Raw genomic sequence first — 57,671 nt, forward strand, 5'->3', positions numbered from 1 at the left:
TGACACCGAAATAGAGGCTTCAAATAAAATAGGAATTAGATTCCATGCCACTCGAGGTTCCATGTCTTTAGGCAGGGATGAAGGGGGACTACCACCCATGTCTGTTATTCAAAAAGAAGATAAAATACTGGAGGACTGTGATAGGCTAGTTAACAAATATAATGATCCCAGTGACTTTTCTATGATCAGAATTGCATTTGCACCATGTTCTCCTTTTTCTGTAACCAGGGATTTAATGGTTGAGACAAGAAAATTGGCCAGAAAACTGGGAGTTATGATGCATACTCATTTAGCTGAAACCTTGGATGAAGAAAAATTCTGCATTGAGAAATATGGAAGAAGGCCTTTTGAACTCATGGAGGATCTGGGATGGATTGGATCAGATGTATGGTATGCTCATGGAATATATTTAAATGATAGAGAAATTAATAATCTTAATGGTACAGGTATAGCTCATTGCCCTTCATCAAATATGAAATTGGGCAGTGGAATTTGTAGAACTAGTGATATTGTAAAGGTCTCAGGTAAGTTGAGTATTGGTGTAGATGGAAGCGCAAGCAATGATGGATCCAATATGTGGGAGGAAGTTAAAAGAGCTTATCTATTAAATCATTTAAAATATGGAAGCAATGGGCTAAGTGCTTATGAGATACTAAAAATTGCTACCAGAGGTGGCGCAGATGTTTTAGGACGATCAGATACAGGTAGATTGGATGTAGGCAAGGCAGCTGATATTATATTGTTTGATTTGAATAAAATTGAATATGCTGGTTGTCATGATCCATTGGTATCTCTGGTGTGTCTGGGTAACAGCTGTTTTACTAAAATGACTATGGTTAATGGTAATATTATTTCAATGGATGGTAAAATTTTGACAATAGATTGTGATAAAATTTTTCAAAGAGCTCGTAGAGTTGCCATTGATATGGTAAAAAAACATAATTAAATTATTGACAAAGATCAACTATTATTATAAAATTTAATTAACTAGTTAATCTAATATCAATTGACGTTTAAAAAATTTATTCGGGATATATTTTTAATAAATCTATAAATGAATTTAAAATTGGGAGGGTAATTATGTCTGAAATTAAAAATTTAATTCAAAAACTGGGAAGTTTAAACTATGGAAAGATGTACAATAATGATTTTTTCTTAACTTGGGAAAAAACGGATGAAGAACTTCAAGCTGTGTTTACAGTTGCCGATATCCTTCGTGAAATGAGAAAAGATAATATTTCCACTAAAATTTTTGATAGTGGATTAGGTATTTCAGTATTCAGGGATAATTCTACAAGGACAAGATTTAGTTTTGCAAGTGCATGTAATTTACTTGGACTTGAAGTGCAGGATTTGGATGAGTCTAAGTCTCAAATTGCACATGGTGAAACTGTACGTGAGACAGCAAATATGATTTCTTTTATGGCTGAAGTTATAGGTATAAGAGATGACATGTTTATTGGTAAAGGTAATAAATATATGCATGATGTATCTGATGCAGTTAAGCAGGGATATGAAGATGGTGTTCTTCAACAACGCCCTTCTCTTGTAAACCTTCAATGTGATATAGATCATCCAACCCAATGTATGGCGGATTTGTTACATATAATCCATCATTTTGGAGGAGTAGAAAATCTTAAAGGTAAAAAAATGGCTATGACATGGGCGTATTCACCTTCTTATGGTAAACCACTGTCAGTTCCTCAAGGTATTGTAGGGTTAATGACAAGAATGGGAATGGAAGTTTCACTTGCCCACCCGGAAGGATATGATTTAATGCCTCAGGTAGAAAGTGTTGCTAGAAAAAATGCGGAATTGAGCGGCGGCAAATTTGTTAAGACCAGTTCAATGAAAGAAGCATTTGAAAATGCTGATATCGTTTATCCTAAGAGCTGGGCATCATTTACTGCCATGGAAAAGAGAACAAATTTGTATGGTGAAGGTAAATTTGATGAAATAAAAATACTTGAGAAGGAACTTTTAGCACAAAATGCAAAACATAAAGATTGGGAATGTACTGAAGATATGATGAAGCTTACTAAGAATGGAAAAGCACTTTATATGCACTGTCTTCCAGCTGATATAAGTGGTGTAAGTTGTAAAGAAGGAGAAGTAGAAGCTTCAGTATTTGATCGCTATCGTGATCCACTGTATAAACAGGCAGGGTATAAACCTTATATTATTGCGGCAATGATATTATTGAGTAAGGTAAAAAGTCCAGTTAATATATTTGATAAACTTTTAAAAGAAAAGACACCTAGATTTTTAGGAAAATAGAAAATGGATATTTTTTTATAGAGTGACTCAAATTTATTTTGAGACACTCCATATTATATCAAAATTAATGAATGAGATAGTATTGGTGATTTATTTTATTGAAGGGAGAATGAAAAATGAGCGATAAAATGCGCCCGATTTCTTTTGAAAAAATGGTTAATTGGACCATTAAAGAGTTAAACACAAATGGAACTATATTTGGGATTCACAAGAATAAGTTTTATAAAAATAAGGGACAAAAATCTACTATAATATTTAATGAAAGATTATCTTCACCACTGGGACCAGCAGCAGGTCCTAATTCGCAACTTACTCAAAATATTGTGGCATCCTATTTGGCAGGAAGCCGTTTCATTGAATTGAAAACAGTACAAACTATAGATGGAGAGGACTTACCGGTGGCTAAGCCATGTATTTATGCCCAGGATGAATGTTATAACGTGGAATGGTCCACTGAGTTAAGGGTACAAGAAGCATTTGATGAATATATAAAGGCCTGGTTTCTGCTTCATGTTTTGATGAAAGAACTTAATTTAAGCGAGAAACGGGATTTTATATTCAACATGAGTGTAGGCTATGATTTGAAAGGTATACAATCTCCTAAAATAGATGCTTATATTGAAGGAATGAAAAATGCATCTGGTACAAAGATATGGAAAGAGTGCAAAGAAGTGCTTTCTTCACACATGAACTTATTTAATAAATTCAATGAGAAGGATTTAAATGAAATAGCAACAGGCGTGTGCTCATCCATTACATTGTCCACGTTGCATGGATGTCCTCCGGAAGAAATTGAAAAGATCTCAAATTATTTGCTGAAGGAAAAACATTTAAATACATTTATAAAGATGAATCCTACTCTCCTAGGGGAGAAGTTTGCCAGAGATACCTTTAATAGTATGGGTTATGATTATGTAAGTTTAAATGCGAATCATTTTACAAAGGATTTACAATATGCGGATGGAGTGGCTATGCTAAAACGTTTAAAACATACTGCTGCACAATCGAATTTGGAGATAGGAGTAAAATTGACCAATACTTTACCAGTTAAAATAGTAAATGACGAATTGCCGGGTGAGGAGATGTATATGTCAGGGAGATCCCTTTTCCCACTTACAATAACTTTAGCAAGTAAATTGTCCAAGGAATTTGATGGAAACTTGCAGATATCCTATTCAGGTGGTGCTGATTTCTTTAATGTGGATAAAATTTTAGCTACAGGTATACAACCGATTACATTTGCAACCACTATTTTAAAACCAGGAGGATATGAGAGGGTAACTCAGATGGCGGAAAAAGTGGAAGAACAACTTAAAGGTGCTTTTTCAGGTATTGATACAACTAAATTAGAAGAACTTGCAAGGGAATCCTTTACGGATAAACATCATCTTAAAGAATTGAGAACTGTAGATTGCAGAAAGATTTCTATGGAGCTTCCTATTTATGATTGTTCAATAGCACCTTGTACTATAGGATGTCCTATAAATCAGCAAGTTCCTGAATATATAGCTTTAGTAGGTGATAAAAGATATGATGAAGCATTTTCTGTAATTGTAAAGGATAATGCATCACCGGCGATTACAGGAACTATCTGTAATCATAATTGCCAGTATAAATGTACAAGATTAGATTATGATGAATCGGTTTTAATTAGAAATATGAAGAAGATAGCTGTTTTAAATTCTCAGGATAAATATATTGAAGGTATCAAACCGGTAGATTTAAAGAGCAGCAAGAAGGTGGCAGTTATAGGTGCAGGACCGGCTGGGTTGGCATCCGCCATGTTTCTAAGAAGAAATGGCATGGATGTAACAGTAATGGACAAGAGAGAAAAACCTTATGGTATAGTAGAATATGTAATACCAGAGTTTAGGATCTCTTCAGATATGATTAAAAAGGATTTTGAACTTGTTAAAAAGCAGGGGGTAAAATTTAAGTTTGGTATAAATGGGGATTCTAATATAGATGAATTGAAGAAGAAATATGACTATATAGTATTGGCAACAGGTGCGTGGAAACCTGGAAAGGTATCATTAAAAGAAGGAAAAGAAAAGGTTGTCGATGCCATATCTTTCCTGGAAAGATACAAGTCAGAAAAGAAAAATGTTAAATTAGGCAGGCATGTTTGTATTATTGGCGGCGGTGATGTGGCAATGGATTCAGCACGTGCTGCGAAGAGAGTAACAGGGGTAGAGAATGTTTCTATAGTTTATAGGCGAACTAAGAAATATATGCCTGCCAGTAGAGAAGAATTGGATTTAGCTGATTCTGAAGGTATCTTATTTGAAGAACTTCTTTCACCTACAGCTATAAAAGATGGTAAGCTTATCTGCGATGAGATGAAATTGGGAGAAAGAGATGCTTCAGGCAGAAGGAGACCTGTAAAAACTGGCAGCATGAAAACTCTAGATGCTGATACGGTTATTTTTGCCGTTGGAGAACAGATAGATAGCGAGTTATTAACTAATAATGGGATTAAGTTGGATGAGAAAGGTTTACCTCAGATAAGCAACTCATGTGAGACTAATATTTCAAATGTATATGTTGCAGGAGATGCAAAAAAAGGACCATCTACTATTGTGAGCGCTATAGCAGATGGAAAAGCAATAGCTAAGGATATATTGACAAAGGAAAATTTAAGTAGTGATTTTGTACAGAAAGACATTTCTTTTGATACAAAAGAATTATATAGCAAGAAGGGTATATTAAAAAACCCTGCTTATAACGAATGTGAATCCAAGAGATGCCTTGCCTGCAATCATATTTGTGAATTATGCGTTGATGTATGCCCTAATAGAGCCAATGTATTAGTTAAAGTAGAACAAAATTCTGCATCTTCGCATCAGATTGTACATGTAGATGGAATGTGCAATGAGTGTGGGAACTGTGGGATATTCTGCCCTTATAAAGGCAATCCTTATAAAGATAAGGTGACTCTTTTCTGGTCCAAGGAAGACTTTGAAGACAGTACAAATAAAGGATTCTTGATTTTAGACAAGGAAAAATGTATTTGCAAGGTTAGGGAAGAGGATGGTCAGATTACTGATTATACCCTTGGTGACAAAGATATGATTTCAGAAGAGATGGAGAATATTATTAAGGCTTGTATAGAAAAATACAGCTATATGATAAAATAAATATTAGAAGTTTGGGGGGAAAATAAATGCTGCTTGTTGGAAATGGTAAGGTAATTACTAGAGATGATACAAGACCCATTATAAATGGCGGATGTGTTGTGGTTGACGAAAATAAAATCGTTGAGATTGGTACTACTAAAGAATTAAAGGAAAAATATACAGATGCCAGATTTATAGATGCAAAAAACAGGCTTATTATGCCGGGATTTATAAATACCCATATGCATTATTATAGTACTTTTGCCAGAGGTATGGCCAATGATAGTCCGCCTGCTAAAAACCTGGTGGATATACTTACAGGATTGTGGTGGAGACTGGATAGGGCATTGACGTTAGAAGATGTTTATTATAGTGCAATTGTACCAATGGTAGATGAAATAAAAAATGGTGTGACTACGGTTTTTGATCATCATGCCAGTGCGCATGCAGTTAGAGGCAGTTTGTTTAAAATTGCAGAAGCAGCAGAGAAGATAGGAATTCGAAGCAACTTGTGTTATGAAACATCTGATAGAGATGGAGAAAAAATAGCAGATGAAGGTATCGCTGAAAATGCAGAGTTTATTAAATACTGTAATACTAAAAATGATGATATGTTAAGAGCTATGTTTGGACTTCATGCTTCTATGACTATTTCAGAAAAAACTCTGGAAAAGTGTCTAAAATCTATTGCAGGATTAAATACTGGATTCCATGTTCATACTGGGGAGGGTGTTGAAGACGAACTAGATTCAAGAGCCAAGTATGGTAAGGGAATTGTAGAGAGATGGTATGATGCAGGAGTACTTTGCGATAAAACCATTTTGGTACATTGTATTCATGTTGCAGAAAATGAATTGGATTTAATTAAAGAAAAGGATGTTATGGTAGTTCATAATCCGGAATCCAATATGGGCAATGCTGTAGGAGCTTCCCCAGTACTTGAAATGTATAAGAAAGGTATATTGCTTGGACTTGGAACAGATGGATATACTAATGACATGATGGAATCCTATAAAGTGGGAAATATTATTCATAAGCATGTTAAAAAGGATTCAACTGTGGCATATACTGAAATACCAAAGATGCTATTTGAAAATAACAGGAAGATAACTGAGAGATTTATTAATGGACAGGTAGGAATATTAAAGGAGGGTGCATTGGCAGACATAATCATAGTAGATTACAATCCACCAACACCTATTAATGAAAACAATATTAACAGCCATTTATTATTTGGTATTAATGGACGATGTGTAGATACAACAATTATAAATGGAAAGGTCATTATGGAAGACAGGGAACTTATGGGTATTGATGAAGAAAAGATTATGGCAAAGAGCCGTGAGCTTGCAAGTGATCTTTGGAAGCGCTTTTAAAAATCCATATTACTAAGATGAATTCCGGTGAAAATTTTATTTTTGCCGGAATTCATCTTTATGTTGAAATTAAGTCCATTTTAATTTAAAATTTGGGGTAAAGAGTATAATATTATGAGGTCGTTATTCAAAATTAAATATATAGCTGCTGGGAAAAGAGAGGTTATGATGATATGACAAAGGATATAAAAAAAAAGATATTGAATGCTGCAATGAAGGTGGTATCCAGAGAAAAAATAAGTGGAACCCGCATGTATATGATTGCAGAAGAAGCTAAAATGAGCCAGGGCAATTTACATTATCATTTTGCTACTAAAAACGATATAATGATATCACTTTTAGACGAGGTTCAAGAGAAATTTTCCACTTTACGTAAAAATTATATTGATTTAAAAAATAAAGACTCCAAAGAAAACATTAAGGGTCTTTTTGAACAGAAAAAAGATGAAATTATGAACAGAAAAGAATTGGAGTATATTCAATTTGACTATTGGGTTCAAGGCACGGTAAATGAGGAAATAAGAAAAAAGTTTCAAGATACTTTTAATATATGGCGTACTAATGTGGATGAAATATTAGATAAAAGTGAATCTATAGAAAAGGTTGATAACAAACTTAAAGACATGTTACCTTTTATAATGGTATCTTTAATGTTAGGAGGATCACTGCAGTATCTCATAGATGAAGGTAAGTTTGATTTAGAGGAATATTTTGATGCAGCAGAAGAACTGATATTTGATGAAATCTTTCAAAAATAGAATAGGACATTTTTAATAATATAAAAAACTAGGGAAAATAAACTCATATGGATTTATTTTCCCTAGTGAAACAAGTATATTATTTGTATTTCAATTGTTTAATTTTCAGTATTCTTTAAGACCTCTGTACTATTACTGCTTTTGATGGCACTTTCATGTTGTCCGTGATTTAAAAAGGCATTGAGAATTACAGCTGTTACTGATGCTGTAACAATTCCACTACTGAATATGGAATTGAATATTTGTGGAGTGTGTTTTAATAAATCAGGCATCATAGTTACTCCAAGACCTAATCCTATAGAACAGGCCACAACTAGCATATTTGAATTTTTGTTAAAATCTACGGAGGAAAGCATTTGAATACCTGCAACGGCAACCATAGCAAACATTATAATCGTAGCTCCTCCTATAACAGGTTGAGGAATAATAGTAGCTAAGGCAGCAAACTTTGGAATTAATCCAAGGGCAACAAGAATAATACCAGAAACCACTACAACAAAACGACTTGTTACTTTACTCAAGGCCAAAAGACCTAGATTTTGATTAAAGGTAGTATAGGGAAAAGAATTGAATATCCCTCCTAAAAGTGAGGAAATGCCTTCTGCCCTGATTCCACGTACTATATCCTTTTCAGTTATATTCTTATCACAGACTTTACCGATTCCAAGATAAGTACCTGTTGATTCAATCATTACCGTCAACATTACAAAACACATCATAATTATTGTACCAATATTAAATTTTGGTATACCGAAACTAAAAGGATATACAAAACTTATCCATTTGGCATTTCTAACTACAGAAAAATCAACCATTCCCATAAATGAAGCAACTATAGTACCTAAAATAATACCATTTAAAATAGAAATTGATTGAAAGAAACCTTTTAAGTACTTATTGGACAGCAATACTACAATAATTACAAAACCAGCCAGCAAAAGATTATGTATACTTCCGAAATCCTTTGCACCACTGCCGCCACCAATACTGGTAGCACCTACATTAATTAGTGAAAGTCCAATCATTGTGACAACGGTTCCTATTACTACATTGGGAAAAAGTTTTAATATTTTTCCATATAGTGGTGCAACCAGTAACACAAATATGGCAGAGGCTATTATTGCCCCATAAACCGTTTGCATTCCAAAGTTTTTACCAATAATAATTATTGGGCCCACAGCTGCAAAAGTACAACCCAGGATTGCCGGAAGTCTTATTCCTATAACGTTTCCAATACCAATAGCTTGTATTAAGGTTGCAATACCACAGGTGAATAAATCCGCAGCTACTAAAAGTGACAGATGTGTTGGGGTTAAGCCTACGGAACTACCAATTACTAAAGGCACAGCTACAGCTCCAGCGTACATGGCAAGTACATGTTGAAGCCCTAAAGTAGTGAGTTGAGGAATTGGCAGCATTTCATTTACTTTGTCCACTTTTTTTACATTTTTTTCTGACATGTATAATCCTCCTTTATAAAATAGCTTTTATATTTAATGTTAAAAATTATAATTTTAACATTAGATAGTATAAGAAAATGTTTTCATTAAAGGCAAATAAATTTCAATACAAAACTAATTAACTAGTTAGTCAAATAAATATTACTTTTTGATCATACAATATTAAAAAAATATTGTCAATATTTTAGCAATGAAATTATGTCTTTTTTAAAACTATTTTTTAAACAACATATTTTAATTGGATTTTTATAAGAGCATATGGATATAATAGGAAATAATATTAACTTTATTCTTAAAAACTATAGACAGTTTAAAGTTTTTAATATATACTTTGATTGTCAAAATATTTGATAATCAAAAATTTAAAAGGGGAGAATTGTAATGAAATTACCTCCATTGATCATAGGAAATTTAAAAGCCACTATACCCATTATTCAAGGTGGTATGGGTGTAGGAATTTCTGGGCACAGACTGACACAAGCGGTGGCAAACGAAGGTGGCATTGGTGTGATTTCTACAGTCCAAATAGGATATAGGGAGCCAGATTTTAAAATAAATACTAAGGAAGCAAATATTAGGGCGTTGCGAAGGGAAATAAGAAAAGCCAGAAAATTAAGTCCTAAGGGTATAATCGGAGTAAATATCATGGTAGCTATAAATGATTATGATGATATGGTGAAAACTTCTGTAGAGGAAAAGGCTGACATAATAATATCAGGTGCTGGTCTTCCACTTAACCTGCCTAAACTTGTTTCAGGCAGCGATATAAAATTAGCACCTATAGTTTCTTCTGGGAAAGCAGCTTCTATTATAATTAGAAACTGGATTAAAAAATATGCTAAAATGCCGGATGCAATTGTAGTAGAAGGACCGGAAGCAGGAGGACATCTTGGATTTCATCTGGAACAGCTTCAAGAGGGAAAGGAGTGCCTAGATAATATAGTGCGTGATGTTATTAAAGTTGCAAGTTCCTTTGAAGGTGGGGCAAATATTCCGATAATAGCTGCAGGAGGCATATATACAGGACAGGATATTGTGAAATTTTTAAAATTAGGAGCAGATGGAGTACAGATGGGAACCCGTTTTGTGGCTACTGAAGAATGTGATGCCCAAATGAGTTTTAAAAGAGCATATATAAATTCAAAAAAAGAGGATATAAAAATAATAAAGAGTCCAGTAGGACTTCCTGGAAGAGCTATAAGAAATGAGTTTATAAAAAAAGCTGAGAAGAATAGGATTATACCTTACAAATGTTATAATTGCTTAAAAAAATGTGATCCCAGTAAAACTCCCTATTGTATATCTGAGGCCTTAATTAATTCTGTTAGTGGAAATATAGATGAGGGACTGATTTTTGTTGGAAGCAATGCTTATAGGATAGATAAAATAGTTAAAGTTAAAGAACTTATAAAAGAACTTGTTATGGAAGCAGAAAATTTGTAACATAAAAGATAAAATAATAAATTTATTAAAGTGGTGATCTAGTGAACAAGGGTATAAATATTGTAAATGAATTATTAGTAGATCTTTTTAATGATATTTTAGTAATAGAACAAAAGTCTCTTCAATATTCCATATTTAAAGATTTATCTATTACAGAAATACATACTATAGAAGCTATAGGTATGTATAAACCTAGAACCATGACAGAAGTGGCTTGCCAATTAGATATAACACTTAGTACTTTAACTACAGCTATAAATCATTTGGTAAAAAAAGAATATGTCCTAAGGGAACGCAGTGAACAGGACAGGAGAATTGTATATATAAAATTATCAAAAAAAGGAAAGCTGGCTTTTAGAGTTCACCAAAAGTTTCACTCCGATATGGTTAGGGAGACTATAAGTGGATTGACGGAACAAGAAGAGACAATTTTAGTTGAATCACTGGAAAAACTAAATAGTTTCTTTAAATCAAAATATAATCTTAAGGCTGGATTGAAGGAGAAAAATGATGAATAAAGTTAAAATTATAGGTACAGGAAGTTATGTACCCTCTAAAATCGTGAATAATAATGAACTAAGCCATATGGTAAATACCAGTGATGAGTGGATAACAAGCAGAACGGGAATAAAACAGAGGAGAATATCTGAGGGAGAAGATACTTCAGATATGGCTACAAAGGCTGCAATAGATGTCATAAAGAGTGCAAAAATAGAAGCAAATGACATTGATCTTATAATACTGGCAACAGCTACTCCCGATAGTTTTATACCATCAACATCCTGTATAGTGCAAAAAAATATAAAGGCTGTTAATGCAACTTGTTTTGATATATCGGCGGCCTGCTCAGGTTTTATATATGGTATGGATATTGCCGCACAATTTATAAGAACAGGAAGGTTTAATACAGTGCTTGTTATAGGAGCTGAAACTCTTTCCAAGATAATTGACTGGCAGGATAGGAATACCTGTATTTTATTTGGAGATGGTGCTTCAGCTGCCATTTTGCAAAGTGGAAATGAGGAGGAAATACTGTCCATATATACGGGTTCGGATGGCAGTAAAGGAAAGGCATTAATTTGCCCAGCAATACCAGTAAATAACTTTTGTGCGAATCCAGGAATATCTCTAAATAAAAGCACAGTGAGTATGGATGGAAAGGAGATATTTAAATTTGCAGTAAAAGTTTTAGTTAAATTAGTGAATGTGCTGCTTACTGAATCACATTGTGATTTAAAAGAAATTAAGTATATAATTCCTCATCAAGCCAACTCCAGGATAATAGAATGTGCTGCTAAAAAGTTAGGAATAGATTCAAATAAATTTTACACTAACCTAGATCTCTATGGAAATACTTCAGCCGCCAGTGTTGGAATAGCTTTAGATGAAGTATATAAAAAAAATCTAGTGAAAAGTGGAGATAAGATTCTTGTTGTAGGTTTTGGAGGAGGATTGACCTATGGCGGACTTATAATTAAGGTAATATAAATTCATATAGGATTTTGGAGGATGACAATGATAGTTGAAAGAATAGAAAAAATAATAATAGATCAACTGGAATTAAAGGAAAAAGATATAGATATAAGAACTTCTTTTGAAGATTTAGGTATAGATTCACTGGAATTATTTCAAATAATAATTGAGGTAGAGGAGGATTTCCAGATAGAAATAGAAGATGTAGAAAATATAAAGACCATAAATGATTTGATACAGGTTGTAAATGACAAAATTAAAGACAGGAGGGCTGACTTATGATTAATTCTGTATTCCTTGACATGATTGGAATAAAGTATCCAATTATTCAAGGGGGTATGGCCTGGATTGCAGATAGTTCTCTGGCAGCAGCAGTTTCTAACGCAGGTGGACTTGGAACAATTACGGGAAATGCACCTCTCCATTGGGTGAGAAGTGAAATTAGAAAGGCAAAGCAGCTTACAGATAAGCCATTTGGTGTAAATATAATGCTTTTATCGGAATCAGCAGAGGAAGTGGCTAAAATGGTGTGTGAAGAGAATGTTAGAGTTGTAACTACAGGTGCGGGAAATCCGGGAAAGTACATAGATATGTGGAAGGAACATAATATAAAAGTCATGCCGGTGGTAGCATCTGTAGCACTGGCTAAAAGGATGGAAAGGGCAGGAGTGGATGCGGTTATTGCAGAAGGTTATGAATCAGGAGGACATGTGGGGGAACTGACTACAATGTCACTGATCCCTCAAGTAGTTGATGCTGTGAACATTCCTGTAATTGCAGCAGGCGGCATCGGAGATGGAAGGGGAATGGCAGCAGCTTTTATGTTAGGTGCTCAGGGAGTTCAGCTTGGAACTAGATTTTTGGTGGCTAAAGAATGTACGGTTCATCAAAATTATAAAAACAAGATATTGAAGGCAAGGGATATAGATACTCAAGTTACAGCTAGGGTTACAGGGCATCCAGTACGGGTTATCAGGAATAAATTGGTAAGAAAATTTCAGCTGTTGGAAAAAAACAGGGCCGATTTAGAGGAGTATGATAGGCTTGGAAAAGGAGCTCTTTCCAAGGCAGCTCGTGAAGGTGATATAGACAATGGATCCGTTATGGCAGGACAAATAGCTGGACTTGTATGTAAGGAACAAAGTTGTAGCGAAATAATAGAAGAGATACTTAAACAAGCGGATTGTGATATTAAAAATGTAAAAGGTATATTTGGAGGTAAATTATGGGAAAAATAGGTTTTTTGTTTTCAGGTCAGGGAGCTCAGTATGCGGGCATGGGAAAAGATCTTTTTGAGAATATAGATGTTTGCAAAAAGGTATTTGAAGATGCAGATAATGTATTGGGTTTTCCTATAAGTGAAATGTGTTTTAAAGGTCCAGAGGAGGATTTGAACAAGACTGAGAATACTCAACCGGCAATTTTAACTACCAGCATAGCTGCCTTAAAAGCTTTAGAGAGTTTTCACATTGAAGCTGATATTACGGCAGGATTAAGTTTGGGGGAATATTCAGCACTTGTCTGCAGTGGTTCTATTGAGTTTAAAGCAGCTGTCGATTTAGTGAGAAAGAGGGGAAAATACATGCAGGAGGCAGTACCTGAAGGTGTGGGAACTATGGCTGCTGTTATGGGATTGGATTATTTAGAAGTGAAAGATGCCTGTAAACATTGTGAAACTTTAGGCATAGTTGAGCCATCAAATGTAAACTGTCCAGGTCAGGTGGTAATTGCAGGAGAGATAAAAGCGGTAAAAGCTGCCTGCCAGCTTTTAAAAGAAAGGGGGGCACGTAGGATAGTGGAACTTTCAGTCAGTGCACCTTTTCACACATCTATGTTAAAACCAGCAGCAGAGAAGCTGGAGTTGGAATTAAATAAGGTTACTATGGGAGATTTTTCAATTCCAGTAGTGACAAATGTTACAGGAGAAATAATTAAAGAAGTCAAGTATATAAAATCTTATCTAAAAACACAGGTTATGAGTACAGTTCTTTTTGAAAAATGCGTAAATACCATGCTTGAAGCAGGAGTTGATACTTTTGTGGAAATAGGGCCTGGAAGGGTATTAAGTGGATTTGTAAAAAAGATAAATAGAAAGGTTACTGTATTAAATGTTCAGGATATTGACTCTTTAAATAATGCAGTACAAATATTAAAAAATAGATAGGAGAAATACAATGGATATTGCCAGTAAGAATGTAGCTGTAATTACAGGGGCGGCTAAAGGGATTGGAAGAGCTATTGCACTTAAATTGGCAGATGACGGGTTTGATATAGTAATTAATTATAGGAATAGCTCAGGTAGTGTAGAAGAATTAGTAGGTGAAATTGAGAGTAAAGGAAGGAAGTCTATTGCCGTACAGGGAGATGTAAGTGTATTTGAAGAGGCAAAAAATATTATAAAGCAGGCTGTAGATTTTTTCGGAAGAATAGATGTACTTGTAAATAACGCAGGAATAACTCGAGATGGTTTGCTGCTCAGAATGAAAGAAGATGATTTTGATAAGGTAATAGAAGTAAATTTAAAGGGAACTTTTAATTGCATAAGGCATGTAAGCCCTATAATGCTGAAACAAAGGAAAGGAAAGATAATAAATATATCTTCGGTGGTAGGTGTAACTGGCAATGCAGGCCAGGTAAATTATTCAGCAGCAAAAGCTGGAATAATAGGAATTACCAAATCCACAGCCAGGGAATTGGCATCAAGAGGAATAAATGCAAATGCTGTGGCACCAGGTTTTATAAAAACAGATATGACAAAAACTTTATCAGAAAAAATAAGGGAAAATGCATTACATAGTATACCGTTGAGAAGGTTTGGAACTGTTTATGATGTGGCAAATGCAGTATCTTTTTTAGCATCATCTAATGCAGATTATATAACCGGTCAAGTAATAAATATAGATGGTGGAATGGTAATGTAAATTTTTAAAGGTCAGGTGAAATTTATGAAAAGAAAAGTTGTAATTACAGGGCTGGGAGCAGTTACACCAGTTGGAAACGATGTTGATACTTTTTGGAATAATATAAAAAGGGGAGTTTGTGGAATAGATTTTATTAAAGCATTTGATACAGAAAATTTTAAATCAAAGTTGGCAGCTGAAGTAAAAGACTTTGATGCTGATAAAATTTTAGGTAGAAGAGAAGCTAGGAGACTTGACAGGTTTTCACAATTTGCCATGGCTTCTGCAGAGGAGGCAGTTAAGGATTCAGGGATTGATTTGGATACCATGGATAAATATAAATTTGGGGTTTTAGTAGGATCCGGTATTGGTGGAATAGGTACCATAGAAAAAGAGCACAGTACTCTTATAGAAAAAGGTCCTAATAAAATCAGGCCGCTATTTATTCCAATGATTATAGGAAATATGGCAGCAGGAAATATAGCCATAAAATTTGGAGCTAAAGGTATATGCACTACAGTGGTATCAGCTTGTGCTACAGGTACTAACGCTATTGGAGAAGCCTATAAAATTATTGAAGATGGAAGAGCTGATGTGATGATTGCAGGAGGAGCGGAAGCTTCTATAACACCTCTTTCTATATCTGGATTTATATCATTAACTGCCCTTAGCAGGAGCAGTGATCCTAAGAGAGCCTCCATTCCGTTTGACAGGGAAAGAGGAGGATTCGTCATGGGAGAAGGTTCAGGTATTGTTATAATGGAATCTTTAGAACATGCCCAAAATAGGAAGGCACATATATACTCCCAAATAGTTGGATACGGTTCTACATGTGATGCCTATCATATAACATCTGTAGCTCCGGATGGAGAAGGACCGGCAAGAGCTATGGAAATGGCAATAGAGGAAGCAGGAATAGATAAAAAGGAAGTTTCTTATATAAATGCTCATGGAACAGGTACTATAAGTAATGATAAATCTGAAACTAAAGCTATAAAAAAAGTATTTGGAGATCTTGCAAAAGATATACCAGTGAGTTCTACAAAATCCATGACGGGACATCTCTTGGGCGCAGCAGGAGCAATAGAGGCTATAATATGTGTTAAATCCATGGAGGATAATTATCTCCCACCTACAATAGGTTATAGTGAAAAGGATGAGGAATGTGATCTTGACTACATACCTAATAAAGGCAGAGATGTAGAAGTTAAATATACTATGTCTAATTCCTTGGGATTTGGGGGGCATAATGCGGTTATTCTATTAAAAAAATGGAGTGAGTAATATGGATTTTAAAGCAATTGAAAATATTATAAAAACTATGGATGATTCAAAACTTGGGTACTTAGAAGTTAATTGGCAGGACATATCTATAATAATGAAGAAAGAAGGAGAGAGAGGAAATATAAAGCAGATAAATTTTGTAAAAGAAGATGAACCTAAAGAAAATGATATGTTAAAGAAATATGTCAGTAAAAAGAAGGATAAAGAGAATGGCACATTAGGTGAATTGAGCTCGGATAAAAAAGAAAAAAATGTTGTAGGAGAAGATAATAATATAAAGAACGTTATATCACCTATTGTAGGCACCTTTTACAGTTCGCCTAACCCGGGGAAACCTGCTTTTGTAAGCATAGGATCTAAAGTAAAAAAGGGAGATACTCTTTGTGTAATAGAGGCCATGAAGCTTATGAATGAAATTCAAACTGAAGCAGATGGTGAGGTAGTGGAAATTTTGGCTAAAGATAAACAGATGGTGGAGTATGGAGAAACACTATTTAAAATAAGGACCAATATCTAAAATTAATGATATTTTTCAACTGATTGCATGAATATAGAGAGTTATGGGAGGAAAAGATGCATATGGATGAAGATAAATTTAATGTGAATTTTGGATTAAAAGAGATAAAAGCAATTATCCCACATAGATATCCATTTTTACTGATAGATAAAGTTACGTATATGGAACCAGGAAAAAGAGTTACAGCTTATAAAAATGTTACTGGGAATGAGTATTTTTTTTCAGGACATTTCCCAGAGGAACCTGTGATGCCAGGAGTACTTATAATAGAAGCTCTGGCTCAAGCTGGAGCTGTAGCTATATTGAGTAAAGAAGAATTTAAAAATAAGATAGCCTTTTTTGGGGGAATAAATAGAGCAAAGTTCAGAAAAAAAGTAGTACCTGGAGATACACTGAAATTGGAGGTTGAGATTATAAAAGTTAAAGGCCCTGCAGGAATAGGAAAGGCAGCAGCATATGTTGAAGATAAAAAAGCTGCAGAAGCGGAATTGATGTTTATGATAGGGGACAAAGACTAAATTGTCAGGAGTTGAGTTTTAAAAAATGTTTAGTAAAATTTTGATTGCAAACAGGGGAGAAATAGCAGTTAGAATAATTAGGGCATGCAGGGAAATGGGCATAGAAACTGTGGCCGTATATTCTGAGGCTGATAGGGAAGCCCTTCATACACAATTAGCAGATGAAGCCATTTGTATAGGGCCTGCTTCTCCTGGAGAAAGCTATTTAAATATGCAGAACATAATAAGTGCTACAGTTTTATCTGGCGCTCAGGCTATTCATCCTGGATTTGGATTCCTATCTGAAAATAGCAAGTTCGCCAGTATATGTAAGGAATGTAATATTGATTTTATAGGGCCTGCTCCAGAGTGTATTGAAGGAATGGGTAATAAGTCCAATGCCAGAGATATAATGAGTAAGCATGACATTCCAATTGTACCGGGTTCAAATGGAGCTGTGACTTCAGAGGAAGAGCTTTTGCAAGTTGCCGAGAGTATAAAGTATCCTGTTATGATAAAAGCTTCAGCAGGTGGCGGAGGAAGAGGCATAAGAGTTGTATACACAGAAGATGAGCTTATAAAAAATTATGAAAATGCTAAGGCAGAGGCTAAAGTTGCCTTTGGTGATGACACCATATATTTGGAGAAATTTATAGAAAGACCAAAGCATATAGAAATTCAGATACTGGCAGATAATTTTGGGAATACAGTTTACCTGGGGGAAAGAGACTGTTCCATGCAAAGAAGAAATCAAAAGGTTCTGGAGGAAGCACCGAGTAAAGTTGTTACAGAAGAACTTAGAAGATCTATGGGAGAAACAGCAGTAAAGGCCGCTAAAGCAGTACATTATAATAATGCAGGAACTGTGGAGTTCCTTTTGGATAAAAGCAATAATTATTATTTTATGGAAATGAATACACGTATTCAGGTGGAACATGGTATAACTGAGATGGTAACCGGAATAGATCTTATAAAGGAACAAATAAAAATTGCAGCTGGAGAGAAACTTGGATTTTCTCAGGAAGATATAAAAATCCAGGGCCATTCTATAGAATGCAGAATAAATGCAGAGAATGTACAAAAAGGATTTATACCTTCGCCAGGGAAAATAAAAGATTTATATGTACCAGGTGGTTTTAATGTAAGGATAGACAGTGCAGTTTATTCAGGATATAATATTTCTCCATATTATGATTCTATGATAGCAAAGCTTATTGTATATGGTAAAAATAGAGAAGAAGCTATATGCAGGATGAAAAGAGCTTTAGGAGAATTTATTATAGAAGGTGTTGATACCAATATAGATTTTCAATTTGAAATCATAAATAGTGATGAATTTATAAATGGAACTTATGATACAAAATTTATAGAAAATAATTTAAAGTGTTAGAATGATGTTTTTCTCCCATGGCTCAGCTAACGCCCTCAGCTTTGTAAAGTGGGGGATAAGCAACCTGAATAAGTTTTTCTAAGGTTCAGGTGGAGAAAAGCATTCTTTAAAAGAGGTGATAAATCTTGTTGAATAAATTGTTTAAAAAGACAAAGTATATTACAGTAAGTCAACAGGCTTTAAGTGACATTCATGATAATTTAAATAAAAAGCCCAGCATACCAAACGGCATGTGGGTAAAATGTGACGGCTGTGGTAGGATATTGTACAAGAATGATCTGAAAAATAATTATAACGTATGTCAGTACTGTAACCATCATTTTAGAATAAATGCAAAAAAAAGAATAGATCTTATAATTGATAGAGAAAGTTTTTGCGAATTTGATGAGAATATGACTTCAGTAAATCCCATAGAATTCAAAGGATATGAAAATAAGATTAAAGATATGCAGAAAAAAACAAATATGACAGAGGCAGTAATAACAGGGCGAGGTACTATATTGAAAGAAGATGCAGTAATATGCGTTATGGATAGTAATTTTATGATGGGAAGCATGGGTTCTGTAGTAGGAGAAAAGATAACTAGAGCAGTAGAAAAGGCTATAGAGTTAAAACTTCCACTGATTATTTTTACAGCTTCTGGAGGAGCAAGAATGCAGGAAGGGATCTTTTCACTTATGCAAATGGCTAAAATAAGCGGAGCCATTTCCAGGTTAAATGAGGAAGGACTTCTTTATATATCTGTACTTACAGATCCTACTACAGGAGGAGTCACAGCTAGTTTTGCCATGCTTGGAGATATAATATTGGCGGAGCCGGGTGCACTTGTGGGATTTGCAGGGAAAAGAGTAATAGAACAAACTATAAGACAAAAACTTCCCTCTGGATTTCAAAGTTCGGAATTTCTATTGCAGCATGGATTTGTAGATAGTATAGTCTCAAGAGAAAATTTAAAAAATACTTTAGGAAAAATATTATCAATTCACAGTAAAAATAGATAATATTTCAAAAATTTTATATAAATTTTCTAGAGGAAAGGAAGCTCTTATATGGAAAAATTAGAAAGAGTTCAGAAAATCTTAAATAAAAGACTTGATAGCAAAGATGTGTGGAAAAAGGTGATTTTGGCAAGGATGATAGAAAGGCCAACTTCCTTAGATTATATAGAAAATATATTTGATTCTTTTATAGAACTCCACGGAGACAGGTATTTCGGAGATGATCCATCTGTAGTATGCGGTATCGGATTGTTAGATGGGGAACCTGTGACAATAGTAGCCCAGCAAAAGGGGAGAAATACTGAAGAAAATATTAAAAGAAATTTTGGCATGCCGGAACCTGATGGATATAGGAAAAGTATAAGGATTATGAAACAGGCTCATAAATTTGATAGACCTATTATATGTTTTGTGGATACTCCTGGGGCTTTTTGTGGCATGGAGGCAGAAGAAAGAGGACAGGGAGAGGCTATAGCCAGAAATTTAATGGAGATATTTAAATTAGAGGTGCCTATAATATCTTTGATAATAGGAGAAGGCGGAAGTGGAGGTGCTCTGGCTTTTGCTGTGGCAGATTCAGTATGGATGCTGGAAAATTCCATATATTCTATTTTATCTCCGGAAGGATTTGCGGGTATACTTTGGAAGGATGCCTCTAAAGCCAGGGAAGCAGCTGCAGTTATGAAGATTACAGCTGAAGATTTAAAAAAGTATGGTATAATAGATAAAGTATTAAAAGAACCTGCAGGCGGAGCACAAAAAGATGTGGGAAAGATGTCCCGGGTTATAAAGGAGCAGCTTATAGAAAAAATAGGCATACTTAGGAAAAGATCTAAAAAGGAATTACTGGAAAACAGGTATAATAAATTTAGGCATATTGGAAAATTTTTAGACTAGATAATTAAATTATCATATTTTAATAGGGGTGAATTTCATGAAGATTAAGGTGCTGTGTACTCGTAATTTTGGTGATGAGAATATGGATAATATAAAAAAACTGGGATATGATATAAAGGTTGTAAGAGAAAGAGAAGCATGTTATACAGAGGAAATGAAGGATACAGAGGTGCTGCTTTGTTATGATCCATTTAAAACTTTAGATATAAGTAATATGAAAAAGTTAAAGTGGATACAATTATTTAGTATAGGCATAGATCAGCTGCCTATAGATGTAGTTAAGAAAAATCACATATCGATTACTAATAATAGGGGTGGATATAGTATACCTATGGGTGAGTGGATAGTATTAAAAATACTGGAAATGTTAAGGCACAGTAGAGGATTTTATGAAAAGCAACAAAATAAATTATGGAAAATGGATACTAATATACTGGAATTATGGGGTAAAACTGTAGGATTTATTGGAACGGGCAGCATAGCTAAGGAAGCTGCAAAAAGGTTGGCAGGATTTGATGTGGAAATTGTAGGATTGAATACAAAGGGTAGAGAAGTACCTTATTTTAATAGATGTTTTTCATCAGCAGATATGAAAGATATGCTGAAACTATGTGATATAGTTGTAATAACTATTCCTTATACTGAAAAAACGCGACACTTGATTGATGAAGCTGCATTTAGGTCTATGAAAAATGGAGTTTATATAATAAATACAGCAAGAGGAGCAATAATGGACGAAAAGGCTTTTATAGAAAATGTAAGAAATAAAAAGATAGCTGCAGCTGCACTGGATGTAGTGGAAGAGGAGCCCTTAGATGAGAATAGCCCTTTGTGGGAGTTTAAAAATGTAATAATAACACCACATAATTCATGGATATCAGAAAGAGCAGATATCAGAAGATTTAATATGATATATGATAATTTAAAAAGATATGCATCAGGCGATAAATTAAATAATTTGGTGGATGTATATAGAGGTTATTAAAATTATATCAAGTGATTCTTAGGTTTGACAAAGTCTTTCTACAAAGAATGCTTCCTATGTGAAACCTTAGAAGAATCAATTCAGGGGCGGAGCAGTGCCTATCGTACCTGAGGGATGTTAAATAATTCAAATTAAAATAAACTGCAGGGAATAGCCTGGTATATTCCTTGCAGTTTATTTTTGTTAACTAAAAAATACTATTGATTTTGATTTGATGTTGAAGGTGTAGGTGGTATAAAAGTTCTTGCTGCAAGTTCTTGATCGTATAGATAAAGTGCAGCTGGATTATCACCTATTCTTTTCAGTGCTTGAATGCCATTGTTAAATGTATTCTCTTCTTCAACCTGTTCATTGACAAACCATTGAATCAGGGCTATGGATGCATAGTCTTTATCTTCATTGGCTGTAGCCATTAAATCGTTAATTCTTGAAGTAACGATTTGTTCATGTTTTAAAGCAGCTTCAAAAACAGCAAGTGGTGATTCGTAATCATTTTTAGGATCAGGGAATCCTTTTATAGTGATATCAGCACCTACTTGATTTAAATAGTCAAAAAATTTTGATGCATGAAAATTTTCTTCCTGTATTTGAACCTTGAAAAAGTTGACAAAACCATTCAAGTTTTCTCTTGCAAAATATGCCTCCATGGCTAAATAAATATTAGCAGAATAATATTCGAAATTTATCTGATCGTTTATAGCTTTTTTTAATCTTTTGCTTAACATTATAAGACCTCCTAAATAAAATATTATTATATAATAGTATATATTACATAATAACACACAATAATGAAATGTCAAATATTTAGAGCGGCTCAAAGATCTTCAATATTATTTAAGGAAGCAACCTATCTATATTAAGCATACCAGCGCCTTGATACCATTTAGGAATATTTAAAAGATCACATGATATTTTGAGAAGTGATGTTAGATCATTAAAAGTGAGCGCAGGATTATTTTCATATATAAGAGCACATATCCCGCTTATATAAGCTGCTGCACAGGAAGTACCGGTATAACAGATATATGGATCTTCCAGAGATTTTGGATATATTTTAACTCCATTTCTTTCAGATATATATTCTGTATTAGAATTTGTAGAGCATATATTTACACAACCAGCGGTTAAATTAGGTTTTTCAATTTTGCCTACAGGTCCACAGGAAGAATAGATATATGGCTTAATAATTTTAGAGCTCGTGTCTATTCCAGCTACGGTTAAACAATTGTTAAGAATGGCTATACCTCTTATACTGCCTTGAACATTGCCACAATGTCCTGAAGGTACTACAACAGTTATATTCATCTCTACTGCCTTTTGGAAGGCCTTTTCGAATAGAGATAATATAAAATAATTGTTTACACATAATTCGAAAGGAAGACAAATTACCTTTATGTTCTCATTTTCACTTTCATTTAGGAGAAGTTGAATTGAAAATAAAATATCTGATACGAATCCTTTTCCGAGGGAATTGAAAGCCTTTATAGAGTAAATATTACTGTTTTCTGCGATACCCTTGTACACTCCACCGGATTCATTCCCATTTCCACATATAATTCCACTTATAAAAGTACCATGTCCATTATCATCGTAAGGATATTTGTATTCTCTTATTAAGTCTATAAATTTCTTGATCTTATTTTTGGGGTTTAGAAGATCAGGATGAGGATAAACACCTGAATCTACTACACCTATGCATATACCCTTTCCAGTAAGCTTATATTTCTCCTGAGAGACTATACCGTTTGAAGTAAGTATACTTTTCCCAGCACATAACAGGGCAAAACAATCATTTGAAATATGACTTACTTGGGGTAATTCTATTATCCTACTTATAGCATTAGGTGTTAAAAGAGCACCTATACAATTTATAATGGGGATAGAACGCAATACCTTTCCTTTATATGATCTTATTTTTTTTTCTATAGTTTCGGGCAGAGAATTATATTGTATTATTATTCTATAACTTTTGTATAAGTTTTTATCCATTGATGATCTTAAATTAGGTTCTAGTTTATTTTTAATGGAAAACATATCATTCCCCTTAAGATTATTTATAATATATTATAATAGTTATTATAATATATGTGCCATGGTTGAAAATAATTAAAGACGAAAGTAGTTATCTGATAATAAAATCAATCTTCCTTGATGTTAAAGGTCTTTTTGCACAAATTGAAAAATGCTTTTGCTGTTGGAGTAAGAGTCCTCTTGGAACTTAAAATTAAATATATTGATCTGTTTAGAGATATATTGTTCAATTTGCTTTCTCTTATGAGTCCCAAAGATATATAATCTCTGAATACTTGGTTTGAAACTACAGATATACCCAATCCTTTTTTTACAAATTGAACAAGTGTATCTAAATTATTTACCTCAAAATATGAATTTATATTGGAAATATTGTATCCATTTTGTTGAAGAATATCCTCAAAAGTTTTTCTAGTGGCAGAACCTTTTTCACGTAATACAAAATTATATTTAAAAAGCGAAGCTATGTCTATAATATCTGGAATATTAAGTGAAGGATGAGATATGATAACTAATTCATCCTTAGCTAATTTATAACTTTTAATTTTTTCATCATTTACTTGTTCTCCCACTAGACCAATTTCATAGTCAAATCTTATTATATTTTTAATTATCTGGGCAGAGTTTAATTCTACAACGTCAAAAGTTACATCAGGATATATGTCATGAAATTTTTTTATTAAAGAAGGAACTATAGCGTTGCAGGGTGTTGTACTGGCAGCTAATTTAAGCTTGCCGCTTATAGTTTCATTAAAGTTTACTAAGGTATGTATGGCTTTATCACGGGTGTTTAAGATTTCTATGGCAAATTTTAAAAAAGATTCACCGGCAGGAGTTAATACTACCTCCTTTGAAGTTCTGTCAAAAAGTTGTACTTTTAGTTCTTTTTCAAGAGTAGCAATATGAGAGCTGATAGCAGGTTGTGATAAAAATATGGAGTTCGCAGCCTTTGAAAAACTTTTAAACTTAGCTACATTTATAAAAGCATCTATTTGTTTAAAATCCATTTTTAAGTATCCCCCCAAAATAAGCTGTTTTATTTAATCATTTAAAGTTCCTGTATTAATTATATAGTTACCTTTAAGATTAGTCTAATATATTTATCAACCTTTCCATTTTAACACTAATATACCTATAATCATAATTATTACTCCTGCTATTTTATTTAGAGTAAAATTGATTTTGGGGGAATCAAACAGACCAAAAAAATCAATTAAAGCTGCTGCTAGCAGCTGAGATACAAGTATTATTGCAATAGAATGGGTTGTGCCCAGAGATTTAATCCCCTGCATTACAGTAAAAGTTATAATTACTCCCAGGACGCCACCAAAGAGATATAATTTTCTGCAGTGGTTTATGTTTTGAAAACTTCCTTTTCCAACTAATAAAACTATTATGAGTGTTATTATAAAACCAATACCTTGAACTATTGCATTGGTAGCCCATAGACCTATTTTTTCGCTAAGTCTGGTATTAAAGACTCCTTGAATACTCATACTTATTCCAGCTATTATTGAATATAATATGCCAAACATAAATTATCACCTTCCAAAGGTTAGTTTAACCATAACAAATTTATATTATTTAAATTTATATATCTAATAAATTCATTTATGAAACATGAAAGTATTAAAAGAAAATATTGTATAATCAACTGATTCTTAGGTTCAGGTGGGGGTTACTCATAAGCAATGGTATCCATCGAATAAAAAAATATTCTCAAGATATAAAATCTTGAGAATATTTGAGGTTAATAACATCCAGATTTTTTTATTAAAAAAGAATTATTATAATAATAAGCATTTTCTATTTCTTTTAAGGAGAAACCCAGCTTGTTTCCTAAACTTATAAAATCTTCAAATAAAGTTATGTAATGATCTTTAGAAGAAGATATTACAAAATCATTTATATCAATGTATAAGTTTAGAAATTGAGATGTTATATCATATTCATTGGGTTTTATTTTTATTGAAATATCGGTAAATCCTTTCTCAATACCTAAAGTTAACATAAAACATAGAGAATTTACATAGCTTTTTAAAATTAAGTCCTTATTTATAGTTTTATTATTACTCCAAAAATTAAAACATCGGGTTTCATTAGCCAGTTGAGCCATTTTTACTTGAAGAGCAAGGGTTTTTTTTGAAATTAAAGAGGTTTTATCAATAGAAATGCCTTTTCCAATTCTCTGATCCAAATTTTCTTGTAATTCAAATAATTTCATAAGATTCATAAATAGGCTTCCTTTCCTTTCTATATTCATGTGATTATTGAAAAAAAATTTTTATAATTACTTTTCCTATATATTATATTTTAACGAAATTTAATAAATATTGAAACAATGTGCAACCGGTTACAGTAAAAATTTTAAATATTTTTTTCAAAAATTTAATACATAAATACACAACTAATAAAACTTCTACAATTTTATGAAAAATTATAGAAGTTTTATTAGTTTAAAGGTGTCAATTTGTAAATTACATTTACTTCTTAGTTATAGCAGTCTTTACTGTTATCCCATTTATTTTCCCCAACTTCCCGGTCATGGCACTTATTTCATCCGAGCTGCCATCCACTATTGTTGATATAATGGAAACATTTCTTTCTCTATAGGGAATACCCAATCTTCCAACTATGATACTTGCAAAAGAATGAAGTATATCATTCACTATTGAGGCATTTTCAAGATCTTCTACCACTATAGCAACCACGCCAATTCTTTTATCCACAGGAGTTCCTCCTTAAATTAAATATTTATCTTCATATTAAAATTCAGCAGAACCAGTTGTCCTAGGGAATGGAATTACGTCTCTTATGTTAGACATTCCAGTCATATACATGAGTATCCTTTCAAATCCTAGGCCAAAACCTGAATGTTTTGTTTCGCCATACTTTCTAAGTTCTAAATACCACCAGTAATCTTTTTTATTAAGACCAAGCTCCTCTATTCTTCTTTCAAGTACATCATATCTTTCTTCTCTCTGACTTCCTCCAACTATTTCACCTACCCCTGGCACTAATAAATCGGCTGCAGCCACTGTCTTGCCATCCTCATTCTCTCTCATGTAGAAAGCTTTTATCTTCTTTGGATAATCAGTGACAAATATAGGTTTATTAAATACTTTCTCAGTTAAGTATCTTTCATGTTCTGTTTGAAGATCAATTCCCCATTCCACGGGATATTGAAATTTCTGCCCGCTTTTTTTGAGAATATCCACAGCTTCAGTATAGGTTATTCTTCCAAAGCTTGAGTTAGCTACGTTATCTAGTCTATCAAATAGGGTTTTGTCTATGAAGGAATTAAAGAATGACATCTCCTCAGGAGCATTTTCCAGTACATAATGTATTATATACTTTACCAAATCTTCGGCTACATCCATATAATCCTTTAGTTCGGCGAAGGCCATTTCGGGTTCTATCATCCAGAATTCAGCGGCATGCCTTGCTGTATTTGAGTCCTCAGCTCTAAATGTAGGACCAAAGGTATATACATTTCTAAAGGCTAGAGCCATGGTCTCAGCAGACAGCTGGCCGCTTACAGTTAAATTTGTTTCTTTACCAAAGAAATCCTTGGAGAAATCTACAGTTCCATCATCTTTCTTTGGTATGTTATTTAAATCCATGGCAGTTACTTTAAACATTTCACCAGCACCTTCACAGTCACTGCCTGTTATTATGGGAGTATTGGCATATACAAAATTTCTTTCCTGAAAAAATTTATGAACTGCATAAGCCGCAACAGAACGGACTCTAAATACTGCAGAGAAAGTATTGCTTCTAGGCCTTAAATGAGCTATAGTTCTTAAATATTCAAGAGTATGTCTTTTCTTTTGCAGCGGATAATCTGAGGCCGAATTACCTTCTAATACTATTTTATTAGCTCTAAGTTCAAAAGGTTGTTTTGCATCTGGAGTAAGAACCAATACACCTTCTACGGAAAGTGATGAGCTAATGGCCAATTTTGATATTTGTTTAAAGTTTTCAAGCGTATCGTCAAAGACTATTTGAATATTTTTAAAAAATGATCCATCATTTAATTCTATAAAACCAAATGATTTAGAATCTCGTATAGTCCTAATCCAACCTGAAATTTGAATATTTTTATCTGTAAATTTTTTAGTTTCTCTATACAGAGATTTTATTAATGTTGTTTCCATAATTTCCTCCTCCGTAAATATGTTATATTTTTAAATTGTTAATAAAAAAGTCTTTCATCCTCAAAGGGACGAAAGACTTTATATTCGCGGTACCACCCAATTTGTCATGAAACATGACCAACCTCAAGATAAAAAAGTGTATTTTATTATCTTTCACATTAAGGTGTTGAATACCTCTAAGCCTACTTTCCCAAAGAATTTCGGTTAGAAACTCCGAGATGTTCTTCAATATAGACTTATATTGGACTTTCACCATGACCAATTCGCTTTGAATAGTTTCTATATTTACTCTTCTCTTCATAGTTTTATAAATTTAAATGATTTTATCTATGCAAAATTATGAATCTTCATTTTAAAATTATAATGTTTATAAGATCTATTGTCAATAATTATAAAATATAAAATTTTAAATGATTCAAAAACATTTGCATTTGGATCAATTCCTTATTTCAAATTCATCTATAAAGGTATAATAATTTGGTTTAGTAACGGAAGTAAGCTTTACATATCGGGCATTTACAGGTTTATCTAAAGTGAGGTATATTGGATACTTTGAACCATGTCTGTCCGAAAAAGGTACGGAAGGTATTCTTAAAAGTCCTACTGGAGTGAAATTTATTCCATCTTTAGATACGGCAATGGAAGCTCTTTCAGGAAGTTCAGCCCAAGGTATAGGGTCTCTAAGGTAGCTTACCATAAATTGCTGTACTGATTCTATTTTGCCTAAATCTATATCTATATCTATAGGATCATTATACCATCCTACAAAAGCCTTGTCTTTTACTGAATTAACAGAGGAGTATTTACCATCCGTAAGTTTGGTAAAGCTTATGTCATTATACTTTTCATCAGGCAAAGGTATAATAGAGTAGCTGCAATTTTTAGAAACCAAATGTGGCAATTTATTGATGGCATCTACTTTAACTGCTGCTGAATTTGATGGCTTTGAAACATTACCGGAAAATCCCAGGGACTTTACTGTGTAAGTATGGAATTTTATATTTTGTTTTAATAGAGGTGTGTCTATAATAGTTTTGGAAAAATCTTTAGGGTTACCACCGTATTTTCTCTGAACCATAATTCTTGAAATCAAAATATTATCTCTATATATTTCATAACCACATATGTTATCCGTATGCTTAGGGGATGACCAGGTTATCTTAAATTTATTTTTTTCTATAATTGCCACAGCTAGGTCTTGAGGATTGTCTAATTTTTTATCAGGCAGCTTTCCTTTTTTTACATAATATGAGTATGCCTCATTAAATCCGCCGTCTATATTATCAGGACTGTAATAATGACTATAGGAAAAGCATATTATATTGTCTACACAAGGACTTTCTAATGTGAGCTGTTTTAAAAACCTATTTAGAAGTGCACTGGAGTTATTTACATAGTCAAAACTTTCGGCATTTGCCCAAAATAACATTCCCGGTTTTTTATCTACGGCTTTTCTCAGGGAAGTATACCAGGAATTAACCTCATCCAGGTTCAATCTTCCGCTGCCTACACAGTCCTGCGGACAAAATATGTCTCCACTTTTAAAATTGGTTTTTGAAAATAGATACTGCCAGTTAGCAGAATACTCTTTTGAAGTACCAGCAGATGAATTCATAAATGGAGATAATAGAACTGGTAGATGTTCCCCCTTTGAATCAAGATAATTTAAGTGAATGTTAATGGCATTGGCAAGATTACCGAATTCACTGGTTTTATTAAATCTGGCGTTGTCAATTTCATAGGGGAAGTACCACCCATAAAAAGCATCTGGATATTTAGAATGATACTTTTTATATAGATCATCAGCTATAATATTAGACCGCTCCATCTGAGAATTTAGCCAAAGATAATTATCTGCTGGTATCTGCCACCAGTCACTATTGAAATTGGGCTCTATAAAAACCTTCAGATTTAAATTTTCCGCATTTTTTAAACACAATTCTACAGGATCTACATTTCCATATATTTTTTTATATCCGGCAATATTATTTTTATAACAGGTTTCGGTTATATTTCCTTGAGTTTGAGAAACGTTTGTTATTACGATATATCTCATTTTGTTATCTTTAAGGTAGCTTAATTCCTTTTTCCAATGAGCGTTGTCCCAATGCTGTGTCATATCCAACTGTATAAAAGATCCAGTTACTATTGGATAATTTTTGCTGGATCTAAGAGGACTGTTAAAATAAATAAATGTAAAAATAAAAATTGCTATAATTAAAGTTATGGATATATGTTTTTTATTCCACATGATAATAGATTTCCCTTTCTTAATTTTAAAAATAATGAAATGTGTTCTATATTCAAATATTAACATAATAACATATAAAATAAAAAAGAGTAAACCTTTAAAAGGTTTACTCTCCTGCAAGTAAGAAAATATTTTATTTATAAGTTTATCTTTTTTATATCTTTCGAATGTTCCAGTGAACCTTTGTTTTTAACCAACAGTATTTCACTTAAAATGCTAAAAGCTATTTCCTCTGGCTTTTCTGAGGCAATATTAAGTCCTATGGGAGTATATACTTTTTCCAATGTATTTTTTGGTACGCCCTCTTCAATTAATTTATTTAGTATGAATAGGATTTTTTTAGTGCTCCCTATCATTCCCGTATAAGCGGTATCCTTTAGGACAACAGCTTTTAGCGCCTTGAAATCATCTTTATGTCCTTTAGTTACTATTATAACATAAGTTGATTTATCTATGGGGTATTTAGATAGGTTTTCACCTATGTCTCCCTGTACTATTTCATCTGAATCCTTAAAAAAGTCATCATTTGTAAACTCTTCTCTGTCGTCAAATATTGCAGTGTGAAATCCTAATAGCTTACCAAATTTAAATAGGTATTTTCCAATATGTCCTGCGCCCGCTATGATAAGCTTAGGTTTAGGTGTAAATAATTTTATAAATCCATGCAGTTCTCCTCCACATCGCGCATCTAATTCTCCATTTTCAGTTAGATTATAGGAAAATTCTTTTTGTGTATTTTCTTTTATACATTCTATAGATTTTAATATTATTTTATGTTCCATGGGTCCTCCACCTACTGAGCCTGAGATCCTTCCATCTTTCCATACTGCCATTATTGAGCCGGATTTTCTTGGAGTAGAGCCTTTTATATTTGTTATAATGGCTAAAGCCACTGGTTCTCCTCTATAAAGGCTTTCATAAATTTGCTTTAATATTTTGTCTTCCACAATAACTACCTACCTTCAATTTATTATTTTTCAGGCATAAAATAGCCTCCAATACTCCTCCTGCAATATTTCTTGCTTTATCAGAAATTGTAAAGCAATTTTTTTTCTCTGTAGCTCTCGGATCCACATCTGCTATTTTAAGTCCCTTGATTACAGTACTATTGTTTCTTATAATTCCTCTAAGCACACCAGTCAATGGAGCCTTGATTTCCACATTATCTATAATAGCTATATCAGTACCTTTTTTTACTAAATCACCAATTTCCTTAATGTTTTTTATAGTTCCATCGCAGGGGCTATATATTACTCTTTCTTTAGAAAATCCCATTATGTTCCCGGGGTATCCTGTGTTTGGCATAGCACCTCCACTATAAATAATTCTTCCTAGATTATGTCCTCTCATGGTTTCAATAACTACATTTACATCTTCACCTGCTTTAAAACCAGGACCTAAGGCTATAGTTATATCTGCCATATTTATATTTGTGCCCAAATTTTTCTTGGCCAGTATTGCATCAACCAGGATCTTAGGTTTTATGGTATTTAAACAATTACAGTGGGGATCTACAATTATAGGAATTTTATTATTTATCCATGCCTTATATATATTTTTTATGTCTTTTATATATATGGCTGTAATTCCCTCTATTGTAACTTCACCCTCATATATTGCTTCACCATAAGATACTAATCTTCTGATAGAAGTAGGCTTTTTCACTTCCAAGACCAGTACTTTAAAACCACATCTATGAAGCTTTTGGATGGTCCCTGAAGCAATATCGCCCCCTCCTCGAATTACGACAATATCAGTATACATGATAAACCACCCTTATTTTATATTTAACATAGTTTTATAATCATCTGGTGTATCAATATCGAAAATAGGATATTTATTTTTTAATTTTAAAAAGATTACTTTATCAATATTTTTATTTATTATAGATTTTCCACCAGTGTCTTCAGTTAAATTTAAAAGTTTATTTATGTAATCTTTAGAAAAAATAACAGGAGAACCAAGTTCAAGTTTAAACCTAGGTACTATAATAGAATGTTTATGAATTTTAAAACATTCTATTAAGGCATTTATAATATCCGAAGTTAACATAGGTTGATCACCTGTGAAAAACATATACCCATCAGCGGAAGGCGAATTTATAATTCCAAGCTTTATGGATTGGCTTTGTCCAATATAAGCTTTATGATTTTTTACAATTCGTAAACCTTTTTTTTCAGCCAAGTTTATCACCTGTGCATCTTTGGCGATTAAAATGATTTGTCTAAAAGTACAATTTGTTATGGCATCAATGGTATGCTCAAGCAATGGTTTACCTTTGTACGGTAGAAGCAGCTTATTAGTACCCATTCTAGAAGAATATCCTGAAGCCATTATAATAGCATTAATCATCTATAACCTCCCTTATAAATCATGATTAAAGTATTTGGTAAGTTCTGTTTTTTAAACTGCCCACGATTATCTTATTTATATAATTGTGAGCTTTAATATTTTCTGATAATATTTTTGAAAGTACTGTTAAATTTGTATCCTCAACCTTATTAATGAATAAAATTTTCTCACCTAATGCTTTTTTAAATAAACCATTAGGATGAAGTATAAGTGGGAGCAAATGATTTAATGAGACCTTTTCGTTTAAGTGAGAGTGAGTTATTTCCAAGAACTTATCTACTCTATGAATATTATTTGAATTAATTTTCTTACCTAAGCAGGTTATATCAATTATTCCCACAGTCATATTTGTGCCCTTAAAGATCACAGGTTCATTTTCCCTCCAGCCTTTAAGTGGTTTGCCTTTTGAACCATCTGCTTCTATTAGTATATAGTCAAAATCATAAAGCTTTTTTAGCAATACTTCTTCATTCAGTCCTGTTATTTTTGTCTCATTATTTATAGCATTGCCGTAAATATAAATACCTTTTTTAGAAGATGTACAGCAACGCAGAAAGTTTTTTTTACCAATGGACATAAAGTCATACTGTTTTATAGTAGGAACATAAATTTTTGTAGTAGTAGATAATAATACTTTATTGTCCGGTTTAAGTTCTTGTGCCAAATTAAACATAAAAGAGGTTTTGCCTCCAGCTCCAACTATTGATACAACACAATTTTTATATACATTTAATAAATCTTTCAACAATATTTTTAACACCCCGATTATCAGCATGGTAAATGTATATTTTGATTTTTATTAATTATAAGCAATAAGTATACCCAAAATACTGTATTTAACTATTAACATGGGGAATCATACATGGTAGGCTGAGATAAAATGAAGGGTTGTTGGTAAATTGTAAATATAAATTTACAATTATGAAAAACTACTTTATAGAAGACCTTTAACAGATTTTTATTATCAAACTGATAATTGCATATATATTTGATAAATTTAGTACTGCTATAGTGTATAATATAATTAAGTTATATTTTTAGTATAAATACATATCAAACTGATAATTTTTGCTCTATAGGAGTGGGATTTTTAGATTTGCGAGGGATTAATGTATGAGGGAAGCTTCTGTTTTAAAACAAATACAACCTACAGTTGTTAAGTATGCAAATATAATTTCAAATACAATAAATGTAGATGTGGAAATAGTGGATAAGAATTTTTTAAGAATTGCAGGTACAGGCATATATGGTGAAAAGACGGATGAAGATATTTCAACAGAAGGGTATGTATATGATCACGTTTTGAAAACTGGAGAAAGACAAATAATAGAAAATCCGGGTAAGAATTTTTTGTGTAAAAACTGTGATAATAGAAAACATTGCATTGAGAAAATGCAGGTGTCTATGCCTATAATTTATGAAAAAAAGATTATTGGGGTTATAGGATTTATATGTTCAGATGATGAACAAAAACACAGGGTAAAAAAGAATATAAAATCTTATCTGGAAATTTTAGAACAAATTGCAGATTTTATAAGTTCTAAAGTATATGCTCATTTTGAAAATAAGAGAAACAATATGATGATAAACCTTTTAAAGCAGATTATGGATTCTATGGATAAAGGTGTAGTAGTTATGAATGATAAAAATGAGATCGTCCATATGAACAGTAGTGCCATGGATCAGCTTGATGTAAATTCGGGAAGATTTAAACATAGTATACAGATAACTGCTACCAATGAGTATATAGCAGGTACGGAAGTGTATACAGTCATAATGAATGGAAAAAAGTTGTATTTAATGGGACAATTGATTCCAGTTTCTCCGAGGTTGCCTTTCTATGATAAGATATTTATATTTGATAAAATACGAAAGTTAAAGACTGAGATGTATAAAGTGGCAAAAACGCAGAAAATTAAAGTTGATGATATTATAGGAAAGTCCAAGTTGATGATTAAATTAAAAGATAAAATAAAGAAAATGGCTTTTTCTAAATCAACGGTACTTATAACAGGAGAAAGTGGTACAGGAAAAGAATTGATTGCTAAGGCTATACATTCTGAAGGTGACAGGAGAGACAAACCTTTTATAGCAATAAATTGCGGAGCCATACCAGACACTCTTTTGGAAAGTGAATTGTTTGGATATGCAAGAGGTGCTTTCAGTGGAGCAGATCCCAGGGGAAGAATAGGGAAGTTTGAATTGGCCAATGGAGGTATAATATTTTTAGATGAAATTGGAGATATGCCTTTGTATTTACAAGTTAAAATATTAAGGGTGATTCAAGAGAAAAAAATAGTCAGAATAGGATCCAATCAGCTTATGAATTTGGATATACGTGTTATAGCTGCTACTAATAGAGATTTAAAAAAGCTTATAAGGGAAAATAAGTTTAGAGAGGATCTGTATTATCGTCTTAATGTTATACCTATGGAGGTACCGCCACTTAGGTATAGGAAAGAAGACATAGAAATGCTTGCTATGAACATAATTGAAAAATATGATTATATTTTTAATAATTGTATTCATACTATTGATAATAAAGCAAAGCGGTTTTTAATAAACTATCCCTGGCCAGGCAATGTAAGAGAATTAGAAAATACTATAGAATTTATGATAAATATGTCGGATGAAAGTGGAGTTTTGACTGAGGATATGCTTCCTGAAACTATATTGAATTATAAGGAACAATTGGATGGCAATGATTCATCATGTAAATTAATAGAACCACTTAAAGAAGTTGAAAAAAAATATATATTAAGAGCTCTGGACATATATGGATCCGATACAAAAGGTAAACAAAGGGCGGCAAAAAAATTGGGTATAGGTATAGCAACCCTGTACAGGAAGTTAGAAAATATAAAGTGAATTTTTATCAGTTATCATTATGAAAAAAAATATCATAATGATAATTGATATTTTTTTTCTAAAGTATTTTGCAGTTTAGATCTGTTGGATTTTAGGTATGGATTTGTATAAAGTTCTTCTTAAATTGTTATGGAATGATTATTGCTTTTATTTTAAGTTATATAAAAAAGTTATTGCGAAGAGGAGACATAAACAAAATGGATAAGAAAATATTATGGAAAAAAAACACTATTAAAGTAGAGGAAAAAAAGTCCGTGGAATTTTTAAGTCAAAATGAAATTAAAAGGGTTAAAGAATTTCATGAAAGCTTCCCTCAATATTCAGAAACGCCTTTAGTTAATTTGGATAATCTGGCAAAGAAAATTGGAGTAGGTGGTATATATGTAAAAGATGAATCCTATCGTTTTGGATTAAATGCATTTAAAGTTCTTGGAGGATCTTTTTCAATGGGCAGTTATTTGGCTCAAAGGCTTAATAAAGATATTTCAGAACTAGGCTATAAAGAAATCACCTCTGATAAAATAAGAAAAGAGCTGGGAGAAATAACTTTTATAACTGCTACTGATGGAAATCACGGACGTGGAGTTGCATGGACAGCGTCTCAATTAAAACAAAAATCAGTTGTATACATGCCAAAAGGCTCATCTAACAATCGTTTTCAGAACATAAAAAATGAAGGGGCAGATGTTACAATTACTGATTTAAATTATGACGATGCAGTTAGACTGGCTAATAAAAATGCTGAAAAAAATGGATGGGTTATGGTTCAGGATACTGCCTGGGAAGGTTATGAAAAAATACCAACATGGATAATGCAAGGTTATGGAACTATGTCACTGGAAGCTTTGGAGCAATTGAGAAAATTAAAAGTTGAAAGACCTACTCATATATTCATACAGGCTGGAGTTGGATCCCTTGCGGGTTCAGTTCAGGGTTTCTTTGCTTCTGTATTTGGAGATGATTGCCCTAAAACAGTTGTAGTGGAAGCAGATGAAGCAGCTTGTTTATACAAATCTGCAGTGGCAAACGATGGAAAGGTAAGGTCAGTTGGTGGGGATATGCCAACTATAATGGCAGGACTTGCTTGTGGAGAAGCAAATACCATAGGCTGGGAAGTTTTAAAGTCTTATAGCAGTGAATTTGTAGCATGTCCAGATTGGGTTACTGCCAAAGGAATGAGAGTTCTTGGAAATCCATTGAGAGGAGATAATAAAGTTATTTCAGGAGAATCAGGAGCTGTTACAACAGGTCTTTTATGCTCAATAATGACAAGAGATGATTTAAAGGGACTTAGGGAAGAATTAGGATTAGATGAAAATTCAAAAGTACTTTTATTTAGTACAGAGGGTGATACGGATCCAGATAAATATAGAAAGATAGTATGGGATGGAGACTACCAGAGTTTGTAATCCATAGAGATTGTATATATAATAAGTAGTTATGAAATGAAAAATCAGCAATGAATGTTAAAAAGAGGAGAGCAATTGCAGGTATAAAATTATACTCCTCTTTTTATATATAAAATTTTATTTTGATATATTTTTTAAAGGTGTTAAAGAGGAGAATAATATGTATAAGTTCATTTTAAATGGAGTTGAAAAGGTTGTAAATGAAGATAAAAAGCTATTAGATTATCTAAGAGATAATGAAAGGTTGACGTCAGTAAAAAATGGGTGTGGTGAAGGTGCCTGTGGAGCTTGTATGGTATTAATCGACCATAAGGCTGCAAGGGCATGTCTATTTACTTTGTCTAAAGTAGAAGGCAAAAATATAACAACTATTGAAGGGTTCACTCAGAGAGAAAAAGAAATATTTGCGTGGGCCTTTTCCGAAGCTGGAGCAGTACAATGCGGATTCTGTATTCCTGGAATGGTTATAAGTGCTAAATCCCTTATAAACAAAAATTTGAATCCAACGCCTAAAGATATAAAAACAGCTATTAGTGGTAATATATGCAGATGTACTGGATATGTAAAAATAGAAAAAGCTATAAGTATGGCAGCAAAAGCTTTTAGAGAGAGAATTGAGCCCCCTAAAAGGAATTTTAAGGGACTTGTTGGAGAACGAATATACAGAGTTGATGCAAGAAATAAAACATTAGGTACAGCACAATATGCAGGAGACATGTATGTAGATGGAATGTTATATGGCTCGGCTTTAAGAAGTAAATACCCTAGAGCTTTAGTAAAGTCGATAGATACAACTGAGGCTGAGAAGTATCCTGGTGTTGAGGCAGTGCTTACAGCTAAGGATATACCAGGCGAAAGATATTCAGGTCATATAATAAGTGACTGGCCAGTTATGATTGCAGTGGGGGAAGAAACCAGATATTTGGGTGATTCTGTTGCCTTAGTTGCAGCAGAAACCAAAGAAGCTTTACAAAAAGCCCTAGATCTAATTCGGGTGGAGTATGAAGAATTAGAACCATTGATTTCTCCGGAAAGAGCTATGGAAGAAGGTGCTTCTAAGGTGCACCCTAAAGGGAATGTACTTTCAAGAGAAGTCTTGAAAAGAGGCAATGCGGATGAAGTTATATCAAAATCCAAGTATGTAGTTAACCAAAGGTATTCAGTACCTTTTACAGAACATGCTTTTTTAGAGCCGGAGTCCTCGCTGGCTATGCCTTATGGTGATGGGGTTAAAGTGTATACCGGAACACAGGGAGTATATGATGATCGTAGGGAAATCTCCAATATCTTAGGTTTGGCTCCTGAAAGAGTGAGGGTAATTAGCAAATATGTTGGTGGAGGATTTGGCGGAAAGGAAGATATGAGCGTTCAACATTATGCAGCTCTTCTAGCTTGGTATACTAAAAAACCAGTTAAAGTCACTTTAAGTCGTAGAGAAAGTATCATTATACACCCTAAAAGACATGCTATGGAAATGGAATTTACAACATCATGTGATGAGAAAGGAATTTTAACAGCTTTGAAAGCAAAGATTATATCTGATACCGGTGCCTACGCCTCTCTTGGAGGACCTGTGCTTCAAAGAGCTTGTACACATGCAGGAGGACCTTATAATTATCAAAATGTAGAGGTTGAGGGAACTGCAGTGTATACAAATAATCCTCCAGGAGGGGCTTTTAGAGGATTTGGAGTCACCCAATCTGTCTTTGCTATAGAATGTAATTTGAATTTACTGGCACAAAAAGTTGGTATATCACCTTGGGAGATCAGATATAAAAATGCCATTGAACCAGGTGAGGTACTTCCTAATGGGCAAGTGGCAGGAGATGATGTAGCTTTTAAACAAACTCTTCTGGCAGTAAAAGATGAATATGAAAAATATCCTTATACCGGAATAGCCAGTTGTTTTAAAAACAGTGGTATAGGAGTAGGACTTCCGGATATAGGTAGATGTGGATTGACTATAATAGATGGTAAGGTGCATATAAGAACTAGTGCAGCTTGTATAGGCCAGGGTCTTGCTACTATGGTTACTCAAGTACTTTGTGAAACTGCAGGTATCTCTCCATGTGATGTAACAGTGGACTCTCCAGATACTGAGATTACACCTGATTCAGGTACGACTACTGCCTCAAGGCAAACTGTTTTTACAGGAGAAGCCACTAGGTTAGTAGCGTTAAAACTTAAGAAAGCCTTGAAAAGTAAATCAGTCAAAGAGTTGGAAGGTAGGGATTTTTATGCAGAGTATTCGGGAGTTACAGATCCAATAAATTCAGATAAACCTAATCCTATAAGCCATGTAGCATATGGTTATGCAACTCAAGTAGCAGTTTTAGATGAAAAAGGAGTAGTTGAAAAGATAATAGCTGCTCACGATGTAGGGAAGGCCATAAATCCAACTAATATTGAAGGCCAGATAGAAGGTGGAGTTGTAATGGGACTTGGATATGCACTTACGGAGGATTATCCATTGAAAAATTCAGTACCTACAGCTAAATTTGGGACTTTAGGACTTTTTAGAGCACCAAAAGTTCCAGAAATAGAAACTATAATAATACAGGGTAATAATTCTTTCCTCGCATGCGGAGCCAAGGGAATAGGAGAAATAACCTGTATTCCCACAGCACCAGCGATTCAGGGAGCTTATTTCAAGTTAGATGGGAAATTTAGAACTAAGCTGCCGCTAGAAGATACAGCTTATAGAAAAAATATTAGAGGCAAATTTTAAGCTATAATGAAATCCTTACACAAATTAAATTGTGCAAGGATTTTTTACTAATTATTTTTTCCGCAGCAATGTTTATATTTTTTACCACTTCCACATGGGCAGGGGTCATTTCTACCTATTTTGTTTTTATTGATTATTGTTTTAGAAGCAACCCAGCTTTTATGAATTTCCCTTCTTTTTTCTTCCGAAAAGATAGAATTCCATTGGGGAAGTTTATATAGGTAATCAGCCTTTGCATCTAACATGTTATAGTATAGTTTTTCAAAATCAATCTCTATGTCAATAGTCGAGATTTCCTCCAAGTTTTCTAATTCTAAAGGTTTTTTAATACTTTGATTTATTCCATCTAAAAATCCTGTAAAAAATATTGATGAAGTTTTAAATTTTTCAGCTAGATCTTTTATTGTTCCACTTATGGTAGAGTCATGTTGAGATAATATTTCCATATAAATATTTTTTTCAATCGAACCGTATTCTCGCCAGAAAGCAGCTTCACCTTTTTCCTTTACAAAATTTACTACCATGTCTGTCCATTCTTTATACAAATTCATATTTTATCCTGCTGCATATATTTTAGCAGCAGTACCTCCTCTCAAAGTTTGAAAATAAATTTTAAATAAGTAGTATTTAGTTTCTACCTGAATGTTCTATATCACTTTTTCCAATGGGTTTGGACAAGTTGAAATTGTTTCCCCAAACGTTGGAGTCCTTATTATCTATAAAAATTTTAACTTTTTTTATAGTAGGAAGTTGTTCAAGAGAAAAAATTATACTCTTTAAACAAGCTTCTTCTCTAGTATAGGTCATTTTGATATTAGCTTCTTTACTTAGATCCAAATAAGCAATATTATCTTTTATTGAGATGCTTATAATCCTGCTATCTTTAGGAAGTATAGGAGTTAATTTGCTGTTCACAGAGGGACCTTTTATTAATTCGTTCACTATTGTTTCAGCTAACAGCTCATCTTTTTTTATGACTCTACTTTCTTTTGTCATTTCAACAGTATTTGATTTATCTGAAGAATTGAAATAAATATCTAAATCCAATAAATTAGTTTTTTCTTTTGAAAGAACTATATCTTTTTCTTTCTGTTTATTGTTCATGCTTAAGTTATCTTTTTTTTCACAGGCAGTCAGTGTTAAGCTAGAAAACGCAATTGTAGAACATAGTAATATGTTAAAGATTTTTTTCATATCTTATCACCTTTTTATTAAAAATTTATAAAATTGCTAGGCCCATCACGTTTCGCCATAGATATATTTACATCTATATTTAATTTAACACCAGCCTCGTTTAAAGTAGTTACTACAGTTTGGTAGGCTAACTCAGGATAATTGTTTGTCTTGCTTAAATGTCCTAAGATAATCCTTTTAAATCTGCCATTTAAAATATCCAATATAGCTTTTCCACAATCATCATTGGATAAATGACCTATTTTACTTAAAATTCTTCTTTTCAGCTCATAAGGATATGGACCAAATTTTAGCATTTCTACATCATGATTGCTTTCTAAAAGTAATACATCTGAATTTTTCAATATAGATTTAGTTCTTTCTGAAATAAATCCTAAGTCTGTTGCTACACAGGCTCTTTTATTGCCGCAATTAATTGCATAGCCATAAGGATCTACAGCATCATGAGATATAGAGTAACTTGTTATATCCATGTCTTTTATGTTTATATAATTATTAGAAATTATTTTAATATTATTTTCCTTTATCTTGCCAATACACTTTATCATAGCCTTCCATGTAAGAGAATTTGCATATATAGGTATATTGTATTTTCTAGATAAAACACCTACTCCCTTAATATGATCAATGTGTTCATGGGTAACTAATATTGCATCTATTTCATTGGGATTGTAACCAATTTTTACAAGAGCCTTTTCTATACTTTTCCCGGAAAGACCTGCGTCTATTAAAATTTTAGCACTATGAGATGCTAAAAATATACTATTTCCACTGCTGCCGCTGTACAAAGGACAAAAAATCATATTAAAATACTCCCCATAATATTATTTAGAATAAGATACTCTTCTTATATCAGCACCTAAGGCCTTGAATTTGTCTTCTATATTTGGATATCCTCTATCAATATGTTCAATACTTAAGACTTCAGTAGTACCCTCTGCAATAAGGCCAGCTATTACCATTGCCGCGCCAGCTCTTAGATCTGTGGCTTTCACTATAGCACCACTTAGTTTATTTACTCCATCTATAATTGCAGTTCTACCTTCAACTTTGATATTAGCACCCATCTTTTTTAGTTCATCTACATGTTTAAATCTGCTTTCCCATATGCTTTCATTTATGATGCTTCTGCCTTTAGCTACAGTTAAAAGCGCACTGAGAGGTTGTTGTACATCAGTGGGGAAACCAGGGTAAGGCTGAGTCTTAATATTTACGCCCCTCAGCTTCCCATTAGATTTCACAGTTATGGAATCACCATCCTCTGTTATTTCGGCACCCATTTCGATAAGTTTTGCTGATATGGACTCCAAATGTTTAGGTATAATATTTTCTACGACAACCTCCCCCCCACATGCTGTGGCAGCAATCATATATGTACCTGCTTCTATCTGATCCGGTATAACGCTGTAAGAACATCCTTTCAGTTCCTTTACGCCTACAATTCGTATTGCCTCAGTACCGGCACCCTTGATATTTGCTCCCATGCTGTTTAAAAAATTTGCCACATCTACTACATGAGGTTCCTTTGCTACGTTCTCTAGAGTAGTTATACCTTCGGCAAGTGTGGCAGCCAGCATCACATTTATGGTGGCGCCTACACTTACTACATCAAAAAATATACTAGTTCCAATTAATTTGTCAGCCCTTACTACTACACATCCGTGCTTGATTTCCACTTTGGCACCTAATGCCTCAAAACCTTTTATATGTTGATCTATAGGTCTAACGCCTATGGGGCACCCCCCAGGTAGTTCAACTCTGGCTTTTTTAAATCTGCCAAGCAAGGCACCTATAAGGTAATAGGAAGCTCTCATCTTTCTCACGTCGTCAGTATTTGCATCTATGCTATTTATAGTAGTGCTATCAATTACTACTGAATTTTTACCTGTTTTTATTTTGCAGCCTAAGCTTGCAAGAATTCTCTCTATACAGTGAACATCTTCTATATTAGGAATATTATCAATTGAACATATGCCACTACTAGCCATTATTGAGGCTGGTAATATTGCAACAGCAGCATTTTTTGCGCCATTAATTTCTATAGAACCGGAAAGAGGATTTCCACCGTTAATTACCAATTTATCCATTCATATATCCATCCTTATCACAAATTTATATTTATATAAAGTTTAGAAAATCTCAAAATTTAATTCATATTACACAAAATTTATTATATCATAATTTTATATTATTTTAACACAAAATTTAAAAATATGGGTAGAAGGTTAAAATAATTATTTCCAAAAGTAAAAATCCAGTTTTAATAAAAATAAAACTGGATTTTATGTGTAATACTATTTTAGATGGATAAAGCTTAAAGCAATTAGTCTTTCATAAAGCTTCCACAATCAGTGCATTGAACATCTTTTGCCATTGACTCATGTTTTGTAACTTGTATTTTATCTAGTGTACAATGATTGGTATCCTTTGCATGGTATTTACATTCATTAACTATGCAGCCAATACTGTTATTGTGATTAGTATTCATAATAACACCTCTTCTTTTATAAATTTTATAACAATAATAGTCTTTCACTATTAGATGTTTTATATACTAAAAATTATTGAAAATTTTTAGCATTATGAAGATGGTGATTCTGTGATATAATATTATAAATGAAGTATATATTTATAATATTATTTGGGGGACTGATAAAATAATGAAGTACTATTTAGTAGCCTTGTTTGATAGGGACTCTTATTCATATATTGAACATATACAAAAAAATATATGTAGGAAATATAGGTTGTATAGAAATATGCCAGTTTTACATATAACTCTTGAAGTTGTGGAAAATCCAGATGTAGATAAATTTGACAAAATTGTTTCGGAAATAATAAAACCATATAAAAAGTTTAAAGTTGAGATAAATGGGGCCATTTGTTTTGAACCTCCTTATAAATCTGTGAATTTAAGGATAGAAAACAAAGGATATATTATAAGATTGGCAAGACAAATAAATGAAAAGTTAAAATTGTATAAATTTGATGTTAGGAAAGATATAAATAATTGGGATTTACACATTTCGTTGGCCAATACCAATTATGCTATGAGAGAATGGAGTTCTAAAGAATATTCAGCAGCTTGTGAAAGTGTTAAAAGAGAAGAAGTGCATAAAATGGCTAGAATTGATAGGATAGCACTCTGGAAACCAATAAATAATAAAAAAGAAATGCTAATAAAAAATTTCCCTTTAAAAGACTTTTAAATATTTAACAAAAATGAGAGTAAGATTTAATCTTACTCTCATTTTTTATATTAAATATCTAACAAATTTTTTTTGTATACTGAGTATAAATGTCTTAATTCTGACATCTTTTCTTCAGCTTCTATTTGAAGTTTGGAAACTTCCTCATAATTTTTGTTTTCAGATGCAATTCTTATTCTTGAAAATAAACTTTTTTTAGAATAGGAATCTTTCATTAAATAGTACCTCAACTCTTCTATTTTCATCCAATTGGCTACATCCAGATCCAGTGCCTTATCTATAGAATGAAGCATTTTATAGTTTCTTATTTCATTACAGAATTCATTTATGATTCTGTGATTTATTTCTATCAACCATCTTTTTGTAGCACCAAGTTTAAAACTGTTTATTAATTTGTCATTCAATATATTATCCTTAACTAATACAGCTTTCTTTTCAGGATATTTATCAATAGCAGAGAGATTGTCATACACAGTTGCAGGAGCTTTACCAAAGAATTTTTCTCTTTCTTCATCGGTAAAATCCTCAAATATATTCTCTTCAGTTCTATAGGCTCTTTCCTTTTCCAAATAATCTGCCTCTTCTCCAGGTTTTTTAGAAAGTTCAGATAAAAGATCATCTTCTGTTTTATTATTTTTTAAAGCATAGTTTATTCCATCCATTATGGCCATATATATTGCAGATACAGCCAAGTAAGTATTGGTGCGTGGATTTGGAGCTCTGAGTTCAAATCTTGTGGCTAAAGGATTTACAAGATCTCTTATAACACCTATAAGTACCGTCCTATTCCTTGAAGGTAAATCAACAGAATGTCCTATAGAGGTCACAATACAAATTGGAGCCTCAAATCCTGGCTTTAGCCTTCTAAGCGAATCAGTTGTAGAGGAAACAAAAGGATTAATAACTTCATAATTTTTAAGTATACCCATTACGGAAGAGTATCCAAAAACACTTAAGAAGTGATTTTTAGTAGAAGAAAATAAATTTATTTTCTTATTATTTTTTAATTTCAGAGCTAATCCTATATGAGTGTGTTCACCACTGCCAGCCACTCCATCTATAGGTTTAGCAAGGAAGGTAACTTCAAGTCCATTATTTCTGAAGGTTTCTTTGACAATACTTTTTACAAGAAGTTCATTGTCAGCACATTGTACAGCAGTAGAATATTTCCAATCTATTTCCAACTGTTCCATTATGTGATTGAAATTTCCAGATTCATCAATTTGAGCTTTTACCCCGCCTACTTCCTTATGACCCATTTCCGGTTCCAGACCATATAGTTCCATAGTCAAAATAGTTTGCTCTAAGGCTGTTCTAACAGCACCTTTTGTTCTTGTCCAGTATTGTTCTTGAAGCACTTGAGATGTAGAAAGTTCCTCAATTTCAGCTTCATTATTAGGTGTCTTCACCCAAAATTCCAATTCAGTTGCACAGGTGGCAACTACGTCATCTATATCTTCATATTTTATGTTAAAAGAAGATAGAGAATCCGGGTGATCTTTGAATAAATTCAGAAGGTTTGATTTGAAGTGTTGTATACAATTCTTTAAGGTGTATCTTGAATCTACAGCTTTGTTTTCATGATATAAAAAGCAGGGAATTCTCAGGGTTCCGATGGGTTTTTCCGTTTCGGGATCTTCATTGTCTTTATTATATTCTACATACCAGTTTACGTCCAAGTCACATATCATGTCTACTTTTGCGTTGTTTAAACTGGCGATTCCAGGAAGAACTACAGATGAGCCATCAGTTTGGATTGCACCCTTTAAAAAGGCGTTTATATCCTCTAAGAGAATTTTAATGGGAATTTTTTCATCAGTGTCATTTCCAGAAAGGTCTATACCTATTAGGGATACGAATTTTATTTCTGGATGGGAAGTTAAGATTTTTTTTAAGTTTTCTTCCGAGTGCATTTCTTTAGGCACTATATAGATCAGATCTTTTAACATGGTTTTCCCTCCTATAAATAGTTTAGAAGAGTAAATTAATACTCTAATCATTGTGCATAATAAATCTATAATTTATATTTTTAAATTTTATATACATATGATTTTATAATTAATATGTGTATATGTCAATATATTTTGAAGGAATTTATAGTCGAAATTGCAATATTGTTAAAATATAAGTGCCTCGCATTTTATTAGGAGTATAAAATAAAAAAATAATGTATATTTATGCAGATGTTTTAAAATTTGTATACTTTAAATCTATAATATATAATATATATAATAAAATAATATTTATTGATTAGAATTAATGAGGTGATAAAGTGGAGTCAGAGGACAGACCAATTGGTTTTTTTGATTCTGGAATAGGCGGCATAAGTGTTTTAAGAGAAGCTGTTAAAGTTTTACCAAATGAGGATTTTGTGTATTTTGGAGATTCAAAGAGGGCTCCTTACGGAGTAAGGAATGTAGAACAAGTAAAAGAACTTACATTTAATGCTGTAGAATTTTTATTGAAGAAAAATATAAAAGCATTGGTTATTGCATGCAATACTGCTACTAGTGCAGCTATAATAGATTTAAGAAAAAGATATAGCAAGTATATGCCAGTAATAGGTATAGAACCAGCCTTAAAACCAGCAGTAGAATTTAATAGAAAAGGGAAAATAGTGATAATGGCGACTCCTATGACATTATCAGAAAAGAAATTTAATAACCTTATGAGAAAATATGATAAAAATTCAATAATAAAGCCACTGCCTTGCCCAGGACTTGTTGAGCTTATCGAACAGGGCATAATAGAAGGAAAAAAGATTGAGGATTATTTAAAGATGAAATTGGATCCTTTAAAGGATTATGGAATTGCAGCTGTTGTATTGGGTTGTACTCATTATCCATTTATAAGGAAGAGCATATCTAAAGTATTAGATGATGATGTACCAATAATAGATGGAAGCAAAGGTACTGTAGAACAGCTGAAAAGGCAGTTGATTAAGTATAATATTGTAATTAACAATAGAGATAGAGTAGGAAATATAAAGATATTTAATTCTATGAATAGTCAGGATATTATAGGATTAAGTTATAAGCTTTTAAGGGCAGAAAATTAATTATAAGATTTTATTATGTATATTGATGCTTTTTCGTAACCTTTGCAAATTGATTTTAGAAGTCTGAGAAAGGATGGATGAGGATGTCTTCCCAGAACAATAGAACTATACTCATGTATGGATTTGACAAAAATACTGAAAAAATTATAGAGAAAATAGGTAAGAACTTCAATGTTGATAATTTTAAAGTAATAAAAAATCATATGACAGGAGTTAAGATAAGGGATATACTGGAAGGAAATTTAAAAGAGCAAGATAACTTTTATGATGTACAAGAGAAAGTAGTATTATTCAATGATCTAACTGACAGGCAGATAAGCGGCATTATGAGTGAATTAAAGAGCAAGGTTAATGAAAGACCTATTTTAGCTGTGGTAACTGAAACTTCTATTGATTGGAGTTTCAATTATTTATTAGATCACCTTTTACAGGAGAGAGCATGGTTTGAAAAAAATAATAAAGTTTCTGAATAGCATAATATTAAGTCAAATTAATTATATTATGCAATATAGCTGAGGTATTGGGAGGGAAAAATGAGTAGAATAGGAGAAAAAATAAAATCTGCAAGAATGGAATCGGGAATTAGTCAAAAAAAGCTTGCTAAGAAGTTAGGAGTTTCTGAAGGGTTTATCAATGAAGTGGAAATGGGGAAAAAAATAGCTAATCAAGAAATAATTGATAGAATTTCAAAAATTTTAGGTAAGGATATGAATGATATAACCATGTCTTTTGAAGAACAGGTATATCAAGAAGAAAAAAAGGAGAAATTTTCTCCAGTGCCCAGTAAAAATGAAAAGGTGAAAGATATCTGGAATGAAGCTTTTGGCTCGGTTCTAAAAAAAATACCTGTTTATAAATATAAAATGGATAGTCCTATTGGATTCAAACAGCTTCCTTTAGTTGAAAATAAAATAGAAGGATATGCACAGGATAAGGTATTATATTTAAAAATAGAAAGCGAGGATATGGAAGGTTTCAGAATACACAAGGGGGATTTAGCCTTTGCACATATTACTGGAGAAGTAAAAAGCAATTCCATATATTTAGTGGAATATGATGAAAAGAGGGAATTAAGACAAATAAAAAAATTGGATTCTAATAAAATGCTTCTTATAAGCGGTAAAAATACTATAAGAACTGAAACCATTGAGATTAAAAATTTAAAGGTGATTGCAAAGTTAGATAAAGTGGAGATTATGTTATAAATAGATTGTTCTATTAAAGGAGTTTTGTACACATAATAACCAACAAGGGGGATAAAGGGATGAAAGGTACTGTGATTGCCACGTGGATGAGAACTTGCAGAAAGCTTTATGGTGATGAAACTGTCAATATTGCCATGGATAAAGTTGGATGGGGAGCATCCAAAATATTTTCGCCAATTGAAAATATAAATGATGAAGAAATAAAAAGGGCAATTGAAATCATAGCAAAAGATAATAATGAAGACATTAAAATTTTATGGAAAAAAATAGGACTTGATAATATAAATGCTTTTTATAAAGATTATCCGGCTTTCTTTAAGCATGAAAACTTGTATTCATTTTTAAGATCAATGTTTGATGTACATGTAGTTATGACTAAAAAATTTCCAGGGGCAAAACCACCTCTTGTAGTAATAAATCCTATATCATCTAGAACTGCTGTATTTGAATACAAGTCTGAAAGAGGCATGTTTGATTACCTTATGGGAATGATAGAGGGAAGTGCCAAGTTTTTCGGAGAAAAACTTGGAATAGAGAAAATTGATCAGACAGATAATTCTGCAAGATTTAAATTTACTTTTGATAGGAATATATATTATAAGAAAAACTATGTCTTTAGCAAACTGCTTTCTCTTGGATTTATAAAAGACATTGGAGTAAAAATTGGGTTATTTAGTTTTATACTATGTTTAATAGTGTCTATTCCAATGTTTGGGTTAAATAATTTATTTAAATCTATAATGATTTCGTTGATAGCTTTTTTAGGAGCCTATGTATCGGGCTCCATTCTCATGAAACCCCGCTCTATTATAATAGATACCATAAAGAAAATTAATGGGAATGATTATATTGAGGATGGAGATATAGAAACAAATGACTTTTTTGAACATATATATGATCTCCTAAAAGAACATAAGAAGACAGTTAAAACAGACTTTGTTGGGTTTAAAGGTGTAACTGATGAAATGAATACATTTGTGTTTAATATAAATAAAATATCCAATTCTATGAATAATACGTCAAATGAGATATCTGACGTGGTAGAACAGGTAGCAAATTGTGCAGTAAGTCAAGCAGAGAATACTGAAAAAGTAGTATCTGTGTTAAATGACAACATTCAAAATTTAAAGAGTATAGTAAAGAGTGAAAACAGCAATAAATTAGAACTTGAAAAGTCAATGGATAAGATAAATAATAGTTATGAAAATGTAGACAATACAAGCAAAAATATATTAAGTACTTTGGAAAGCTTTCAAGGTGTAAAGGATAAGGGTTCTGAACTTCAATCAAAGGCAAAGGATATTACGGGTATTGTTTCTATAGTTTCAGGAATTTCAGAACAAACTAATTTGTTAGCCCTCAATGCGTCTATTGAAGCTGCCCGTGCAGGAGAACAGGGTAAGGGATTCGCAGTGGTAGCTGAAGAAATAAGAAACCTGGCAGAACAATCTCAAGAGGCGGTGAAAGATATAAATTCCAATCTAGCCAAGTTCACAGAAGATATAAGGGCATTGGTGGAAAAGATAGGAGTACAATTTGATATATTGCAGGGAGAAAGCAACAAACTTCAAAATGTCAGAGATGTAAATTATGAAGCAACTACTTCTATAGGAAAAGTGGCATCTTCCATGATAAAAACTATAAATAAGTTGACTGAGGAATCAGATTCTATATCCGGAATATATGATAATATGGAATCTTTAGCAGCCATTGCAGAGGAAAATTCAGCATCTTCCGAGGAAGTGAGCGCCAACGTATCTAATTATACAAATGAAATTAAAAATCTTATGACTAGCATAGGAGAATTTAAAAAGATAACAGAATCCTTTAAATTGGAACTGGATAAATACAAGATATGATAATTTAAAAACTGACTGAGAGATAAATATTTAAGTATTTCTTTTAGCCAGTTTTTAAATAAAAGAAATTAAACTCCTTGTAAATCAAAATCAGGTACAAAGTTTTCAGAACATGTACCCTTTTCTTGAATAAATGCATTTTTTATTCCAAGGGAAATACAATAATTTATAAAAGAATTATAGTGCTTGGGGTTTAAAACCTTATCTATCTCTGGAAACTTATAAGAGTGATACATAGGAGTATATTGATTCATAATGCTTATATATACTGAATCTCCAAAGGTATTATAAATATAGTCTATTATTTTTTTTGAATCAAACAATAAACCTGGAAGCATAAGATGACGTATTATTAAACCCTTTGTTATTAAACCATCACTATTAAACTTTGGACTTCCTACCTGAGTGTACATTTCTTTTATAGCTTTTGAAGCACAACTAAAATAACCTGGAGCGTCGGAATATTTGATGGAGTACTTATCGTTAAAATATTTTAGATCAGGAAGATATACATCTACATATCCCTTTAGAGCTTTTAATGTATCTATGGTTTGATAACTATTGGTGTTAAAAAGTATAGGTAAAGTTAGTCCTCTTGATTTAGCTATGTCAAGAGCCTGGATTATTTGAGGTATATAATGAGTTGGAGTGACTAAGTTTATGTTATGGGCACCTCTTTTTTGTTGTTCTAAAAATATATCACTGAGCCTTTCTATTGATACTTCTTTGCCTATATTTCCAGTACTTATACTGTGATTCTGGCAAAAAACACATCTTAAATTACAATGAGAGAAAAATATGGTACCTGAACCGTTACTTCCTGAGATGCAGGGTTCTTCCCATTTGTGAAGGGAAACTTTAGCTATTTTTATGGCTTTACCAGCATTACAAAAACCAGTATATCCTTTTAATCTGTTTACATTGCAATTTCTTTGACATAACTTGCAGCTTTCGAGAGAGTTTAGCATAAAGAACACTTCCTTTCAATATCTAGTGCATATTATCCTGTCAAAATAAATTATAAGGTAATGGGTATTAATTGTATAGTTCACGATAAAGATTATATTCTCCATTATCAAAAAGATAATTTTTTATTAATATGATAATGAAATTTTTATAAAAGAGGATTAAAATATAGCTAGTACAGGATTATTTTTGTCTGATGGCTGTCGTTGCTAATATCCCGCTTTTTCAAAGTGTGATTACTGGATAAGTTCTTCTAAGGTGTGGTGGAGAAAAGCACTTCTTGTTGACGAGTAGACTTTAACCCACATAAGAATCACTTGATTTTGTGACATGGAATGGTTTTTGCTTTTATTAAAAATAATCAGAATCATGTATATGATTTTAGGAGGTGGTACACATATCTACTTTAATAAAAAATGGAGTTATTGTAACAGCAGAAGATATATATAAGGGAGATATATATGTGGAAGATGAAATAATAACAGAAATTGGTCTGAATATCCCAAAGAAGGCCGATGTTGTTATTGACGCAGAGGGGAAATATGTAATACCAGGTGGCATTGACATACATACCCATCTCAATATTCATGTTGGTGAGGTAACAGCAAGTGATGATTTTTACACAGGTACGGTAGCAGCTGCTTGTGGCGGAACTACATGTATAGTGGATCATATGGGCTTTGGTCCCAAAGATTGTGACTTGATGCATCAGGTAAAAGTTTATCATGGTTATGCAGATGGGAAGGCTGTCATAGATTATGGATTTCATGGTGTTATCCAGCATATTGACGATAATAGATTAGAAGAGTTAAAAAAGTTAGTCATAGAAGAAGGAATCCCAAGTTCTAAAATGTATCTCACCTATGATTTTAGATTAAGTGATTATGAAGCCTTAAGACTTTTGAAAAGGCAAAAAGAACTGGGAGGGATTACTGCCGTACATTGTGAAAATAATGATTCTATAAAATACCTTAAAGAATACTTTATTAAACAGGGAAAAACACAACCCATATATCATGCGTTAAGCAGGCCGACTGAAGTAGAAGGAGAGGCAGTAAACAGGATGATAAATCTTGCTAAAATTGCAGGAGATGCCCCTCTTTATATAGTCCATCTTTCTACGGAAATTGGTCTGGAATATATTAAAATGGCAAGAGATAGGGGCCAAATGGTATATGCAGAGACTTGCCCCCAATATCTTTTTCTCACGGAAGATAAACTTAGGCAGCCTGATGGACTTAAATATATTTTCAGCCCGCCTCTGAGAAAGGAAAAGGATTCAACTGCACTGTGGAGTGGAATTAAAGATGGATATATACAAACGGTAGCCACAGATCACTGCCCATTTTTTTATAAGGGAGAAAAGCAGTTTGGAAAAGATAGCTTTGCTGATTGCCCTAATGGGGGGCCTGGCATTGAGGAAAGGATACCTCTTATGTTTTCTGAAGGTGTTGTAAAAGGGAGAATAAGTATCAATAAATTTGTTGATATATGTTCAACAGCTCCTGCTAAAATTTCAGGACTTTATCCTAAAAAGGGACATATTGCAGTGGGCTCAGATGCAGATATGGTTTTAATAGATGCTAATAAAGAAGTTACTATAACTAAAGATATTCTTCATGAGAATGTTGATTATACAATGTACGAAGGTTTTAAAGTTAAAGGATATCCTGTTTTAACTATGGTGCGGGGAGAGATAATTGCACGGAATGGCCAGTTTGTAGGGAAAAAAGGATATGGAAAATTTATAAAAAGACATAAGATAAATCAATTATAATTAAGTTAAGAGTTAAAAGTTTTGGTTGATTTTCGGTATTCACCGAAAATCTTCATTATTTTCCATGATCCTTTATATAAAAAGCTATGCATTGTATTATAAATATAAAGCTGACCATCCCAAATGCCGGGTATAAAAAGGATATGAGATTTATAAAACCAATTTGAGATATGGGAATAGTAATCAGGATGATTATTATTACGGATTTATTGTAGGATATATTGAATATTTCTTGAAAGTTTTTGCCCACACTATATACATCCGATACCTCTGTGGAAAACATTTCAAGCCAGATCACAAAAAGGAGCATTGTTTGAAGTACCTTGCCAAATCGGTTAGCTATGTAAAGTAAAGGGATTTCATATTTAAATATATAAGGTATGTTTAGAATTAACAAAAAATTTATTATAAGAGCTAGGGCTGTAAGTCCCAGAGAGCCTATAACAGAGCCAGATATAAGGCTTTTTTTCTTGCCTATGGAAAGGCTAAGCGGAACCAGTACACCGCTACAGCATAATATATTAAATCCTGAATATATTAATGAAGATAGAAGCCAGTTATTTTTAGAATAAGAAATGTCTTTTATAAAAGATAAATTTACTCCTTTATAAAAAACCAGATGAAGTATAAATAAGGTTGATATAACAAGGATAAGAGAAGGTACTATTACTGAATTTATTTCGATTAGTCCTTTAGTATCTCTAAATAAAATAATTATGGATATAAAAACCATGAGTAATATACCTATCCATCTTGATACACCAAAATATTGATGTATCAAAGCTCCACTTCCAGCAAGTATTATTGAAGAACCACCAATTAAAAAAAAAGTAGTTAAAAAATTAGTAATTGTACCAAGAAATCCAGGACTTACTAAAAGTATAAGGCCATCATAGGAGTTTAATTTATATTTTATACTTATGTTGATTATTATAATAGACATTATTATGTAGATAACACAGCAAAGTAATATACCAAAAAAACTTTTGTAGCCATACTGGGTAAAAAATTGACTTATTTCCTGTCCAGATGCAAGTCCTGCACCAACTACTGTGCCTATAAAAACAGCAGATATCTGGAAAATTAACAATACTTTTTCTTTCAAAAATATCCCTCCTTGAACAAATTCTTATTAATATAAGTATATAAATGCCATATAAAAATAATGAATTATAAATTAAAATTTTATTTAGGGGAAAAATATAATTTATAAAATAATATAGTGGGTTAAATAAATTTGAAAGGGGTGAAATTCCTACTGTGGATAGATAACTGTGTGCAGCAGGAAATGCATGAAAAAAAAGAATCTATTTAAGTTTATTCTGCTTATAATTTTTTTTTGCAGTATAATATCTGGATGCAATTTGAGTAAGAAAGATGATATGGAAAGTATAAATGAAAGTTTTGACATGAAATCTGCTACTAATACAGCGGATACGTATATGAAGTATCTTATGAAAAATGATATGGAAAATGCTAAGAAAATGTATTCTAAGAATCTTTTAAAAGGATCTAATAAAGATGAAAATAAAAACCTGCAGATTTTAGGGTATAACTTAACTGACAGCAGTGAAGTTGGAAAATCCGGTATTCTAAAAATGAAGGTCGCAAGAGCTGATTTAAGTAAACCCTTTGCAACTTTAGACGAGTATTCCATAAAGATAATAAAGGAAGGCAATGATTACAAGGTTGATGAGACCAATAATGTGGAAGATAGAGAGGCATTTGTTGAAAAAAATCAATTAAAAATGAGAAATCAAAATAATGTAAGCTTAAGTGTAATAACAGATATTAGAAGCATGCCCAATTATGTATTTAGCAAAGATGATAAAGCAAATGTAGATAAAACCCCTGTCCCAAAAACTAATTTCGGTATAATTAATTTTTCTTATGATGGCGATCGGTTAGCGGTAGTTACTTATTCCAAAGATTCCTATATAGGAATAATTAGAATAAATGAAAGTATGCAAGTACAATCTCAAGATTCCGGGGGCCAGCAGGGAGGTGGAGGAGGTGGCAGTGATGGTGATGGCTCAAGTGGCGGCGGACAGGGTGGCCAGCAAGGCGGAAGTAAATCTATAGGTAAAGATATAACCGATTTGGATATTTTAAAAAATTCTAAAGTTGAATTCTTGACTTTCTCTCCAGATGAAAAATTTATTGCGGTTCAATATACCAATGATAATATAGGACATTGCATACGAGTTTATAAGGCAGATTCCGGAGATATGATAAGTTATAAATTTGAAGAAAATTTTCCTCTTGATAAAGTAGATGTGGTTTTTTCTTCTTTTGATGCAGGTATATTGAATTTTGATATTGTATCTAAAATTAATAATAAAGAGGCACTTCCCCAGATGATTGGAAAATGGGAATTGAACTTAAAGAATTTTAAAGTGGTAAAAATGTGATATAATTGCTGTATGTTGATTTCAATACTTATATTATGGAGAGGATACGGTTTGGAAATGCAGTGGGGAGATAAGGCATATTATAGCTTAAATTATTATTTGAGAAAAAAATTTGGATGCAAGGTGTTTAAAATATCCTTAGATGGAGGATTTTCTTGTCCAAATAGAGATGGAAGCATAAGTATAAACGGATGTGCTTTCTGCAGTAAAAGAGGAGCTGGAGATTTTGCAGGGGATAGAGAAAAGTCTATAACTGAACAATTTGAAGATATAAAACAAATGATGAATAAAAAATGGAAATGTGGAAAATATATAGCATATTTTCAGGCCTACACTAATACTTATGCTCCGATAAAAGTTCTTAGGGAGAAATATGAAGAGGCTATAAATCAAAGAGGGGTGGTAGCGCTGGCTATAGCTACTAGACCGGATTGCCTTGGATATGAAGTGTTGGATCTATTACAGGAATTCAATAAGAAAATTTATACCTGGGTGGAATTTGGCCTTCAGACTTCAAATGATTGTACGGCAGAAATAATAAATAGAGGGTATAAATTAAAGACTTTTGAGAAGGCTGTAAATGCACTTAGAGAAATAGGAATTGATGTAGTGACCCATATAATAATGGGTTTACCCGGAGAAAATAAAGTTGATATGATGAATACAATAAAGTATATTTCAAATCAAGACATACAGGGAGTAAAACTTCATTTACTTCATTTAATGAAATATACTCCCCTTGTGGATTTATATAATAAGGGTCAACTAAAATTTATGACACAAGATGAATATATAGATATAGTATGTTCGGCATTATGCATTATTCCTCCTAATATGGTGATTCATAGATTGACTGGAGATTCACCTAGAAATTTGCTCATAGGACCTAAATGGAGCTTAAAAAAATGGGAGATCCTAAATGAAATTGACAGGACTATGAGGGATAAAAAAATATATCAGGGAATATATTTTTCAAAATAAAGGTATATAGTTGAATATATAAACCCTGTATAAAGAAATGATAAAGCAACATAGATTTATTACTTACCAAACTCCAGTTATATAATATTGGAGTTTGGTAAATTTACTTTTATACAGTTGGATTTTATCCATCCTTTAGAGTTTATTCTGGTGTTTTCAACAAGAGAAACTTCATACCAGAACTCATTCATAATTTCAATGCTATCATGAATTCTTATATGGGTGTTCTTTTCTAAAGTATTTATTATAGCTGAGTTTAAAATAGGAGCCAGATATATATTGCTTTTTATAGTGACTATGGCATTTACGGATTGTGGAGTAATATATTTTACATTTATTTTCTTGGGGATCTGTTTTGATATTCTTGATTTCAAACTGTCATTTTCATATTTTAAAGATAGTATCTGCCTTCTTTGTGATGAAATTTTACTTTGAGAATTATATAAGATCACAGAGGCGCAAACTATAAGTATTATGAATAAAAAAGCTAGCATTATATTTCTCCATATTTATTATTTTAATACTAGTATATTCAATACATTCCTTAAAGATGAAAACTTATGTTATTTTATCCCATGGAAGAAAGTATTTCTTATGAGAAAGTTCCACTCTGTCCAAGAATCACTTGATTAAGTCGGTATATTTAAATATATTCATATCTGCACAAGCTATTATGTCTTTCCATTGGTAATCTGAATATGTATCATGTACTCCAATTACAGTCATACCTGTGGATTTAGCTACCTTAATGGCAGGTAAGATGTCCTCGAATACAACACAATCCTTAGGAGCCAGATTTAATTTATCAGCAGCTAAAAGATATATATCAGGAAATGCTTTGCCTCTTGTTGTATCCTCTGTGGTTATTATCAAATCAAATAGATTGTATATTTGATTTTTTTTTAAACTTATTTCTGCTATCTTTCTATAATTGCTGGTAGCAAGAGCTATTTTTATTTTTTTCTTTTTTAATAAAAGTAAAAAATCTCTGGCACCTGGTTTTAAACAAATGTTATTAGAATATTTATTGAAAACCATGGTATACCACTCTTTTTGTATTTCATCAATATTTTCAGTTAGATTAAATTTGTTTTTAAGATATTTTGCGGTTTCAGTAAAGGTCATATTTTGAATAGTATTCTTTAACTCTATAGTGAAAGGTATATTTTTTTTATCTAAATATTCGCTATCAATACTTTCCCATAACCACATAGAGTCCAGAAGGGTTCCATCCATGTCGAAAATAGCCCCCCTGATATTTTCAAGCATAGTAATCACCTCATATTTAAGTATAATATAAAATACTGTATTAATTAAAATTTCGTTCTAATAATTTTATTTTGTTTTCATCTTTGAAATCTTCTATGGAATGAACACCAATCATATCTAATATCTTGTTCATGCAGTCACTGTCTATAGAAACTTTTATTTTAGAATCTTGTGCAAATTTATCCACATGCATTTTACCTTGGTCTTTTGGTATAAGTGTCTTAGGACCTCCAACGCATCCGCCGATACAGCCCATTCCTTCAATAAAATTAGCTTCTATTTCACCATTTTGAGCCTTGGTAAGTATGGATTTGCATTCTTTTATTCCACTTGCTTTGATTGCCTTGAATAATTTATATTTTTCTGGAAAAATTCTTTCTACAGCTTCACTTACTGCAATTGATACTCCACCTGTACGAGCATACAGCCTTCCCCCTCTGGAGGCATATTCCGTAGAAGGTTCCCCCTGTAGTTTATAAGGATATATATCAAGAGTATCAAATATATCTTTTACCTCAGAAAAGGTCAATACAAAGTCTATGTCATTAATTATATCCTTTTCTTTTGCTTCCGAC

54 protein-coding genes and 1 other annotated feature (2 of these 55 cut by a window edge) are annotated in these 57,671 nt (G+C 32.5%); of the genes, 30 read left to right on the forward strand and 24 right to left on the reverse strand.

Annotated features, from left to right (window positions below; genetic code table 11):
- The 5 genes from AB8U03_RS11360 to AB8U03_RS11380 form a co-directional block, all read left to right on the forward strand.
- Window positions 1–946, forward strand: the 3' portion of a protein-coding gene (locus tag AB8U03_RS11360; protein ID WP_369704668.1) for an 8-oxoguanine deaminase. It extends 407 nt beyond the left edge of the window; 946 of the gene's 1,353 nt are visible here — the last part of the coding sequence; its start codon lies off the left edge, out of view; its stop codon occupies window positions 944–946.
- 134 nt (window positions 947–1,080) lie between these two features.
- The gene (gene ygeW / locus AB8U03_RS11365; protein ID WP_369704669.1) at window positions 1,081–2,277 is read left to right on the forward strand and encodes a knotted carbamoyltransferase YgeW; all 1,197 of its coding nucleotides are present in this window, start codon (window positions 1,081–1,083) and stop codon (window positions 2,275–2,277) included.
- 116 nt (window positions 2,278–2,393) lie between these two features.
- Window positions 2,394–5,414 (forward strand): putative selenate reductase subunit YgfK, encoded by a 3,021-nt coding sequence (gene ygfK / locus AB8U03_RS11370; protein WP_369704670.1) that lies wholly within the window; start codon window positions 2,394–2,396, stop codon window positions 5,412–5,414.
- 26 nt (window positions 5,415–5,440) lie between these two features.
- Window positions 5,441–6,769, forward strand: coding sequence for a putative aminohydrolase SsnA (gene ssnA, locus AB8U03_RS11375; RefSeq protein WP_369704671.1), 1,329 nt, complete (start codon window positions 5,441–5,443; stop codon window positions 6,767–6,769).
- A 173-nt stretch (window positions 6,770–6,942) separates the two neighbouring features.
- Entirely contained in the window at window positions 6,943–7,527 is a 585-nt protein-coding gene (locus AB8U03_RS11380; protein WP_369704672.1) for a TetR/AcrR family transcriptional regulator, read from the forward strand.
- A gap of 98 nt (window positions 7,528–7,625) precedes the next feature.
- Here the strand turns inward: AB8U03_RS11380 and AB8U03_RS11385 are convergent, their stop codons facing one another.
- Window positions 7,626–8,987: a nucleobase:cation symporter-2 family protein gene (locus AB8U03_RS11385; RefSeq protein WP_369704673.1), complete on the reverse strand. Its 1,362-nt coding sequence runs from the start codon at window positions 8,985–8,987 to the stop codon at window positions 7,626–7,628.
- 381 nt (window positions 8,988–9,368) lie between these two features.
- Here AB8U03_RS11385 and AB8U03_RS11390 point away from each other — a divergent pair, with 381 nt between their 5' ends.
- From AB8U03_RS11390 to AB8U03_RS11455, 14 genes are all read left to right on the forward strand, one after another.
- Entirely contained in the window at window positions 9,369–10,430 is a 1,062-nt protein-coding gene (locus tag AB8U03_RS11390; protein WP_369704674.1) for an NAD(P)H-dependent flavin oxidoreductase, read from the forward strand.
- 41 nt (window positions 10,431–10,471) lie between these two features.
- The gene (locus AB8U03_RS11395) at window positions 10,472–10,948 is read left to right on the forward strand and encodes a MarR family winged helix-turn-helix transcriptional regulator (RefSeq protein WP_369704675.1); all 477 of its coding nucleotides are present in this window, start codon (window positions 10,472–10,474) and stop codon (window positions 10,946–10,948) included.
- A complete protein-coding gene (locus tag AB8U03_RS11400; protein ID WP_369704676.1) occupies window positions 10,941–11,918 on the forward strand; it encodes a beta-ketoacyl-ACP synthase III in 978 nt (325 codons plus the stop codon). The genes AB8U03_RS11395 and AB8U03_RS11400 overlap by 8 nt, the downstream gene beginning before the upstream one ends.
- A 27-nt stretch (window positions 11,919–11,945) precedes the next feature.
- Entirely contained in the window at window positions 11,946–12,185 is a 240-nt protein-coding gene (locus AB8U03_RS11405) for a phosphopantetheine-binding protein (RefSeq protein ID WP_369704677.1), read from the forward strand.
- Window positions 12,182–13,141, forward strand: coding sequence for an enoyl-[acyl-carrier-protein] reductase FabK (fabK, locus tag AB8U03_RS11410; RefSeq protein ID WP_369704678.1), 960 nt, complete (start codon window positions 12,182–12,184; stop codon window positions 13,139–13,141). The genes AB8U03_RS11405 and fabK overlap by 4 nt, the downstream gene beginning before the upstream one ends.
- The gene (gene fabD / locus AB8U03_RS11415) at window positions 13,129–14,067 is read left to right on the forward strand and encodes an ACP S-malonyltransferase (RefSeq protein ID WP_369704679.1); all 939 of its coding nucleotides are present in this window, start codon (window positions 13,129–13,131) and stop codon (window positions 14,065–14,067) included. The genes fabK and fabD overlap by 13 nt, the downstream gene beginning before the upstream one ends.
- Window positions 14,068–14,077: 10 nt before the next feature.
- Window positions 14,078–14,824: a 3-oxoacyl-[acyl-carrier-protein] reductase gene (fabG, locus tag AB8U03_RS11420; RefSeq protein ID WP_369704680.1), complete on the forward strand. Its 747-nt coding sequence runs from the start codon at window positions 14,078–14,080 to the stop codon at window positions 14,822–14,824.
- A gap of 24 nt (window positions 14,825–14,848) precedes the next feature.
- On the forward strand, window positions 14,849–16,087 hold the full coding sequence (gene fabF / locus AB8U03_RS11425) for a beta-ketoacyl-ACP synthase II (RefSeq protein ID WP_369704681.1): 1,239 nt from the start codon (window positions 14,849–14,851) through the stop codon (window positions 16,085–16,087).
- Window position 16,088: 1 nt separating this feature from the next.
- On the forward strand, window positions 16,089–16,604 hold the full coding sequence (gene accB, locus AB8U03_RS11430; RefSeq protein WP_369704682.1) for an acetyl-CoA carboxylase biotin carboxyl carrier protein: 516 nt from the start codon (window positions 16,089–16,091) through the stop codon (window positions 16,602–16,604).
- A gap of 62 nt (window positions 16,605–16,666) precedes the next feature.
- Window positions 16,667–17,122, forward strand: a complete 456-nt coding sequence (gene fabZ, locus AB8U03_RS11435; RefSeq protein ID WP_369704683.1) for a 3-hydroxyacyl-ACP dehydratase FabZ — start codon at window positions 16,667–16,669, stop codon at window positions 17,120–17,122.
- Between the two features lie 25 nt (window positions 17,123–17,147).
- Window positions 17,148–18,491 (forward strand): acetyl-CoA carboxylase biotin carboxylase subunit, encoded by a 1,344-nt coding sequence (locus AB8U03_RS11440; protein WP_369704684.1) that lies wholly within the window; start codon window positions 17,148–17,150, stop codon window positions 18,489–18,491.
- 125 nt (window positions 18,492–18,616) lie between these two features.
- The gene (gene accD / locus AB8U03_RS11445) at window positions 18,617–19,492 is read left to right on the forward strand and encodes an acetyl-CoA carboxylase, carboxyltransferase subunit beta (protein WP_369704685.1); all 876 of its coding nucleotides are present in this window, start codon (window positions 18,617–18,619) and stop codon (window positions 19,490–19,492) included.
- A 48-nt stretch (window positions 19,493–19,540) separates the two neighbouring features.
- Entirely contained in the window at window positions 19,541–20,386 is an 846-nt protein-coding gene (locus AB8U03_RS11450) for an acetyl-CoA carboxylase carboxyltransferase subunit alpha (protein WP_369704686.1), read from the forward strand.
- Between the two features lie 37 nt (window positions 20,387–20,423).
- Window positions 20,424–21,371: a phosphoglycerate dehydrogenase gene (locus AB8U03_RS11455; protein ID WP_369704687.1), complete on the forward strand. Its 948-nt coding sequence runs from the start codon at window positions 20,424–20,426 to the stop codon at window positions 21,369–21,371.
- A 197-nt stretch (window positions 21,372–21,568) separates the two neighbouring features.
- Here AB8U03_RS11455 and AB8U03_RS11460 read toward each other — a convergent pair whose 3' ends face one another.
- The 12 genes from AB8U03_RS11460 to yqeC all read right to left on the reverse strand — a co-directional run bounded on the left by AB8U03_RS11460 (window position 21,569) and on the right by yqeC (window position 32,910).
- Window positions 21,569–22,096 carry a ferritin gene (locus tag AB8U03_RS11460; protein WP_369704688.1) on the reverse strand — a complete coding sequence of 176 codons (528 nt, stop codon included), beginning with the start codon at window positions 22,094–22,096 and terminating at the stop codon, window positions 21,569–21,571.
- 109 nt (window positions 22,097–22,205) lie between these two features.
- Window positions 22,206–23,405 carry a S8 family serine peptidase gene (locus AB8U03_RS11465; protein ID WP_369704689.1) on the reverse strand — a complete coding sequence of 400 codons (1,200 nt, stop codon included), beginning with the start codon at window positions 23,403–23,405 and terminating at the stop codon, window positions 22,206–22,208.
- Between the two features lie 104 nt (window positions 23,406–23,509).
- Entirely contained in the window at window positions 23,510–24,409 is a 900-nt protein-coding gene (locus tag AB8U03_RS11470; RefSeq protein WP_369704690.1) for a selenium metabolism-associated LysR family transcriptional regulator, read from the reverse strand.
- A 96-nt stretch (window positions 24,410–24,505) separates the two neighbouring features.
- Window positions 24,506–24,937 (reverse strand): DMT family transporter, encoded by a 432-nt coding sequence (locus AB8U03_RS11475; RefSeq protein WP_369704691.1) that lies wholly within the window; start codon window positions 24,935–24,937, stop codon window positions 24,506–24,508.
- 215 nt (window positions 24,938–25,152) lie between these two features.
- Window positions 25,153–25,635: a dUTP diphosphatase gene (locus AB8U03_RS11480; protein ID WP_369704692.1), complete on the reverse strand. Its 483-nt coding sequence runs from the start codon at window positions 25,633–25,635 to the stop codon at window positions 25,153–25,155.
- 250 nt (window positions 25,636–25,885) lie between these two features.
- Window positions 25,886–26,131 carry a TM1266 family iron-only hydrogenase system putative regulator gene (locus AB8U03_RS11485; RefSeq protein WP_369704693.1) on the reverse strand — a complete coding sequence of 82 codons (246 nt, stop codon included), beginning with the start codon at window positions 26,129–26,131 and terminating at the stop codon, window positions 25,886–25,888.
- 36 nt (window positions 26,132–26,167) lie between these two features.
- Window positions 26,168–27,559, reverse strand: a complete 1,392-nt coding sequence (gene asnS / locus AB8U03_RS11490) for an asparagine--tRNA ligase (RefSeq protein ID WP_369704694.1) — start codon at window positions 27,557–27,559, stop codon at window positions 26,168–26,170.
- A 61-nt stretch (window positions 27,560–27,620) separates the two neighbouring features.
- Window positions 27,621–27,869 (reverse strand) — a binding site (T-box leader).
- A 126-nt stretch (window positions 27,870–27,995) separates the two neighbouring features.
- Window positions 27,996–29,810, reverse strand: a complete 1,815-nt coding sequence (locus AB8U03_RS11495) for a DUF4434 domain-containing protein (RefSeq protein ID WP_369704695.1) — start codon at window positions 29,808–29,810, stop codon at window positions 27,996–27,998.
- A 137-nt stretch (window positions 29,811–29,947) separates the two neighbouring features.
- Window positions 29,948–30,757 carry an XdhC family protein gene (locus AB8U03_RS11500; RefSeq protein ID WP_369704696.1) on the reverse strand — a complete coding sequence of 270 codons (810 nt, stop codon included), beginning with the start codon at window positions 30,755–30,757 and terminating at the stop codon, window positions 29,948–29,950.
- Complete coding sequence (gene yqeB / locus AB8U03_RS11505; RefSeq protein ID WP_369704697.1) at window positions 30,726–31,574, reverse strand: selenium-dependent molybdenum cofactor biosynthesis protein YqeB; 849 nt, start codon at window positions 31,572–31,574, stop codon at window positions 30,726–30,728. Before yqeB ends, AB8U03_RS11500 begins: the two co-directional genes overlap by 32 nt.
- A gap of 12 nt (window positions 31,575–31,586) precedes the next feature.
- Window positions 31,587–32,162, reverse strand: coding sequence for a molybdenum cofactor cytidylyltransferase (gene mocA, locus AB8U03_RS11510; protein ID WP_369704698.1), 576 nt, complete (start codon window positions 32,160–32,162; stop codon window positions 31,587–31,589).
- A gap of 25 nt (window positions 32,163–32,187) precedes the next feature.
- Window positions 32,188–32,910 carry a selenium cofactor biosynthesis protein YqeC gene (gene yqeC, locus AB8U03_RS11515; RefSeq protein ID WP_369704699.1) on the reverse strand — a complete coding sequence of 241 codons (723 nt, stop codon included), beginning with the start codon at window positions 32,908–32,910 and terminating at the stop codon, window positions 32,188–32,190.
- A 365-nt stretch (window positions 32,911–33,275) separates the two neighbouring features.
- Here yqeC and AB8U03_RS11520 point away from each other — a divergent pair, with 365 nt between their 5' ends.
- From AB8U03_RS11520 to xdh, 3 genes are all read left to right on the forward strand, one after another.
- The gene (locus AB8U03_RS11520; RefSeq protein ID WP_369704700.1) at window positions 33,276–35,030 is read left to right on the forward strand and encodes a sigma-54-dependent Fis family transcriptional regulator; all 1,755 of its coding nucleotides are present in this window, start codon (window positions 33,276–33,278) and stop codon (window positions 35,028–35,030) included.
- Window positions 35,031–35,227: 197 nt separating this feature from the next.
- Complete coding sequence (gene dpaL, locus AB8U03_RS11525) at window positions 35,228–36,439, forward strand: diaminopropionate ammonia-lyase (protein WP_369704701.1); 1,212 nt, start codon at window positions 35,228–35,230, stop codon at window positions 36,437–36,439.
- Window positions 36,440–36,599: 160 nt separating this feature from the next.
- Window positions 36,600–39,167: a selenium-dependent xanthine dehydrogenase gene (gene xdh, locus AB8U03_RS11530; protein ID WP_369704702.1), complete on the forward strand. Its 2,568-nt coding sequence runs from the start codon at window positions 36,600–36,602 to the stop codon at window positions 39,165–39,167.
- Window positions 39,168–39,214: 47 nt separating this feature from the next.
- On the opposite strand, the gene AB8U03_RS11535 is transcribed toward xdh, so the two are convergent.
- From AB8U03_RS11535 to AB8U03_RS11555, 5 genes are all read right to left on the reverse strand, one after another.
- Window positions 39,215–39,718 (reverse strand): SEC-C metal-binding domain-containing protein, encoded by a 504-nt coding sequence (locus AB8U03_RS11535; protein WP_369704703.1) that lies wholly within the window; start codon window positions 39,716–39,718, stop codon window positions 39,215–39,217.
- Window positions 39,719–39,794: 76 nt separating this feature from the next.
- Window positions 39,795–40,361, reverse strand: a complete 567-nt coding sequence (locus AB8U03_RS11540; protein ID WP_369704704.1) for a GerMN domain-containing protein — start codon at window positions 40,359–40,361, stop codon at window positions 39,795–39,797.
- A gap of 17 nt (window positions 40,362–40,378) precedes the next feature.
- Window positions 40,379–41,164: an MBL fold metallo-hydrolase gene (locus AB8U03_RS11545; protein ID WP_369704705.1), complete on the reverse strand. Its 786-nt coding sequence runs from the start codon at window positions 41,162–41,164 to the stop codon at window positions 40,379–40,381.
- Window positions 41,165–41,185: 21 nt separating this feature from the next.
- On the reverse strand, window positions 41,186–42,448 hold the full coding sequence (locus AB8U03_RS11550; protein WP_369704706.1) for a UDP-N-acetylglucosamine 1-carboxyvinyltransferase: 1,263 nt from the start codon (window positions 42,446–42,448) through the stop codon (window positions 41,186–41,188).
- Window positions 42,449–42,684: 236 nt separating this feature from the next.
- Window positions 42,685–42,849 carry a DUF1540 domain-containing protein gene (locus AB8U03_RS11555; RefSeq protein WP_369704707.1) on the reverse strand — a complete coding sequence of 55 codons (165 nt, stop codon included), beginning with the start codon at window positions 42,847–42,849 and terminating at the stop codon, window positions 42,685–42,687.
- A 172-nt stretch (window positions 42,850–43,021) separates the two neighbouring features.
- Here AB8U03_RS11555 and AB8U03_RS11560 point away from each other — a divergent pair, with 172 nt between their 5' ends.
- A complete protein-coding gene (locus tag AB8U03_RS11560; RefSeq protein WP_369704708.1) occupies window positions 43,022–43,570 on the forward strand; it encodes a 2'-5' RNA ligase family protein in 549 nt (182 codons plus the stop codon).
- A 50-nt stretch (window positions 43,571–43,620) separates the two neighbouring features.
- Here the strand turns inward: AB8U03_RS11560 and AB8U03_RS11565 are convergent, their stop codons facing one another.
- Entirely contained in the window at window positions 43,621–45,519 is a 1,899-nt protein-coding gene (locus AB8U03_RS11565) for a type I glutamate--ammonia ligase (protein WP_369704709.1), read from the reverse strand.
- Window positions 45,520–45,842: 323 nt separating this feature from the next.
- Between AB8U03_RS11565 and murI the strand changes: the two genes are divergently transcribed.
- The 4 genes from murI to AB8U03_RS11585 all read left to right on the forward strand — a co-directional run bounded on the left by murI (window position 45,843) and on the right by AB8U03_RS11585 (window position 49,692).
- Window positions 45,843–46,628 carry a glutamate racemase gene (gene murI, locus AB8U03_RS11570; protein WP_369704710.1) on the forward strand — a complete coding sequence of 262 codons (786 nt, stop codon included), beginning with the start codon at window positions 45,843–45,845 and terminating at the stop codon, window positions 46,626–46,628.
- Between the two features lie 83 nt (window positions 46,629–46,711).
- On the forward strand, window positions 46,712–47,101 hold the full coding sequence (locus AB8U03_RS11575; RefSeq protein WP_369704711.1) for a DUF3783 domain-containing protein: 390 nt from the start codon (window positions 46,712–46,714) through the stop codon (window positions 47,099–47,101).
- A gap of 60 nt (window positions 47,102–47,161) precedes the next feature.
- A complete protein-coding gene (locus tag AB8U03_RS11580; protein WP_369704712.1) occupies window positions 47,162–47,833 on the forward strand; it encodes a helix-turn-helix domain-containing protein in 672 nt (223 codons plus the stop codon).
- A 59-nt stretch (window positions 47,834–47,892) separates the two neighbouring features.
- A complete protein-coding gene (locus AB8U03_RS11585; RefSeq protein WP_369704713.1) occupies window positions 47,893–49,692 on the forward strand; it encodes a heme NO-binding domain-containing protein in 1,800 nt (599 codons plus the stop codon).
- A 68-nt stretch (window positions 49,693–49,760) separates the two neighbouring features.
- Here AB8U03_RS11585 and AB8U03_RS11590 read toward each other — a convergent pair whose 3' ends face one another.
- Complete coding sequence (locus tag AB8U03_RS11590) at window positions 49,761–50,660, reverse strand: radical SAM protein (protein ID WP_369704714.1); 900 nt, start codon at window positions 50,658–50,660, stop codon at window positions 49,761–49,763.
- A gap of 395 nt (window positions 50,661–51,055) precedes the next feature.
- On the opposite strand from AB8U03_RS11590, the gene hydA reads away from it, so the two are divergent.
- On the forward strand, window positions 51,056–52,435 hold the full coding sequence (gene hydA / locus AB8U03_RS11595) for a dihydropyrimidinase (protein ID WP_369704746.1): 1,380 nt from the start codon (window positions 51,056–51,058) through the stop codon (window positions 52,433–52,435).
- Between the two features lie 55 nt (window positions 52,436–52,490).
- Here hydA and AB8U03_RS11600 read toward each other — a convergent pair whose 3' ends face one another.
- The gene (locus AB8U03_RS11600) at window positions 52,491–53,540 is read right to left on the reverse strand and encodes a YkvI family membrane protein (protein WP_369704715.1); all 1,050 of its coding nucleotides are present in this window, start codon (window positions 53,538–53,540) and stop codon (window positions 52,491–52,493) included.
- Window positions 53,541–53,727: 187 nt separating this feature from the next.
- Between AB8U03_RS11600 and AB8U03_RS11605 the strand changes: the two genes are divergently transcribed.
- Both AB8U03_RS11605 and AB8U03_RS11610 read left to right on the forward strand, forming a co-directional pair.
- Window positions 53,728–54,846 carry a hypothetical protein gene (locus AB8U03_RS11605; RefSeq protein WP_369704716.1) on the forward strand — a complete coding sequence of 373 codons (1,119 nt, stop codon included), beginning with the start codon at window positions 53,728–53,730 and terminating at the stop codon, window positions 54,844–54,846.
- 57 nt (window positions 54,847–54,903) lie between these two features.
- The gene (locus AB8U03_RS11610) at window positions 54,904–55,827 is read left to right on the forward strand and encodes a TIGR01212 family radical SAM protein (RefSeq protein ID WP_369704747.1); all 924 of its coding nucleotides are present in this window, start codon (window positions 54,904–54,906) and stop codon (window positions 55,825–55,827) included.
- A 77-nt stretch (window positions 55,828–55,904) separates the two neighbouring features.
- Here AB8U03_RS11610 and AB8U03_RS11615 read toward each other — a convergent pair whose 3' ends face one another.
- The 3 genes from AB8U03_RS11615 to AB8U03_RS11625 form a co-directional block, all read right to left on the reverse strand.
- A complete protein-coding gene (locus tag AB8U03_RS11615; RefSeq protein ID WP_369704717.1) occupies window positions 55,905–56,321 on the reverse strand; it encodes a hypothetical protein in 417 nt (138 codons plus the stop codon).
- Window positions 56,322–56,448: 127 nt separating this feature from the next.
- On the reverse strand, window positions 56,449–57,096 hold the full coding sequence (locus AB8U03_RS11620; RefSeq protein ID WP_369704718.1) for an HAD family hydrolase: 648 nt from the start codon (window positions 57,094–57,096) through the stop codon (window positions 56,449–56,451).
- 40 nt (window positions 57,097–57,136) lie between these two features.
- A protein-coding gene (locus tag AB8U03_RS11625; protein ID WP_369704719.1) for a [Fe-Fe] hydrogenase large subunit C-terminal domain-containing protein crosses the window boundary here: on the reverse strand, window positions 57,137–57,671 show its final stretch. 815 nt of this gene lie beyond the right edge of the window; only the last 535 of its 1,350 coding nucleotides appear in the window; the start codon falls outside the window, past its right edge; the stop codon is at window positions 57,137–57,139.

The organism is Clostridium moutaii, assembly GCF_041205085.1.
Lineage (GTDB): Bacteria > Bacillota > Clostridia > Clostridiales > Clostridiaceae > Clostridium_B > Clostridium_B moutaii.

What these genes read in the sequence shown, in the direction of transcription:
- ygeW (WP_369704669.1), top strand. Translation starts at nt 1,081, where the DNA reads ATGTCTGAAATTAAAAATTTAATTCAAAAACTGGGAAGTTTAAACTAT.
- ygfK (WP_369704670.1), top strand. Translation starts at nt 2,394, where the DNA reads ATGAGCGATAAAATGCGCCCGATTTCTTTTGAAAAAATGGTTAATTGG.
- ssnA (WP_369704671.1), top strand. Translation starts at nt 5,441, where the DNA reads ATGCTGCTTGTTGGAAATGGTAAGGTAATTACTAGAGATGATACAAGA.
- AB8U03_RS11380 (WP_369704672.1), top strand. Translation starts at nt 6,943, where the DNA reads ATGACAAAGGATATAAAAAAAAAGATATTGAATGCTGCAATGAAGGTG.
- AB8U03_RS11385 (WP_369704673.1), bottom strand. Translation starts at nt 8,987, where the DNA reads ATGTCAGAAAAAAATGTAAAAAAAGTGGACAAAGTAAATGAAATGCTG.
- AB8U03_RS11390 (WP_369704674.1), top strand. Translation starts at nt 9,369, where the DNA reads ATGAAATTACCTCCATTGATCATAGGAAATTTAAAAGCCACTATACCC.
- AB8U03_RS11400 (WP_369704676.1), top strand. Translation starts at nt 10,941, where the DNA reads ATGAATAAAGTTAAAATTATAGGTACAGGAAGTTATGTACCCTCTAAA.
- AB8U03_RS11405 (WP_369704677.1), top strand. Translation starts at nt 11,946, where the DNA reads ATGATAGTTGAAAGAATAGAAAAAATAATAATAGATCAACTGGAATTA.
- fabK (WP_369704678.1), top strand. Translation starts at nt 12,182, where the DNA reads ATGATTAATTCTGTATTCCTTGACATGATTGGAATAAAGTATCCAATT.
- fabD (WP_369704679.1), top strand. Translation starts at nt 13,129, where the DNA reads ATGGGAAAAATAGGTTTTTTGTTTTCAGGTCAGGGAGCTCAGTATGCG.
- fabG (WP_369704680.1), top strand. Translation starts at nt 14,078, where the DNA reads ATGGATATTGCCAGTAAGAATGTAGCTGTAATTACAGGGGCGGCTAAA.
- fabF (WP_369704681.1), top strand. Translation starts at nt 14,849, where the DNA reads ATGAAAAGAAAAGTTGTAATTACAGGGCTGGGAGCAGTTACACCAGTT.
- accB (WP_369704682.1), top strand. Translation starts at nt 16,089, where the DNA reads ATGGATTTTAAAGCAATTGAAAATATTATAAAAACTATGGATGATTCA.
- fabZ (WP_369704683.1), top strand. Translation starts at nt 16,667, where the DNA reads ATGGATGAAGATAAATTTAATGTGAATTTTGGATTAAAAGAGATAAAA.
- AB8U03_RS11440 (WP_369704684.1), top strand. Translation starts at nt 17,148, where the DNA reads ATGTTTAGTAAAATTTTGATTGCAAACAGGGGAGAAATAGCAGTTAGA.
- AB8U03_RS11450 (WP_369704686.1), top strand. Translation starts at nt 19,541, where the DNA reads ATGGAAAAATTAGAAAGAGTTCAGAAAATCTTAAATAAAAGACTTGAT.
- AB8U03_RS11455 (WP_369704687.1), top strand. Translation starts at nt 20,424, where the DNA reads ATGAAGATTAAGGTGCTGTGTACTCGTAATTTTGGTGATGAGAATATG.
- AB8U03_RS11460 (WP_369704688.1), bottom strand. Translation starts at nt 22,096, where the DNA reads ATGTTAAGCAAAAGATTAAAAAAAGCTATAAACGATCAGATAAATTTC.
- AB8U03_RS11465 (WP_369704689.1), bottom strand. Translation starts at nt 23,405, where the DNA reads ATGTTTTCCATTAAAAATAAACTAGAACCTAATTTAAGATCATCAATG.
- AB8U03_RS11470 (WP_369704690.1), bottom strand. Translation starts at nt 24,409, where the DNA reads ATGGATTTTAAACAAATAGATGCTTTTATAAATGTAGCTAAGTTTAAA.
- AB8U03_RS11475 (WP_369704691.1), bottom strand. Translation starts at nt 24,937, where the DNA reads ATGTTTGGCATATTATATTCAATAATAGCTGGAATAAGTATGAGTATT.
- AB8U03_RS11480 (WP_369704692.1), bottom strand. Translation starts at nt 25,635, where the DNA reads ATGAATCTTATGAAATTATTTGAATTACAAGAAAATTTGGATCAGAGA.
- asnS (WP_369704694.1), bottom strand. Translation starts at nt 27,559, where the DNA reads ATGGAAACAACATTAATAAAATCTCTGTATAGAGAAACTAAAAAATTT.
- AB8U03_RS11495 (WP_369704695.1), bottom strand. Translation starts at nt 29,810, where the DNA reads ATGTGGAATAAAAAACATATATCCATAACTTTAATTATAGCAATTTTT.
- yqeB (WP_369704697.1), bottom strand. Translation starts at nt 31,574, where the DNA reads ATGTATACTGATATTGTCGTAATTCGAGGAGGGGGCGATATTGCTTCA.
- mocA (WP_369704698.1), bottom strand. Translation starts at nt 32,162, where the DNA reads ATGATTAATGCTATTATAATGGCTTCAGGATATTCTTCTAGAATGGGT.
- AB8U03_RS11520 (WP_369704700.1), top strand. Translation starts at nt 33,276, where the DNA reads ATGAGGGAAGCTTCTGTTTTAAAACAAATACAACCTACAGTTGTTAAG.
- dpaL (WP_369704701.1), top strand. Translation starts at nt 35,228, where the DNA reads ATGGATAAGAAAATATTATGGAAAAAAAACACTATTAAAGTAGAGGAA.
- xdh (WP_369704702.1), top strand. Translation starts at nt 36,600, where the DNA reads ATGTATAAGTTCATTTTAAATGGAGTTGAAAAGGTTGTAAATGAAGAT.
- AB8U03_RS11535 (WP_369704703.1), bottom strand. Translation starts at nt 39,718, where the DNA reads ATGAATTTGTATAAAGAATGGACAGACATGGTAGTAAATTTTGTAAAG.
- AB8U03_RS11540 (WP_369704704.1), bottom strand. Translation starts at nt 40,361, where the DNA reads ATGAAAAAAATCTTTAACATATTACTATGTTCTACAATTGCGTTTTCT.
- AB8U03_RS11545 (WP_369704705.1), bottom strand. Translation starts at nt 41,164, where the DNA reads ATGATTTTTTGTCCTTTGTACAGCGGCAGCAGTGGAAATAGTATATTT.
- AB8U03_RS11550 (WP_369704706.1), bottom strand. Translation starts at nt 42,448, where the DNA reads ATGGATAAATTGGTAATTAACGGTGGAAATCCTCTTTCCGGTTCTATA.
- AB8U03_RS11555 (WP_369704707.1), bottom strand. Translation starts at nt 42,849, where the DNA reads ATGAATACTAATCACAATAACAGTATTGGCTGCATAGTTAATGAATGT.
- AB8U03_RS11560 (WP_369704708.1), top strand. Translation starts at nt 43,022, where the DNA reads ATGAAGTACTATTTAGTAGCCTTGTTTGATAGGGACTCTTATTCATAT.
- AB8U03_RS11565 (WP_369704709.1), bottom strand. Translation starts at nt 45,519, where the DNA reads ATGTTAAAAGATCTGATCTATATAGTGCCTAAAGAAATGCACTCGGAA.
- AB8U03_RS11575 (WP_369704711.1), top strand. Translation starts at nt 46,712, where the DNA reads ATGTCTTCCCAGAACAATAGAACTATACTCATGTATGGATTTGACAAA.
- AB8U03_RS11580 (WP_369704712.1), top strand. Translation starts at nt 47,162, where the DNA reads ATGAGTAGAATAGGAGAAAAAATAAAATCTGCAAGAATGGAATCGGGA.
- AB8U03_RS11585 (WP_369704713.1), top strand. Translation starts at nt 47,893, where the DNA reads ATGAAAGGTACTGTGATTGCCACGTGGATGAGAACTTGCAGAAAGCTT.
- AB8U03_RS11590 (WP_369704714.1), bottom strand. Translation starts at nt 50,660, where the DNA reads ATGCTAAACTCTCTCGAAAGCTGCAAGTTATGTCAAAGAAATTGCAAT.
- AB8U03_RS11605 (WP_369704716.1), top strand. Translation starts at nt 53,728, where the DNA reads ATGAAAAAAAAGAATCTATTTAAGTTTATTCTGCTTATAATTTTTTTT.
- AB8U03_RS11610 (WP_369704747.1), top strand. Translation starts at nt 54,904, where the DNA reads ATGCAGTGGGGAGATAAGGCATATTATAGCTTAAATTATTATTTGAGA.
- AB8U03_RS11615 (WP_369704717.1), bottom strand. Translation starts at nt 56,321, where the DNA reads ATGCTAGCTTTTTTATTCATAATACTTATAGTTTGCGCCTCTGTGATC.
- AB8U03_RS11620 (WP_369704718.1), bottom strand. Translation starts at nt 57,096, where the DNA reads ATGCTTGAAAATATCAGGGGGGCTATTTTCGACATGGATGGAACCCTT.